Genomic DNA, 57,671 nt, shown 5'->3' with positions numbered 1-57,671 from the left:
CGCGCTGGCTTAAAGCGTGGCGCGATCCCAAAATGGCGAAGATGATTGCATTTCACAACCGATTCCATGGTGAAGAAATGGAGGTGTTGGAGGGCAATGACGACATGCTACTGTTCCGACGTGGTAAAGAAGGCTTTGTGGTGATCAATAAGTCGACTCGCAAACAGTCGGTTTCTATCCCTAGCAGCACGTCTTTAACGGATGTGCTGACTGGAAAACGTTACAGTTCAAGTAAAGGTCGAGTTGATTTCACCATTGACGCGAAAACCAGCTTGATGATGTGGTAGGAAAACGGCGAAGCTTAAGCTTCGCCGTCTTTTATGGTTAGTAAATGCGTTAAACGATGAATTTGTTCAAGATTGCGTCTTGTTCACGGACGTTTTCTACCTGAACTTGCATCGCAATGTTAGCGCTCTCTGCCAACTCAGATACCTGTACGGAGAGATCTTTGATCTTCACCGTGTTGTTGTTGATCTCTTCGGCAACTAAGCTTTGCTCTTCAGCGGCTGAAGCAATTTGAATATTCATATCACTAATTTGCTGAATGGCACCACGAATGCGTTCAAGTGCGCTGTTGGCTTCTTGTGCCCTTGCAACGGCGTTGATCGCTGTGTCCTTACTTTGGTTCATGGCGCTTGCAACCGAGTTCGCGCTGCTTTGCAGCTTCTCAATCATGCTGCGGATTTCGGTGGTTGATTCTTGAGTACGCTGCGCTAGCGTGCGCACTTCATCTGCAACCACAGCAAACCCACGTCCAGATTCGCCCGCACGTGCCGCTTCAATCGCCGCGTTTAGAGCCAGCAAATTGGTTTGATCGGCGATGTCATTGATCACTTTTAGAATGGTTTCGATGTTCGACGTGGCCGATTCGAGCACTTGTACCTCTGTGACCGCTTCGTCAATGCGAGTTGAGAGCTCATCAATCGCTTGAGTCGTGTCGTTGACAATGGCGGTGCCATCGACAGTGGCGTCATCGGCATCTTTCGCTGCAGAAGCCGCACCTTGGGCGTTAGAGGCAACGTCGGAAGCGGTTGTCGCCATCTCATGCATCGCGGTGGCAAGTTGTTCCAGCTCACGTAACTGCTCTTGCATCGCTGCCGCAGACTCTTGAAGACCCACAGAGGTGTTTTCTGACCCATGCAGGATTTCAGCACCAATCGCTTTAGACTGCTTAATGAGCTGCTGCAAATTGCCCGTAAAGGCATTAAAACCACTGGCCAGTTTCGAGAATTCTTGGTCTGTATTGGTATCTAGGCGCTGAGTTAAGTCTCCATCGCCAGAGGCAACATCCTGAATCGCCGTGTTGAGATCATCAAGTGGACGCATCAAAGAGCGGATCAGCACCAGCAGAATCGCGATACTGATAATCAGCGCAATCAAGGTATAGATGATGGAGCTGTTACGTAACTGGCTTATCGATTGGTAAGCAATACTCTCATCGAGTACCACGCCTACATACCAGTCTTCCCCAGGAACGGCAGAAAAATCAAGAGTATAAGAAGTACCATTCAACTCGACTTTCTGCGGTTTGTCGGTAATTTGCACGTTTGGCATGTATTCCGACATCGGTTTGCCGTTTTTCTTTGTCTCTGGGTGAGCGATGGTGGTGCCATCTTTTGCCACGATGAAGACGTAACCCGCATCAAACAGTTTTACTTGGTTTACTAATTCGGCCAACCCCGCCAAACTTACATCGTAGAAGATTGCCCCAATAAACTTGCCGTTATCGCGCACAGGCGTCGCGATGGAGACAAGAATTTCATTCGTTGCCGAGTCAGCATACGGGGCAGTAATAATCAGTTTTCCGGCATTCTTCGCATCTTTATACCAAGGGCGTACTCGAGGATCCCAAGTCGGCCCCGGGTTCCAGTTCGGATCGTTATTAATATTCGAGCCGTCTTTTTCGAAGCCCAAGCCAGCGAGTAGGAAGGTATTTTTAACCACCGGGCGAGTAATGACGTCGGAGATATGTTTAGGTGAGAGGTCGGTTTCCATCATACTGGTTGAGTAGGCGGCGATGGCTTTTCTGCCGTTTATTTCAGCTGCGACGGTATTTCGGACCCCATCGACAATTTCAGTGACACTGGCTTCTACTTGTTTGGTCAGTTCGTCCTGAACAGTAAAATATTGCTTTGCCGTTAGCAAAGAAACAGTAACGAGCAGCAGTAGCGAAGAGGCTGCAACAATTTTATGGCTAAATTTCATCCTGTGTCCCTCAGTTTGGTTAAGTAACCAACTACTTATAATTTTATAGTTAAGAAAGTACCGTTCATCCAGTTATTTATTTAGTAATATCTAATTTATAAAGTATTTTTTGTCCGAAAAAAAAGCGAAGGAGAATCCTTCGCTTTTTCTATGATGATTAGACAGTAAAACGGTTGAGAATATCGTCTAATTTACGCACGTTGTCCGTCTGAACTTGCATCGATTGGTTGGCATTTCTCGCTTCACCTGCTACCTGTGTAGAGAGATCTTTGATGTTGACGGTGTTGCTGTTGATCTCTTCTGCGACCAAACTTTGTTGCTCAGCAGCGGAGGCAATTTGCATATTCATATCGGTGATTCGTTGAATCGCATCACGGATACGTTGCAGAGAGTTACGCGCCAAGTTGGCTTTTTCCACCGCGTCAACTGCACTGTTTTTACTCTCTTTCATCGCACCAGCCACAGAAGACGCGCCCGATTGAAGTTGCTCGATCATGTTGCGAATTTCAGTCGTAGACTGTTGAGTCCTTTGCGCCAAGGTACGCACTTCATCGGCAACCACGGCAAAGCCACGGCCGGATTCACCCGCGCGGGCTGCTTCAATCGCCGCGTTAAGCGCTAGCAAGTTGGTTTGGTCGGCAATGTCGTTGATGACTTTCAAAATGGTTTCGATATTGGCAGTTGCGGACTCCAATCCGTGCACCTCTTCAACTGCCATATCAATACGTTGCGACAGCAGGTTGATGGAATCGGTTGACTGATTGACCACGTTGGCTCCTTGCTGTGTGGCATCATCGGCTTCTTGCGCTGCGGCCGCTGCGCCTTGAGCATTGTTAGCTACTTCGGTTGCGGTTACGGCCATCTCATTCATCGCGGTAGCCAGTTGTTCAAGCTCTTGCAATTGCTCACTCATTGCTTCGGCAGAACCTCGAGCACCGCTTGCCGTCAGCTCCGTACCGTGGCGAATTTCTACACCGATCTCTTTCGACTCAATGATTTGCTTTTGCAGATTGGCGGTAAACGTATTGAAGCCTGCCGCAAGCTGTGAAAACTCTTGATCGGTATTGGTATCAAGGCGATGAGTCAGATCTCCGTTACCAGAAGCCATATCTTGAATTGCCGCGTTTAATGCATCCAGTGGGCGCATTAAGAAGCGGATCAGCATGGTAAGCGCGGTCAAGCTGAGGATTAAGGCAATCACAGCATAAATCATGGAGTTGTTGCGCAGAGAGTTGACTGCTGAGAAAGCGATATCTTGGTCTACAATCGCACCGATATACCAGTTTTCACTTGGGATCTTGCTAAATTCAACCAGATAACGAGTACCGTTGAGCTCAAACTCTTGCGAGCCTTCTTTGAGCTGCACTTGCGGTAAATAGCTCGACAGCTTCTCACCGTTATTTTTTGCTTCTGGGTGAGCAATGGTGGTGCCATCGGAGGCGACGAGGAACAAATAACCCGCGTCAAACAGGTTAACTTGGTTGACCAGATTGGCCAAGTTAGTCAGTTTCATGTCATAGAACATGGCAGCGACGAAACGGCCATTCTCTTTCACAGGAGTACCAACCGAAATGATCACGGTTTTGCTGGAAACATCAATATAAGGTGCGGTGACGATCAACTGGTTTTTGTTTTTGGCATCAATATACCAAGGGCGTTTACGAGGATCGTAATCCGGGCCAGCATCCCAGCCGTCATCGTTTTCAACCACGGAGCCATCTTTCTCGTAGCCGAAACCCACCGCAAGGAAACTGGATTTCAGTTTTGGTTTCTCAAGAATGGTTTTGACATAGGTTTTGTCGGATGGCGAAATCTCAATCACTTCGGTGGTGGATTGAGCCAGCATCTTACGCGCTTCCATCTCCGATATTACGGTATTGCGTACACTGCTTATCATCTCATCTAGGCTTTTAGTTACGTGTTCTTCAATGGTGCTGCGAACAGTGTAAATTTGCTTAAGTGACAGCAAGGATATAGTCACTAACAACAGCGCAGAAGAGGCTGCTACAACTTTATGACTGAATTTCATATAAATCCCCTAACTTAATTCCAGCAAGCTTTGTAATTTTTTATTAATTGTAGAAGTATTATCGGCATTTGCGCCGTATACCTAAGTACAATTTGTTACTTTTTTCCAAGCTAGGCAAATATTTGTAGATGTCGGTCCTGTTTTTGTGACTTTGATAGGCTGCTCTTGCATCCGATTGAATATTAAGTGGATTGATAGCTAAGTGGACGTCACAAAGATGAGAAGTCTCAACGTCTCAAATACAAGAAAGCCTCGTATTCAACGAGGCTTTGCATGCAGTGATATGTGCTTAGAAAATCAAATGCGCCACGCCAGCAATAATTGGCAGAGTGATGAGTGTGCGCAGAATGAAAATCACGAACAGCTCAACAATATTGACTGGGATTTTGCTGCCGAGCAGTAGCGCGCCAACTTCAGACATGTAAATCAGTTGAGTGACCGACATGGCTGCGATGATAAAGCGAGTCATCTCGTTATCAATAGACGCCGCCAAAATGGCCGGGATGAACATATCGGCAAAACCAACAACAATGGTCTCAGATGCGGCAACGGCTTCTGGTACACCCAATAGCTCAAGGAATGGGATGAACGGCTGGCCAAGAATAGAAAACACAGGAGTGTATTCAGCGATGATCAACGCCATGGTGCCTAATCCCATCACGACGGGTAGTACACCAAACACCATATCCACTGCGTTACGGATGCCTTCAGCAACCACAGATTTTACCGACGTCACTTTGCCAGCGCGATCCAGAGCCAGTTCCATGCCCCAGCTAAATGCGGTATGACCCGCTGGCACCGCGTTGGCGTCAGCGTGTGGTTCACTGCCATCGATGTAGCGATCCTTCTTCATGCTCAGTGGCGGTAAGCGAGGAATGATGATGGCGGCAACAATACCCGCAAGACAGATAGCGCCGTAGAATGGCAGAAACAGGTGCTCCAGTTTCACTTGGGCAATCACGACCAAACTGAAGGTGATGGACACTGCAGAAAAAGTGGTGCCTACGACTGCCGCTTCGCGTTGCGTGTAGAACTTACTTTCGTACTGCTTGCTGGTGAGCAAAATTCCCACGCTGCCATCGCCAAGCCAAGAAGCCATACAGTCAATAGCGCTGCGGCCAGGCAAGTTAAATACAGGACGCATCACCTTGCTCAGCAGCGCGCCAAACAGTTCCAGCAAACCGAAGTTAAGCAGCAGTGGCAGTAGCATGCCCGCAAAGATGAACACCGCAAACAGAGTTGGCAGCAGGCTAGTCAGGACTAGGCCACCGGTGTTTTCTTCCCAAATCGCTTTTGGCCCAACTTGGAAAAAAGTCATCACCACGGCCGCACCGCCCAAAAGGCGAACTAATAGCCATAGCGAGCTTGGGTTAAACAGGCCGTTGAGAAACGCGTTTTTGACGATCTTCGCTGGCTGGAAAAGTTTGGTAGCAAGAGAGGCTACAGCCATAAAAGCGATAATTGCTGTCACGAGTGCGACAAGATGATCTCCCAACAAAGCGGGAACCAGCTTGGCTAAAATCGCCACTGGGATGGTTAGTTCACCTTGGTAGCTGATTGGAGCCATAAAAAGAAGTAGGCCAATAAGCGAAGGAATGAAAAATTTCCAAAAGTTGTTTTTTCCAGCCACTTCACCATTGGTCAGCGTGGCAGTATTGGTGTTTTCTGTCATACGTTTCTCATGTTACTACTAGTCAATACTTCCATTTCTGGAGAATAGATATTCACTAAACGTCTGTGTTTAATCACAGAGTGCGCGAGAGTACTCGCAAACGCACCTCGATGCAATACTATTCAACAAAATACCCTAAATATTCAGGCGTAACATCCGATGAGCAATATGAAATCAGAGTATTGTATTGACTATGTGTTAAATGTTAGGAAATTGTATCATTTTGAGTTTGGGGCGCTTCATCTGATGCAAAAATTTGTGATTTCGTCTGCGGGAAGGGGCCAAAAATAGCCGATAACTCTGTCAATTAGCCCTGTTTCGATTGAGGTAAAGGTAGATCCAGTAGGCGAACGCGATGGTAATCGCCAAACTGGCGGGGAAAATTAATGCGTAGAGTTGATAATGAAGGAAGCTAACAGCGCCAACCGAGCCGCCGAGGAGGAAACCGCAGAATATGCATAGGAACAACTTGGCTTTGCGCTTATCAAACTGTTGGCCGCGTAAGCTTTCGCCAATCATGATGCCGAGATCGGTTATCACCCCTGTCATATGCGTGGTGCGCACCACTGCGCCGCTGAAGGTGGTGATCATCGCGTTTTGCAATCCACATGCTGCAGAGGCTAAATATTGGCCGTAAATATGACCATTTACCAAAAATCCGAGTGACATGATTAACAAAAAGCCTTCAATACAGAGTGCCACACCGTAGCGGCGGCCAAGTTTTAATGCGCTGCTCTCGATAAAAAAACCGCTGAAGGTTGAGCCTAATAAAAAGCTGACGATAATCAGCACCAAGTGAAAAGTATCGGTGGTGTCAGTGAGAAAGCTGCTACCGAGCAGCGTCACCGTACCAGAGAGATGTGAAATCGCTTGGTGTTGAAATCCCATCAGACCAATAGCGTTCACGCAGCCAGCCAACAGTGCCAGTAGGAAGGCACCAAATTCAACCCAACGAGGCAATCTAGAAATCACGGTCATCTCTCTCAAGGACTAAGGTAGTGATTATAGCGCTGCGTGCGCCAAGTTAAAGTGGTACGAGCTGTTGGTGGTTGATCCTTCTCAAGTAATTTTGAACTTTTATATCAAAATTTGAGCGGTCAATGATTTCATGCCACAGAAACGAGCCAAAGCATGGATCGCTCTTTTTGAGCGGCGCTTTGTCATCTTGAGCCGCTTTGTCGTCTTGATCATTGTGAGAAAGAGCTTTAAGGTCTGCCTAACTCAAATTTGCCGGTTAGAAAGATGAAAAGACGCCGACTGCCTATTCCATTAATTTTGCTCGTCCCAATCACGATGTTGGCGGTAGTGACTGTGGCTGGCGTTTACCGCTTTAGCCTCAGTGACGATGACATAATGGCAAAGTTTCCCAATCAACCGATAGAACGTGATGCGCTGCTTTACGCTTGGCTTGGGATCTCAACGCCCAATCCCTTGACCCTCAATGTGCCCGAGAGCAAAGCATTTGCCTTTATTGATGAGTATGACAGTGCAAATGGTGTGGCATCAGGTCCGTATGACGCGGGGATGGAGAGAGGTCGCGTCACGCTGTTTACTAAGTTTAAGTTGGATCTCAGTTCGGATGAAGAAACCTGGTTTACTGCGCCATTGATGGTCAGTAATCAGGGAAGCGGCCGTTTTTACTATTTGGGATTGTTTAAATATGACCCGCAGCCGCGACGAGTGATTATGACGGATGCGGTTTTACTTGGCGATCGTATCCAGATTAAAGGGACTCTGTTGGCCGAGAATGGCCGTATTGAAGTGGGATTTTTGCAACATTCGGCGCAACAACCCTATGTAGAACAACCGCTTGACCGAGTGACACGGCAATATGAGCGAGTGACAAATAAACTCAAACAATATAAATAATCATTTTTTAGCGAACTTTTGTGCTAAAAATGGCAATTTCATGGTGATTTCTCAATAAGAAATGCATAAGCTGTGAAGCCTGTTCAGCAGGAGATAGTAAGGCCGTGTCTTCCCAACTAATTAACAGACGTGTTTCTCAACGCAGCAGCGGTAAGAAGTGGATGATGTTCTCTCTACCGCTGGTGGCAATTGTCGGTATTGCCGCGTCATTACCTCAATCCAAACTCACTCGCACGATTGAACTCAATTTACCCGAGACGAGCCAAGTGGTTGAGTCGCTGTTAGCCAATAAGTCAGACGGTTGGATGATTCCTCCCAGTTTTGAATACCAGATAAAAAGCGGTGACAACCTCAGCTCAATTTTTACCCAGCTTGGTTTTGGCTACGCTGAGATGATGAAAGTGATGGAAACCGACTTAAACTATCTGGCGCTTGATACCTTAAAACCCGGTAATACGCTGAGATTCTGGAGAAATGAAGCGACCGGTGAGCTCAATAAAATGGAGCTGGAGTTCAGCATCGCAGATAAAGCGGTTTACGTGCGCAACAGCGACGGCGCTTTTGATTTTGAGCAGGTTAACCTTCCCGGCGAGTGGCGGCAGCAACCGCTGACAGGAACGATTGAAGGCAGTTTTTCTACTTCGGCCAATCGCCTAGGATTGACTAGTACAGAAATTGATCAAGTGGTTTCTTTGTTGAGAGAGAAATTGAATTTTACGCGAGATCTGCGCGTTGGTGATAAATTTGAAGTGGTGCGGCGGATGCAATATATCGATGGCATCGACAGTGGCAAGCGTCAGCTAGAAGCGATCAAAATTTACAACCGTGGGCGTGAAATCAGCGCTTATCTACACACGGATGGCCAGTTTTACGATGCCAAAGGGCAGAGCTTGCAACGAGCCTTCCAGCGTTATCCCGTTGCACGTAATTGGCGTTTGAGCTCGCAGTTTAATCCACGTCGCTTGCATCCTGTCACTGGACGTGTTGCTCCGCATAATGGAACGGACTTTGCCACGCCGATTGGCACCCCCGTGATGTCGACAGGCGATGGAACGGTCATTATGGTGCGCAATCACCCATTTGCCGGTAACTATGTGGTGATTGAACACGGCAGCAAATACAAAACACGCTATTTGCATCTAAGCAAGATCCTTGTGCGTAAAGGACAAAAAGTGTCGCGTGGGCAAAAAATTGGTTTATCTGGTAATACAGGTCGAGTGACCGGGCCGCATCTTCACTATGAACTGTTGGAGCACAATCGCCCGGTTAATGCGATGAAGGCCAATATCCCAATGGCCAGTTCGGTGCCGAGTAAGGAAATGAAATCTTTCTTAGCAACGGTGAAAGAAGTGGATTCTATTTTGCGAGAGCAAACGCCGCAGGCGATATGATCGGATTGCGAGCAAATGATAATAGCAAAGGGGCGTATGCCCCTTTGATCTGTTTGGACAAGCTTTCCGTTTAGGCACTGCGCGCGTTTTGCGCCTTCAATCTGGCGATGATTTCCTGCGGTTTTTGCGGTTTGGAGTAGTAGTAACCTTGAATACGCTCACAGCCCATTTCGACCAGTTTGTTCAATTCATGTTCGTCTTCAACCCCTTCTGCGACCAGATCGACATTCAGTTGGCTAGCCAGTTGAATAATCAACCAAACCACACGCTCGGCAGTTTGGTTGCTGAGCATATTGCGCACGAAACTGGCGTCAATTTTAATGGCATCAATGGGGTAGCTGTAGATGTAATTCAAACTGGAGTAGCCCGTACCGAAGTCATCCAGTGCGATTTGAAAGCCTTTTTGTCTTAGTGCATCGAGTAAAAGCTGCTCTTTGCCAGATTGAGTTAGCAAAACTGTCTCAGTTAACTCGATGACAAAATCTTTTGGATGGTGGTGATATTTGCGCATCATGGCATCGAGAAAAGCCAGATAGCGTTGGTCGTTGACCAGCTCATAGGCTGAGCAGTTAACACCGAGTTTGATTCGATAACCTAGCTCATTTTCCAGCCACACTTTACTCTGGCACGCCAGCTCGATAATGCGTTCGCTTAGTTGAGTGATTAAGCCAGATTGCTCTGCCGCGTCGATAAACTCAACAGGTGATACGGCACCATACTCAGCGCTGTTCCAGCGAGCGAGCACTTCAAAATAGTCCCAGCGTTTGTTATTGATGTTAACAATGGGTTGAATCACGACATAAAACTCCTGGCTATTTTCTACAGGCAAGGAGAGCTGTTCGCGAATGGCTTCAATCAATTGTGACTTACGGTGGTAGTGCGCACTGAGATGCGTGTCGTAACAGCGTATCCGTTCTTGAGGATGTTTCTTACACTCTTTCATCGCCAAGGTGGCGTTGAGGATCAGCTCGTCGCCGCTCACGACTCGTTTGTTTGCTGCTTTTGCGATGCCTATGCTGACATCAAAACTGACATGGTTGCATTTATCTTGATACCCGGGTGAGAGGTTGTCCAAAATTTGCTGGCAGACCTCTTCCGGCTGTGCTGCGAACGTAATAAGAGCAAATTCATCACCAGAAATTCGATAGGCTAATCTCGGCGGTGGCAGCACTTGACGAATCGCATTCGCAGTAAATTTAAGGATCTGGTCGCCGATGTAGTTACCGTGAATATCATTGATCAGCTTGAAGTTATCAATGTCTAAGTAGACCAAAGAAAACGGGCTCTCGGTCTGCTCGGTTAGCGTCTCCAAGGTATCACTCAAACTACTGCGATTTTCCAATCCGGTGAGATTGTCATGAGAGACCTCATAACTGAGCTGATTGACCAACTGATCAGAGCGTGCCGTTAGCCACTGTTCACGTAGGCTTTGTGCTGCCAGTTTGGCATACACTTGATGGTGCTTAATCAGGTTAACCGTTTCCTGCGGTGGGGAATCATACACGGAAATCAACATGCCCATAATGTCACCATTGGGTGCGTGAAGTGGAATGCCAACAAAGGTTTTGATTCCCATCGCTGTGAGCGTCGCAGAATGAGGGGCAGAGCAGTAACAACTCGCGTGGCTAAGACAATACTCAGTGATGGCCAGTGCGACTCTCTCTAACGATTCAGGCGTAGGGTGAGCAAGATCGGAATCCGAGTCGCGTTTGGTGCAAGACTTAATACTGGTGTGACCGCTATGCAAATCAACCTGCAAGATGCAAGTTGAGTAAGCAGCAAACTTTCTTTGCAGTTCTAAAGTAACTTGGTGCAGTAACTCATTCCCATCGAGGGACAAAGCCTGGATGAGCGTATCGAGTTCAATGCAAGCTTCCAAGGTTGAACTTTTCATCTGACGTTATCTCTGCCTGAATAGTTTTCACGAGTTGTGATTGGTGCACAGATTTGCAAAATCATTACTTTATGCATCGTGTTAAATATTGTACAGGTCTGCAAAGTTTGCAACGTTGATTGTCTGCCTAGCCGCTAAGCCACTGTTTTCCCATCAGGTAAAAATACACTTCAACTGGATCTTTCTTGTTCCAACCGTTCTTTTAGATAGTCGATAAACAGCTTCGTTCGTGTGTGCTGGAAGTCGAGTTTTGGATAGTAAGCATAGACAGTTGATTCGTCGGCGGTGATTTCAGGCAAAACCCGCACCAGTGTGCCTTGTTTTAACTCATCTTTGATCATCACGTTATTGCTCAATAAAATGCCCATGCCTCGCTTGGCACCATGAAAAAGCGCTTCTGGGTTGGTGGTAGAGAAATTGCCAGAGAGAGTCAGACGTTTTCCTTTGTTGATTTTCACTTCTCGGCTCGGCTTCTCCCCCCAGATGAGTACGTTATGTTGCAACAAATCGTCTGCACAGGTCGGAGTGCCATGTTTGGCTAGATAGGCAGGGGCGGCGTAAAATGTTGCCTTGTGCTCAAATAGGGGTGTGGCAATAAAGCTGAGCGAGTTTAACTGTTCCAACTCACGGCTGATAAACAGATCCAAACTCAGCTCCGGCAACTGGCCGGGTAACGTGGTAAAAAGCTGAATTTTGATGTCTGGATATTTCTCAAGAAAATCATCAAGATAATGAACCAGAAACTTAGAACCTACCGATAAGGTCGCGCCAATTTTCAACAGACCTGCTGGGCTTTGGTTGACGGAACGTGTTTCGTCTAACACCGATTGCCAGCTTTCCATTTGCACTTTAGCACGTTGATAGAACAGTGCGCCGGCTTCGGTCTGACTGATCGAACGCGTGGTGCGCTTTAACAGTTGTACGCCAATTTTATCTTCTAGCCATTGAATGCGTTTGCTGATCGCCGAACTGGTGGTGTTCTGCTTTCGCGCCGCAGCGTTAAAACTGCCTTCCTCCACCACTTTGATGTAACTCTGTACGCTTTGGATCCAATCCATTATTCATTCTCTCTAGGAATTAATTTCTTTCCAGTTTCCTAGATTATCATCAAATCATAAGCAATATACACTGCGACGATAGTTTGAGGGAGAAAGAAGTAAAGTGCAAAATCGGCTGCGTAAAACACCACTACTTTTGGCGATGATGATTATTGCAACTGGGCAGGTTGGAGTGGCTATCTACATGCCTTCGCTGCCGATGATCAGTGCTGAACTCAGCTTGGCGCAAGCCAGTGTGCAGCAATTGGTGACGCTGTTTTTACTCGGTTTTGGCTTCTCGCAACTCTTCTACGGGCCGCTCTCGGACGCGATTGGTCGTCGCCCGGTGTTCATTGTGGGTCAAGGGGTATATCTCTTGGGCACCTTAGTCTGTATCGCTTTTTCCTCCAGTATGGAGGCGTTGGAATTTGGGCGCCTACTGCAAGGATTGGGGGCGGGCAGTGCATCGGTGCTGGGGCGCTCTGTGTTGCGTGACAGCTACGAAGGGGATCAACTGACTAAAGCGCTGTCGTACATTTCGGTAACCGCATCAATTATGCCGATCATCGCCCCTGTGTTTGGTGGTTGGATAGCCTTTCATATTAGTTGGCAAGCGGTGTTTGTGTTTGTGCTATGTTACCTGCTGGCAATCTTTACGCTGGGTTATTTTGTCTTACCGGAAACTTTGCCGTATGCGAAAACGCGTTTTCGTCCGCTGAGCCTGGTTGCGATCTATCGTGAGCTACTGACCAGCCCACAAGTTTTGGGCAGTGCAAGTTTTAACTGGATGAGTTACTTAGCGAGTTTGGTCAGCTTATCGATTTTCCCCTTTATGATGCAAAATGAACTCGGTTTATCGGCCGCGGATTACGGCAGCTTGATGATCGTTCCCTCCGTCGGGCTTCTTTGTGGCAGTGTTGCGGTGAATATTCTGCTGCGCCGTTTTACTATCCGTAGCGTACTAGGATTCAGTTTTACCCTGATTGTACTGGCTGGGCTTGCACTCATGAGTTTACCGCTGAGTGTGGCGAGCCTTGTGGGCGCTTTCACTCTGATGAGTTTCGCTCAAGGCTTGTCATTTCCGTTGTCGATCAGCTTGCTGCTAGCGCCACACAAACAAAAAGCGGGCGCGGTGTCTGCGCTCTCTGGCTCGGTACAGATGTCGGTTGCCGCGTTGTTGGGCGGATTTTTGGTGGAACACTGCATTGCCACACAAACACAGCTTGGGCTGTTCTATCTGATGGTGGCAAGTGGTTGCTTTGCGGTGCTGCTTTTTAATCGCCGCATTATTGTTGCTCGCGAAGTACAACAAGTGTGAGCTTGATTCTACCGAGCGGCATTACTACAATGCGCGCAAATCTTCACAAGGGCATATTGATGCAACAGAACGAATTTGAACAACTGGTGAAAGCGCTTTGCCAGCAAGAAAACCTACCAAAAGCGCTGGAATTGCTAAAAGCGTCGGACGATGAAGAAATTTCGCAGGCAGCGCAATCCCTCACGGGGCAATTTGTTTTGGCCGAAGTAGAGGGTGAGCGACGTATCTATCACGTTTCTTACCAAGAAAATGAAGCGGGAGAAGAAACCGAGTACCTAGAACACATCATGAACGAAGGTGAGCACTTGGTGAAATTTGCGGCTTGGTTCTTTGACAGCATGTTTGAAGTGAAAGCGAAGGATACTTACCAAGCGGTAGGCAAAACATACCAGCAGCCCAAACGCAGCTAACCTCCTTTTCCTTTGCGTAAAACGCCGCCGTGTTGTTCACTGCGGCGTTTTTTGTTGATAACTGCAACGCTGCTCTCTTTTTCTCATTTCGATAAGATCTTTTTATCATCTCATGAAATAAAATTACGAAATAAATGTGATCTAACGCTTGTTATTAGCTGAATATGAAGTAAAATTACAACATAAATGAGAGAAAAGAAAACTGAGGAGAAGCAAAATGGGTAACGAACTAGGTGGCGCGTACATTGGTCAAATGATGGCAAAACAAGCGATGCACAACGCTTTGTACGGAAAAAGCACCAAGAAGAAAGCCTCTTTGATCAGCCGTATGTTCAAAAAAATGGCAAAATAAGATCATTCATTTGTAATAAATTTTCAAAAAAACCTGGCTTTAGCCAGGTTTTTTATTTTCGCTCAGTTAGGCTCTTAGTGAGCCGTTTGATGACTCATATCCACCACATTGTCTGGCAACGAGGTTAAACCACGTTGCTCTAGCCAGAGTTGCAGTTGATCGCAGCCACCGACGTAACTGCCTTCCAGCCATATTTGCGGGACGGTCACAGGCGTTTTCTCTCCGATGATGGCTTTTACTTCAGGTATCATGCGATACAGGGCCGCACTCTCTTTGACCACATCGTGATAGCGGTATTTTATGCCTGCATCATCAAGCAGTTTCTTGGCTTTAACGCAGTAAGGGCAGGTTGCTTTGCCGTAGACGATGTTGCCTTTGAGTGTATCGCGTTTGGACCATTCGGCGATGACTGACTGAACCAATACGCCACGGTTGAGCGCCTCTCCCTGACTGACTACTTTGCCTTCAACCACGAGAATCGGTGCGTGCCAAGCACCCAGTTTTAGCGGTTCCCACCAGTGAGAAAGCCAATCCTTGACCTCCAGCTCAACGGGGACGTCTGCCAGTTCGTTGGCAAAGGTGTCAGTGAGAATGTCTTTGGTTAAGGTGCACTCGCCACAAGGGATATTGACTTTAAAAGGGCCCCAACTTCCAGCCCATTTATACAAAGTGATGATGATCGGTTTACTCACGAGCGTTTCCTTAATTTGGCTATTCGCCTTAATCAGTTTCTTGTGGATAAGAACGAGTTTGTCTGCCTTTTCTTTCAGCCTAGTAGAAATTATCGCTTTGCTTACTTTCGGTTTTCTTAGTAGCGATTTCTCACCGTCTGCTTTTCTTACTTTCCCAATGAGTGATGAAAGCGACGGAAGCGATAATGATCGCCGCACCGACCCAAAGTCTGCCCGGTGGAACCCAGCCGAAAACCAGCCAGCCGGCCAAGACATTGAGCGGCAGTTTCGCGTGGTCGAAAGGTTGCACAAAGGAGGCATCAGCGCTGTCATACGCCTTGACCACCGCCCACTGTGCCAGTGCGGTCATACAGCCTGCGGCAAAAAGTACCAGCCAGATGGTTGTGTTGCTTGGCAGGGTAAAATCGGGCAAGGCGAGCAAAATGTTAAACGGGGTGATCAACAGCAGTAAGTAGACCAGCATGGTGGAAGGCGGATCATTCACCGAGAGCTTTTTCACCATTAGCGAATAACATGCCCAGAAGAAGGCCGCGCCGACAGGCAGTAAGGTCGCCCAACTGAAATCATCTGTCCATGGTTCAAGAATGATCATTGCACCGACAAATCCCATTAACGTGGCGGCCCAGCGAGCGAGGCCAACTTTTTCTTTGAGAAACAAGCCTGAGCCAATAGTGGCAAACAGAGGTGATGTCATCAAAAGCGCAATGCCTTGCCAAATCGGCACCGGATAGGCGAGTGCCCACAGCCACAATTGGATACCAATCACCGAGAGAAAAACACGCAGGGCATGCCAACCGAAGTGCGAGGTTCGCAGCGAACGGCGGATACCGAGGGTTCTGAGATACGGTAGAATAACAAGCAGCGCGATGCCGTATTGCAGCAGAGCGACGGTGGTGGACGGAATGGCAAAATGGATACTGGCAATTTGCGCAAGGCTGTTAACCAGAGCAAAAGCGAGCCCGGCGGTTAACATCCAACTCGCGCCTCGAATGGGGTGATGTTGAGATTGCATAGACAATTGACGTTGGTAAAAGTTTGAGAATCATACGTTTTCTCGCTGAGTAAGCCAATGTTTCCCTACAAAATGCGAGATAAAAAAAGCCCCCAGTGAAGGGGGCAAATGCCGATTTAAAGGACGTTACCTCTGATTAAGAGGTTAAGAACGAGAAGCACAAACGCTGCCATGCATTTGTACTTTACTAAGAGCATGATGCGTGCCAGATTATAAGTTGTTGATATTTATAGGGAGAGCCATTTTGATATGCCGTTAATTGCACCAAGATCATGCTCAACTATCCCCTTTGGTGCACAGCGAGGGCAAGTTGTTATCCACCAATTGACGCCATCGTTGCTCGAAAATAAAAAAAGCCGGTGACTGGACCGGCTTAAAGACTCTAAGTGTTAAGGACAATTAGAAATCGTAGCGTACACCCAAGCGAAGCGTGTCTTCACCTTCTTTTAATTTGCCTGTCGTCGTGTCTTTTACTTCATCCATTTGGTTCATGTAGTAAGACGCGTAAGTGCGGAAGTTGCTGTTTAGCTTGTAGTAACCAGCCAACTCAATACCTTTAGTTGCGTCAGATTTCGTGCCGTTGTTGTCTTCTTCCGCGAAGGTGTAGAGCAGTGCGAGACTAAAGGGTTTGCTGATTTTATACTGCGCGACAAGCTCGTAGGCAGTGAATTCTTTTTTCGCTTTATCATCGATATCACCGGTTGAGTAAGTGGCACCGAGGTACAGTTTATCGAGCGTGTAACCCGCACCCGCTAGGATTTGATTTTCGCTACCAGCGCCTTTGCCGAGGTCACCAGATGAGTAAGCCAAGCCTAAGTCTAGGCCCATTGGCAGTGAGTAAAGGCCACTGACACCCATCAAATCGGTGCTGTCTGTGCTTTTCGCTGAGTAAGTCGCTTGGATTTGCAGTGCATCAAAAGCACCACGGTAAGCGAAAGTGCTGTCTGTTTTGTCTGATGATGAATCGATGTACTGCTGTACACCAGAGAATTCAGTCATGTCTGTTAGGTCTGAAACAATCACTGCTGCCATGTTTTGACGGCCGACGGAAAACGAACCTGCGTCAGATTTCACGCCTGCATACATGTAACGGTTGTCAAAGGTACTTTTGCCAGTACCTTGCTCAGCTTCATAGAAACCAAAAGCTTCTAGGCCGTTGCCTAAATCGGTGCTGCCTTTAAGGTTGAGACGAGCGCGAGTGCTGTCTTTCATCGTACCGTCGATTTCAGCGCCTTTACTGCCGATGAAGTCACCACGGAATTCAACGCGGCCACCAATCTTTAGTTCGGTTCCTTCGTTGCTGTATACTGTCGCAGCAAATGAAGAACCTGTTACCACTGCTGAAAGAATTGCTGTTGCTAGAGCTGCCTTTTTCATTACCTGTTACCTTATTTTTAATCAATGGGCTTACTTGCCCGTTTTGTTTATGTGGCTAAGGTACGGGTTGAAAATGAACAATCGATGGCTGATTGATGACAATTCGGTTGTGAATATATTTCAAATCTATGAATTGATTGGTTTTTATACGGGACACTGAGCAAAAGAAGAAAAAGAGGCTTGCAGAAGTAAAGCGGTGATTCACCGAAGAAGATGCGGCCAGCAGAAATGCTGGCCGATTTAGTTAAAGTGGCTGATTGTTAACGATCACTTTCACATCAATGTTACCACGCACGGCATTGGAGTATGGGCACACTTGATGAGCAAGGCTAACCAATTGATTGGCCTCTTGTTGAGGTAAGTCAAGTGTAGTGTTCAAAGCCACTGTTAAGGCAAATCCACCGCGATCATTTGGACCAATGCCAACCGTTGCCGTTACCGGAGCGTGTTTCAATGCCACTTTGCCTTCGCGCGCGACGTGTAAGATAGCATTAGAAAAACAGGCGGCATAACCTGCTGCAAAAAGTTGTTCTGGGTTGGTGGCCGTTCCGTTACCGCCCATCTCTTTTGGATAGCTTAAGTTCAGTTCCAGTAGCTTGTCGTCGGTACTGACCACGCCATTACGGCCTGCAGAAGCGGTTGCGGTAGTTTGATACAGTGTTGTCATCGTCTTTTCCTTTTGATTGTGTGCAATTTAATTGCTTGCAATCTTATATCGATCCCTGAGTTGTTTGCAAGTATATTGTGCGCAATTTATTTAAAGGATGATTCTATGTCTCAGTCCAACCCCACTTGCCAGAGCGGTGCAGAAGATGCCATTTTGCTGGAAAATCAGATCTGTTTTTCGCTTTACAGCGCTGCGAATGCCGTCATTCGAGCTTACCGTCCGTTACTTGAGAAGCTCGATCTCACCTATTCTCAATACTTGGTGATGTTAGTGCTCTGGCAGCAAAACGGCATCAACGTGAAAGATCTCGGCGCAAAGTTGTATCTCGATTCGGGCACCCTAACGCCGCTACTCAAACGCTTGGAGAGCAAAGGCATCGTAGAGCGGCGTCGCGGTAAGGATGATGAAAGAGTTCGAGAGCTCTACTTGACCGATACGGGGCAGGCTTTGAAACAGCAGGCGTTGTCGATTCCGCTTGAGATGCAATGCAAGTTTGATCTCTCTTTGGACGAATTGCTCACCTTGAAAACGTTGTGTGAGCGAGTTATTGGCCAACTGGGCTAATGGAGAGCCGATCTCATTTTCTTTCATTCTGTGATTGAATTCTGAGCACTTTATCAGTGGCTGGTTTAGAATCCTTTTTTTGAGTTTATTCAGGGAAGAAAAATGCATCCTATCTATTTAGGAAACAAAAAGTTGCAGCCAAGTAAAGTGCTCTGTGTCGGGCGAAATTATCTCGAACACATTAAAGAGTTAGATAACGCGCTGCCTGAACAGATGGTTTTATTTCACAAGCCAGCTACTTCGGTCACTCCCTCCCTGAGTTCATTCCATCAAGAGCCGTTACACTATGAAGCTGAGATCTGTTTTGTGGTGGAAGATGGCCAATATACGGGCGTTGGTATCGGTTTGGATCTCACTAAGCGAGAGATGCAAAGTTATTTGAAAGGGAAAGGGCTGCCGTGGGAGCGGGCGAAAGCGTTCGATGGTTCCGCGGTTATGAGCCGTTTTGTTTCACTTGCCGGATTGGATGTCGGCGATCTCAACCTTGAGCTATTTATCAACTGCGTCCGAGTGCAAAAAGGGCATGTCAATCAGATGCTCTACTCTCCAAAGGCCATCTTGGCCGAACTGAAAGGCTATGTGACATTACAAGATGGCGACATCGTCATGACCGGAACGCCGCAAGGTGTCGGAGTGGTACACAAAGGCGACGTTTTCTTGGGCCGCCTTAAATGTGGTGAGCATACGTTGATCGAAATCGAATGGCTGGCGAGCTAGAACACCAGCAGCTTTAGCAGCAGAAATACCGCCATACTGACGACAGTCGTCAGCAGCACGTTCTTGCTTTTCCAAGCGATGAAGGCCGCCAGCAGCGCGGCTAAAATGTACGGATTTTGCGGCGACAAATGAAGCTCTCCCTCGGGGGAGAAGACAATCGGAGCCCAGATGGCGGTTAAAACCGCTGGGCTGGCGTAGCTCAAAAAGCGCTGCGTACGCTGGCCTAATTTCAAAGGCAGATTGGGTTCGAGAAACAGATAGCGGCTGGCAAACACTAACGCTGTCATGGCTAGAATAGTCAATAAAATCATCGTTTTTTACCTCCAAGCTCTTCGGCTAAATAGCCAGCAGCCATCGCGCCGATACTGGCAATCATCAAAGCGCCTTCGACCTTAAAAAAGTGCAATGCCACCGAAAGCAGCAGGGCCGTTACGACGCTGAGCAAGACCGGCAGATTTTTGATCCCGGGGACGACGATGGCAATAAAGGTGGCGGCGACGGCAAATTCTAAACCCAGTTCATTGAGCTGAGGTAGGAAGCTGCCCGCCAAAATGCCGGCAAAGGTCGCGAGATTCCAAAAGAGATAAAAACTAAGCCCTGCCCCCAGAGCGTACCAGCGATCAAACTGCTTTTCGCTTTGATGCCCAACGAGGGCAAACAGCTCATCGGTTAGCAAGAAACCCAGTGACAAACGCCACCTTAGCGGCAAAGGAGATACCTTGCTGCGCATCGACACGCTGTAGAGAAAGTGGCGAGAGGTGATGAAAAAGGTGGTGAGCAGCATGGTCGTCAGCCCTGCGCCCGCTTTGATCATGCCCATTGCGACCAGTTGCGCCGAGCCGGCGAATAAAATCGCCGACAGGGCTTGTCCTTCAAAAGGATGCAACCCTGAATCAATGGCGAAGGAGCCGGCAAGCAGCCCCCAAGGGAGAACGGCGATACTCAGTGGCATCATGGCAATCGTGCCTTGCCAGAATCGTCTCGCTTGTGAGTCGTGTTGTTGTGAGGTCAAACTGATATCCATAGTGTACTCTTTGCTGTTTTTTCTCACTTTAGCGAGACGTATGGGCAAAGTGTTGTATTTTTTTGCTGAGAGAAGATGCGACGGCTAGCCATTTGCCAAGCGATCCAAATGCTTGACATACTGCCCCGGCGTCACGCCCATGGCTTTTTTAAAATGACGGTGGAAATGGCTTTGGTCATGAAAACCGCACTCTTGCGCCACGTCCAAGATGCGCTGCCCGCCTCTTAATAACCGCTTGGCGAGGCGCAAACGCTGCTGGATCTGATAGGCGTGTGGTGGAAAACCGTAGTTTTTTTGAAACTCCCGCACCAAGTGAAACGGGCTGATGCCACCAAGTTTCGCCAGTTCTTCCAAAGAGACATCGGCTTGTGGGAAATCATCAAGAAACTCTTTAACCAGCGAGAGCTGGCGCTGAGCAGAGGCAGGCGTTCGTAGCGGCTGGCGTACACTGCTGTGTTTGGCAGCCAGTTTGATCAAGGTGCCGTACACCAATGTTTCACGCAGTAACCGATTGTCTGAATTGGCTAAAGTGTCAAACACCAGCCGTAGTTGCATCGCTAATTCAGGATCGTACACAACGGGTTGCGGGAAGTAAGGCTGCGCTAAGTTGGGCGAATTGAGCTCGTCACTCAGTCTGGCAAACTGCTCCGGCACCGGATACATCGCTTTGTACTCCCAGCCCCCTTCGGTAGCAGAATGGCCGTTATGCACTTCATCGGCATTGACCAGAATAATGCTGTCTTGCGGCGCGATGTGGTTTCCACCGGTGCGAAAAAATCGTTGCGCGCCTTTCTCAATCACACCAATGGTGTAGCCTTCGTGGCTGTGTCGAGAAAAATTCTGTTTCTCGTACTTGGCATCGAGCATTTCTAAGCCTCCGAGTTCGGCGGCAATCTGAAAATGGGCGATTTCTTTATTATCATTTTTCATCGTGTGGTGATTCGCAACAGCATCTTCATTCAGTCTACCCGAGTTCGAAACGCCATTTTTGTACAAAATTGCTCTGGATGATATCACTGTGAGCAAATTGGTTTGATTCTCCGACCTTCGGATATTTATTAGTCATATAGTTGGCTTTAAATTAAATAATCAGCCGTAAATATGGCTTGCTGGCATGGCTTAAGATAGAATCCGCCGCTTTGTTGACAACGATTCACTAAACAAATGATCGATTTCGCTATATTGCCTGTTTACCTGACGGCGGTCATTGCTCTGCTACTGCTGCCTGGCCCTGATATGTTGTTGATCGCCAGCTCAAGCATGAGTTACGGGAAAAGAGTGGGTCTTTTTGCCAGCTTGGGGAATGCGACCTCTGGCATGATTCTTACTCTGCTTGCGGCGATGGGCGTGTCGGCTTTAATTGCCATGAGTCCACTTGCCTTAAAAGCGCTGCATCTGCTCGGTGGTGCCTATTTACTGAAAATGGGTTGGGATTGCCTCAAGAGCACCCCTGCGCAGGCACCGAAAAACCGCGATAGCAAAGCGATGGCGGCCACTTACTATCAGCGCGCTTTAATGAGTAATTTACTCAATCCGAAAGCGCTCGTTTTCTTTGTGATGTTTTTGCCACAGTTCGTGTCGGCCAACATCAGCGCCAGTACTGGCGAGCAGATGCTGGCTTTGGGGTTGCTGCTCAATTTACTGGGTTTACTGTTCAATCTCGGTTTGGTGGTATTAGCTGGAACGCTGGGTAAGCGCTTGCTAGAAAGCGATGCCTTTCGCCTCTATCAACACAAGCTCATGGGGCTGGTGTTTGTTTTCTTATCTCTTTGGATGTTATCCAATTTCAACTCGTGATAGGGTTTAGCATCATTTCTAAAGCCAGCGACTGCTGGCTTTTTCTTAGCCAGAGGAGCGCGTCACCATGACGATGACAACGGAATTCACTTTTGATCTCCAGCCGGACGATTTTGAAACGATTCGTAGCGGCATTCGTGCCTATAACTTGCAGCATTTACCTTCAGGTGAAGTAACACGAATTGGCTGCTTTGTGCGCGATGAAGAGGGCAAAATGGTCGGCGGTTTGACAGGCAACTTATTTGCTAACACGGTGTTTGTCGAATTTCTCTGGCTGGATGAAAACCATCGCAAGGGCGGTCTTGGCACACAGCTGATGCAACGTTTAGAAGCGGAAGTCAAACCCAAAGGGATAACGGATCTTTATCTCGACACATTCAGTTTTCAAGCTCTGGGTTTTTACCTCAAACTGGGTTTTGAAAAAGTGGGTGAATATCGCGGATTTCCAGCAGAAGGCATTAGTAAGTATTTTCTGCAAAAACGTATTCAACCTGAATACGGGAATGGTTAACACGCCAAGCTTCTGCTTGGCGTGTAACGATCAGGTTACAGGCTTGCTTGATGCGCGTTGATAAGAGCGTTCATTTTCTCTTCGGTATGACGCTGCGCGGTGGAATAATCCATTTCAGCCGGGAAATCACCAATCACTTCGTAATAGCACTTCAGCTTTGGCTCCGTGCCTGAAGGGCGCACAATCACTCGCGATTGATCTTCCAGATGATAGATAAGTACATCACTGGCAGGCAGATTGATTGCCTCTGTGATGCCACCCGAGACAAAACGCAAAGACGCTTTGAGATCTTCAGTCACGACGACCTTCTGCCCGCCAATCGTTTTGGGCGGTAGTGCTCTAAGTTTGTCGCCAATCGGCGGTGAATCGGGTGAGAGGGCGATACTGCGCTGCGCATTGCAATAGAAACCATGTTGACGATAGAGGCTTTCCAACTTATCCCAGATGGTCCTGTGTTGTGCGCTTAATCTGGCGGTGAGCTGGGCAAATGCCACGAGCGCAGATAAGCCGTCTTTATCCCAAACTTTGTTGCCGATTGTGTATCCCAGCGCTTCTTCATAAGCAAAAAGAAACTGTTGGTCTTCGCTTTGCAGATTCATTGCTACGTTAGTCAGCCATTTGAAACCAGTTAGCGTTTGGTAGTAGCTCGCGCCATGATGTTTGGCGATGGCAGACAACAGGCGAGATGACACTATGGTATTGCCAACCAACTGTTTACTCGCATCGCTGCGACTAAGCAGATAGTCCGCAAACAACGCGCCGACTTGGTCGCCACTGAGCATCTGGTAGCGACCATCGCTTCGTCTTGCGGCAACGGCAAAACGGTCTGCGTCTGGGTCGTTGGCGCACGCAATCTCGGCATTGACCGATGTGGCTAATTCGATCACCCGATCCATCGCTCCAGCCTCTTCTGGGTTGGGGAAGTTTACCGTCGGGAATGTGCCGTCTGGTTCACGTTGCTCGGCAACGCTGTGTACTTCGGTAAATCCTGCGTCTCGAAGCAGCGTTTCGGCCATTTCTGCGCCAACGCCGTGCATAGCGGTGTAAGCCAGTACAAGGTTATTGGGCGCGCTTTTCTCCAGCAGCGGATGGTTATTCATGGTTTCACGATAGCTTTGGTAATACTCTTCGGTCAGCCATATCAATGAACCATTGTGTTCGGCTTGTTCTAACGCTTGGTAAGGAATTGGGCATGCCGAGGCAAGGTCGATTTGCGTGGCAATGCCTGCATCATGCGGGGGAATGATTTGCGCGCCGTTTTCCCAATATACCTTGAAGCCATTGTACTCGGGTGGGTTGTGGCTCGCTGTCACGACCACGGCCGCCGCCGCGTGGAAATGTTTCACCCCATAGGCGACCACAGGAGTCGGGGCGACTTTATAAGTGAGGTAGACTCTAAACCCCAGCGCACTCAACACCGCTGCGGTATCGTGGGCAAATTGTTTGGAATCGGTGCGGCCATCATAGCCGATCACGACGCCACGCGATTGCGCATTGTCTATGGTTTGCATCAGGTAGTGACCAAGCCCGGCGGCCGTTTCTTGAATGACTAAACGGTTCATACGATTTGGCCCTGCGCCAACTTTGCCACGTAGGCCAGCGGTGCCAAATTCGAGTCGGCCGCGAAATCGATCGGCCAGTTCTTCATCTCGGTGGTTATCAATAAGGGTTTGTAACTCAGCTTTACTGATTGGATCAGGATCTCGGGCTAGCCAGGCAGTGATCTCTTTGTTCATTGTTTTGTTCCTTATGCATCTTGCTTGGAATTAATCTAAATGATAACAACTATCATTTCTTTGAAGCCAATCGTTTAGTTGTGAACAAAAAACGCGTTGATGTAAAGATAGTCAACTTCTGCCAAAGCTTCTGCTACGAAAGTGATATCAATGAGATATCAGCAATCTGCATAAAAGGATGTGGAGGGAATAAGGTAGAGAGAGAAAACAAGGGGAGCGATTCGCTCCCCTTAGACTGTTAAGGCTCAGTGCACCTTAGTTTGTTTTTTTAAGCTCTTGATATTCAAAGCTTGGAATCATGACTTCTACACGGCGGTTTTGCGCGCGCCCTTCGGCCGTGTCGTTTGAAGCAATAGGGCTTGATTCACCCGCACCGACCACGGTCAGTTGCTCTGCTTTCACGCCACCCTGGATGAGATAATCTGCCACCGCTTGAGCGCGTTTCTCCGAAATGCGTTGGTTCACTGTCTCTGAACCGGTTGAATCAGTGTGACCGACAATTTCCGCGTTCGCGGTTGGGTAAGCAAGTAATACTTCCAAAAGAGGATCTAACGATTTTTTGCCACCAGCAGAAAGTGTTGAACTTCCGGTTGCAAACAGCTCTTGGTTGTACTTCTGATTAGTGAATTTAGTCACCCATTCTGGTTTTGGCTCAGGCTTCACTTCTTCTTTCACTTCCTGAACCACTTCCTCTGGCTGAGTTTGAGCAACGGGTTCTACAACGGCAGGTTGCTCTTGTTCGACAGGGCGTGGCTCTACCACTGGTTCGCTGGTGGCAACGGTCGCTGCACTTGATTGGCCAAACAGGTAAGTGATACCCAAACTGAACACGTTGGTGTCCATGTCTTGCACGATATCGTCACTCATATCTTGGAAGCGTTGATATTCAGCGCGCGCTTTTAGCGTTTCTGACAATTGGTATTCAAGACCCAGTGAGCCTGTGGCGACAATGTCATTCTCATCACCAAAGCGCATGTAGGCCGCACCTAGCTTAGCAAAGGCATCGAGCTTTTCATTGACAGGCAAGTTGAGCTTTGGCGCAACAGAAATTGCCGAGAGACGGTCTTTGACATAGCGCCAATCTGAAAACGTGGTTTCAAATTTACCCAACATATCAATGCCCACTTCGGCAGCGATGTTGTCGGTAAAGTTGTAGCCAGAGTAAGCCCCTAAACCAAAGGATTTGTAATCACAAGGGCTGGATGCGTAGCAGGCATCCTCAAGAGCAACATAGCCAAGTTTACCACCCACGTATACATCAGAGAGGGCGGCTGTAGCGGTAGCTGAGAAAAAACCACTGCTAGCTAGCACGGCGGAAATAGTGATAGCTAATTTTTTCATAATTATTCCTTCTGTTCTCAGGCTAAGACGGTATGGGGAACTTGATTAACTTGTCATTAAACGTGATGACAACGTTGTCAACGCAAGAGAGCCAAGTCGCTTCATTCTAGTGACAAAATGTTGCAAACCCCATGTGAGAATGTGAAATTATGTGATGTGTCTCATATATGGGACGAATGGAAATCTCTGTTTTGTCTTACTTGATCATTGCACAGAAGCGTACTCCTAATGGGTGTAATTAAATATTTACAATCAATGTAAAGCGTAAAATTATTGAAAAGTTTGCCTTTTGCTAAAAAAAATGATTGCAGTCTCCGTTTTAAGCCGATAAGTTACCCCATACCCAGAAAAAACGGGCTGTGCAGAGGATCCGTTCCTTCTGCGATTGCAGCCAGAAAAGAGTGAATAGGAAGAAGTACGCAATGTTTCAAACTGATGATGTAAGAATAAATCGAGTCAAAGAACTGTTACCACCTGTGGCGGTTCTAGAGAAGTATCCGGCCACTGAAACCGCGTCTTCGACCACTTTTGAATCTCGCAATGCGATTCACAATATTTTGAACGGCGATGATGACCGTCTGCTGGTGATTGTCGGCCCATGTTCGATTCACGATCCTGTCGCCGCGGTGGAGTACGGTAAGAAACTCAAAGCACTGCGTGATGAGCTGAGCGATAAACTGGAAATCGTGATGCGTGTCTATTTTGAAAAACCACGTACGACGGTTGGCTGGAAAGGCCTTATTAACGACCCATACCTAGATGATACCTTTAAGCTGAACGACGGCCTGCGTATGGGGCGCAAGTTGTTGTTGGATCTTACGGACATGGGGCTACCTACAGCCAGCGAATTCTTAGACATGATCACCCCGCAATACGTCGCTGATTTGATCAGCTGGGGCGCGATTGGTGCGCGTACAACAGAATCTCAGGTGCACCGCGAGTTGGCGTCAGGTCTCTCTTGCCCGGTTGGTTTCAAAAATGGCACCGACGGCAATATCAAAATCGCCAGTGATGCGATTCGTTCGGCGAGTGCTTCGCACCATTTCCTTTCGGTAACCAAATACGGCCATTCTGCGATTGTTGAAACGGCAGGTAACCCAGATTGCCACATCATTTTACGCGGTGGAAAAGAGCCAAACTACAGTGCATCACACGTTGCTGCGGTGAAAGAGGAACTGGCCGCTGCTGGTCTTCCACAAAAAGTGATGATTGACTTCAGCCACGCAAACAGCTCGAAGCAGTTTAAGCGCCAAATGCTGGTGGCCGATGATGTGTCTGAGCAGCTTGCCAGTGGTGAAGATGCGATCTTCGGCGTGATGATCGAGTCGCACCTGGTCGAAGGACGTCAAGATCTGGTGGATGGCAAAGCGCCGACTTACGGTCAGTCAATCACCGATGCGTGTATCGGCTGGCAAGATACCGAAAACGTTCTACGTCAGTTGGCCGATGCCGTGTCCGCACGCCGCGCGAAGTAAGTCATTAACCCGCCAAGTGCTATTAAGAAGGCCTGCAATCGCAGGCCTTTATAGTCTTAGGTTATCGGTCAATCATGCTCTTTTGCCGGAATGTAACCGTACTCTTGAATAATCGCTTGGCCTCGTTCGGACTTGATAAAGCGGATAAATTCTTTCGCCGATTGATCCAAGTTATCGCTTTTGTACACAATCAAAAATGGCCGTGACAAAAGATAGCGATTGGAGGCGATGTTTTTCGCATTCGCGTCAATACCGTCGATGGTAATGGCTTTTACCGAGCGATCGACCGACCCTAAAGAGACGAAACCGATCGCTTGTGGGTTGTGGTTGACGATGGTTTTCACCATGCTGTTGCTGTTCACCACAAGATTGCTGGTGCTGATATCGGAGACTAAACGATCTTTGATGATTTTAGTCAGGCCGAGAAGGCTCTCGAAGCTGTAACGTGAACCTGATGAGGCTTCACGGGTTACTGCGGCAATTCGTTTATCTTCACCGCCCACTTGTTTCCAGTTGGTCAGCTTACCTTGATAAATATCGAAGATTTGTTGCTGTGTTAGGTTATCAATCGGATTAGCGATATTGACGACCAGCGCCAAACCGTCATAAGCAATCAAATCGACATTCAGATCTTCACCTTTCTCCATTTCACTAAGGTAGCGTGAGCTCATACCCAGTTTCACCACCCCTTTGTTGACCATGGTGATGCCCGCAGTGGAACCGATGCCTTGTACGGCGACAAAGGTTTCAGTATGAGTTTTGTTGAATTCTTCAGCCAACACATCCATCACGCGTGCGACAGAGGTTGAACCTGAAATATTGAGCTCTTTGGCGTAAGCGGATGGAAAGGATAGGGCAAAAGCCAAAAAGGTAGAGACCGCTAAGCGAATCATAAGGTACTCCAATATAAGCGTATTTTAGCCGCTTATGATATTTCGTTCAGGTTACACTTTTGTGAAAGGGCTGGCATATCCTGTGAAAGCATGGTCACAGACTGGTTTTCTTGTGAGATAAGCGTAGAGTTTGCGTATACTCATTACTCGTATTGGGCGCGGGAGAAAACCATGTCAGTCACGCAAATAGCCACCAATCGTCTCTATAAAGAAGTTGAAGAGTTGTGTACCAAACGTAACGCCAATGTGCCAGTGGAGCTTGGCAAATGTCTGTATGTGCCTCTTGAAACTGGGGTTGAGCTGCACAAAGCGAGCTATCTTCTGGACTCCCGACACAGTGAGTACACCTCTCCTGTAGCCAAAATTCTTTTTGATCAAGCGCAGCAATATTGGCTGTTTTTTATCGCTCGATTTGATGGCGAAAATTACTATTGGGAACCGTATTCGGCTTTAACGCAAAGTGCGCATCTTGAGGATATTCTCCATGAGATAGAACACGATCCGGCTGGCTGCTTTTGGTAACCCCTTTCAAACCTTCTGTTTAATCACGATTTCCCAGAAACCTTGGCGCGAAACTCTTTGGGTGTCATATGCTGAAGCGCTTTAAAAGCGGTGCTGAAATGGGCTGCGCTTTTAAAGCCTGAATCCATCGCAATCTCAGTGATGGATTTGTGGCTGTTGCGCAGTTGGTTGGTCGCATAACTAATACGTTTGATTTTCAGCAGTTGTGAAAAAGACATCTCTTCTGCAGCTAAACGGCGTTTTAATGTTGCGATGGACATGCCCATATGCTGTGCCAGCGATTCTAACGAGATCTCGTGATCGATGTTCTCTTCAATATAGCAAATGATCTTTTGTGTTTCACTAAACTGAGTCGCCGCGAAGATAGAGCCCAGCAGTTGAGGCTGAGCTTCAACCATCAAACTCAAGAGTGCCAGCGCCAAATGTTCCTGAGCCAGTTGAGGGCTTTTGCGCGATATGGACTCGATCAGCAGGTGTTTCAACTGTTGGAGAGCTGGGGCGGTTGCGCCAAACTTAGTCAGTGATTCACTTTGGCTGGTGGTTGCGCTGGCGAGTGGATAGCTATTGCGAAATTTTTGCAGCAGGGCTGGGGAGAAAATCAGTACTACAGCGGAAAAGCCTTGCTCTCCGGGCTGTGCCAACGCTTCTTTAAATTGATCAGAATGATAAAAGGCAAACTCGCCTTCCCCCAGTAAACACGCTTCTCCAGCTTGTGGATGAAGCTGCAATTTCCCTTTCTCGACACAAAACAGACCATTTTGCGCCGTAGGGTAGCGCTCTTGCTTACGCGGCGCGAAGTGAGTAAAGGTTAGAAGTTCTATTGCTGGCATAAAATCGAAATCGCTGTTTGGTCGTTAATCACTGAATGGACAGCTGGATTCGTGCCCTTCAATCGTTTTTGCTCTTCGAGATGATTTTACTGGGATTAGGGAAAATAAAAAGCGCCCAAATTGAGCGCTTGTTATCATTTATTCGCCTTGTATCGCTTCAGCGACTGGCAATTCGGCAAACACGGCGGTTGGTTTGGCGACCAAACTGCGGTTTTCTTGGTTGACTTCGGTAAGGACCACTTCCAACACATCACCCAGTTTGTAAACCAGCTCCTTATCGATGGAGATTGTGCCCGCATCACCATTGCACTCAATGCGCTCTCTATTATCGACAATCAGTGCACCTGGAATGAAGGCCGCCGCGCCATTCTCTATCAAACGAACACGCATTCCCGCGCGGTTGATGTCAAAGATTTCCGCATGGAAGCGAGTCTCTTTCGCCGGCTCGTCGGCCAAGGTGCGCGCGTAGAGCCAGTCCGCGACATTACGCTCAGCAATCTTGTGATGTTTACGATGCAGAGCCAACTCGTCACCCACCGTTTCATCGGGCTTTTGCACGGGCTCTTTATTGAGGATCAGTGCTTTAAGCATACGGTGGTTGATCATATCGCCATACTTACGGATAGGAGAGGTCCAAGTTGCGTAAATATCTAGCCCCATAGCGTAGTGAGGCAGTGGTTGGTTGCTCACTTCACTGTAGGTTTGGAACTTGCGAATACGGTTGTCGAGGTAAGTGCTCTCTTGCTGACATAACCAGCGACGCAGGGCAGCAAAGCCTTGCAAAGTGGCTAACGATTCGCTGGTGAAAGGTAAGGTGCCGTCTGGATTAACCAGTTCAACCGCATCAGCCAGTTTTTCTGCTTTGAAGCCAGAATGGCAGTTGAATACGCCCGTACCAAAGTGCGCTTGCAAGGTTTTACCTGCACAGATGTTGGCGGTGATCATCGACTCTTCAACCAAACGGTTGGCGCTGCGGCGAGAGTCGGCATGAATCGCGATCACATCGTTATCTTCGCTGAGTTCGAAACGGTAATCCGGTCTGTCTGGGAAGACGACCGCGTGTTTTTCACGCCACTGTGCGCGTGCCAGAGAGAAGTCGTACAAGTCACGAACGATGGTTGCGATCGCTTCACTTGGTTGCCATTTTTCCGATACGCCGCTTTCTAACCAATTAGAGACGTTGTCGTAGGCCAGACGAGCATGCGATTTAATATTGGCAGCAAAGAAACGAATGTCATCGCCGATCACGCCATCTTTTGACACGGTAACCGTGCAGCAAAGGGCAGGGCGAATTTCACCTTCGATCAACGAGCACAATTCATCGGCCAGATCGCGTGGCAACATCGGAATGTTGCGTCCGGGCAGATAAATAGTGAAACCCCGTTCGCGCGCGACTTTGTCCATCTCATCGTCTGGCGTAATGTACGCAGTTGGGTCAGCGATTGCGATGGTTAGCTCAAAATCCCCTGCGGCGTTTTTCTTCGCATACAAGGCATCGTCCATATCTTTGGTCGACTCGCCATCAATCGTGACAAACGGCACGTGCGTCATGTCGATGCGTTGCAGATCCGCATCGTCTTTGATTTCCCAGTGTTCAATACCCGCAGGCTCAGAATTAGGCAGATCATTTTCGGCCAACGTAACCCACCACGGGGCGATTTTGTCATTGGCATCAGTGATTTTTTCTGAGATTTCAACAAAGAAGCCGTTTTCATCTTTCAGAGGGTGACGCACAAGGTGTGCAACGACCCAATCGCCTTCGGCGAAGTCATCACTTTTCAGCCCTTTTTTCACTTTGGCTTTCAGTGACATTTTTTTCAGTTGCGGATGATCAGGAGCGACGTTGAGCTTGCCCTTGAACATTTTGATGCGGCCAATAAAGCGATTGAGAGATTGTTCCACCAGCTCTTGAGGTTCTGCAACTTCACGTTCGTTTTCCGTGCGGATGATGGCAATCACTTTGTCACCGTGCATACATTTTTTCATGTAAGCCGGTGGGATGAAGAAACTGGTTTTGCTGTCGACTTCGAGAAAACCGAAACCTTTTTCGGTTGCCTTGATGGTTCCCTCTTTCTTAGGCAGATTTTCTTGAATTTGCTGCTTAAGTTGGGCGAGTAGTGGGTTATCTTGAAACATCTTTTCTTAGCTTATGTTTTGAATTGGGCACACTATAATCATTGCACGGCTTTATTACTACCAAAAACAGGCTATTTCACCGTCCATCATCTACAATTTGACCAATAAATGATTGAGCTCAGCCCTTGTATTTACTTGGGCTGAAGGGATTAGGCGGTCCGATTCTACCACTGCTAAGAAATATTTGTGATGAAATTCAATTTTTTCTGGCTTTTTTTATGCTTTTAAGGAATAATCCGCGTCCCTTAAGTCGTCCCCAATGGCTTGTAGCGTTTTTGTACTGTGCTGTTTCCTGCAAAAGGAAGCTAAAACCGGATGAATCAGTATCGAATGAGAAGAGCTTGTGGGACCCATTTTTACATTAAATACAGTAGGATCCCCATGCAAGATTCTGTTATTCAATTCAGTGATTTAGAACTGAATGATTCTATCCTTTCTGCTCTAGAAGGAATGGGCTTTGTTTCTCCAACACCAATCCAAGCAGCCGCTATCCCACATCTACTTCAGGGCGTAGATGCGTTAGGCAAAGCACAAACAGGTACAGGTAAAACCGCTGCGTTTTCTCTTCCTCTGCTAAACAAACTGGACCTAGCACAACGTAAGCCACAAGCTATCGTGCTAGCACCAACTCGTGAGTTGGCTATCCAAGTTGCTGCAGAGATGAAAAATCTCGGCCAAAACATCAAGGGACTGAAAGTTCTCGAGATCTACGGTGGTGCTTCTATCGTTGATCAAATGCGCGCACTGAAAAATGGTGCTCACGTCATCGTGGGTACACCAGGTCGTGTTCAAGACCTGATTAACCGTGAGCGTCTTGACCTAAGTGAAGTTCACACTTTCGTTCTTGACGAAGCAGACGAAATGCTAAATATGGGTTTCGTTGATGACGTGACCGAAATCATGGAACACGCACCATCCAGTGCGCAGCGTGTCCTTTTCTCGGCAACGATGCCTCCAATGCTGAAAAACATTGTTGAGCGTTTCCTGCGTGAGCCAGTCACGGTTGACGTTGCGGGTAAAAACCACACGGTTGACAAAGTTGCTCAGCAATTCTGGGTCGTAAAAGGCGTAGAGAAAGACGAAGCAATGTCTCGTCTGCTTGAAACTGAAGAGACCGATGCGTCGATCGTATTCGTTCGTACTCGTCAAGATACCGAGCGTCTGGCGGATTGGCTAAGCGCGCGTGGCTTCAAAGCAGCGGCGCTACACGGTGACATTCCTCAGTCTCTGCGTGAGCGCACTGTTGATCACATTAAACAAGGTGTGATCGACATCCTTGTTGCAACTGACGTTGTGGCACGTGGTCTTGACGTTCCTCGTATTACGCACGTATTTAACTACGACATCCCGTTCGATGTGGAATCATACATCCACCGTATCGGCCGTACTGGTCGTGCTGGACGTCAAGGTAAAGCGATCCTGTTGGTTCGTACTAACCAGATCCGCATGCTACGCACCATTGAGCGAGTGACGAAATCTTCGATGGAAGAGATCCAATTGCCACTGCGCGATCAAGTTGCAACGGCTCGCCTGAACAAGCTGGCCGCTGAACTGGCAGCAGAAACGGAGCACAAAGCGCTAGACAAGTTTGCTGAACTGGTTGAAAAGCTAGAAGAAACGCTAGAAATCGATTCTTCAGTATTGGCTGCGATTCTGCTCAAACGTCAGCAAGGTAAACGCCCGCTGTTTTACGTTGGCGAAGACCCAATGGTTGAAGCCGTTGAACGCGAAAAACAACGCCGTAAAGATCGCCGCGAAGGTGGTCGTGAGGGCGGTCGTGAAGGTCGTGAGGGCGGTCGTGAAGGCCGTCGTGAGAGCTTCAACAACCAAGATTGGGATACTTACCAGTTGCAAGTTGGTCGTGATCAAGGCGTTCAGGTTAAAGACATCGTTGGCGCAATCGCAAACGAACTTGGCCTAGGTAAAGGTTCTATTGGCGCGATCAAACTAGCGCAAGAGCATACCTTTGTTCAGCTGCCAAAAGCGATGAGCACACAAGCAGCCAGCAAACTTCGTAAGCTGCGCATCCGCCAGAAAGAAGTCGGCGCGGTAGTGTGTGATTTCGAAGATTTCGGTGAGCCACGCGCTCGTCGTGAAGGTGGTGCACGCCGTGAAGGTGGCTACCGTGGTCAGCGCGAAGGCGGTCGCGAAGGCGGTGCTCGTCGTGAAGGCGGTTTCCGTGCTAGCCGTGAAGGTGAGCGTCGCTTTGACCGTAACCGTGGTGGTGATCATCGTGGTAACTATCGTGGTGAACGTGGCCATAGCCGCAGCAACAGTAACAGCAGTAGTCGTCGCGAAGAAGCATAAGATTGTAGAAAACCGGGTTTCGACCCGGTTTTTTTTCGTCTGTGCGTTTTTTCGTCTGTAGTCGGCCTCTTTGTCGGCAAGTTGCAGCACCGCCCCGAAATGCTTAAGCATAAAGTGGCCATTCATCTCTCTGCCTTTTCTATCAATCAATTCATTTCTTGCTGCGATGTTATGCATTTCTGATTCCGCCCTTTATATTTTTTACGCCTCTAATAAAATCAAAACCTGTTCAAGATCAACAAAAAATCAGCGTTTAAGCCGTTTTAACTAAAAGATAGTTGAAAGATTAAAAAATTATTGAATAATGACCTGTAGATTAAGAGAACCGCGCAAATGCGTTGTACCCAGCTCCCGCTCCACAACAGGAAACATACTCCATGTCTAATTCGTTCGTACTAGTGATCAACTCAGGTAGTTCTTCTCTCAAATTTGCCGTTATCGACTCGGTCTGCGGTAATGCGGTGTTGAGTGGATTGGGTGAGTGCTTTGGCTTGGCAGACGCTCGCATGAGCTGGAAATACGCTGGCGAGAAAACGGAAATTGCCATTGAAGGGGAAGGAAACCACCATAAACTTGCTATTGGCAAGTTGGTTGGTTTGACTGAAGAATTAGGCCTTACGCAAGATATCGTCGCCGTCGGCCACCGTATCGTCCATGGCGGTGAGAAGTTCACTAAGACAGTGCGGATCAACGAAGAAGTCACGGCTGAGATCGAAAAATTGGCCGATCTTGCGCCGTTGCACAATCCGGCGGGTGCGATTGGTATTCGTGCCGCGATGGAAGCCTTCCCAGCGTTGCCGCAATTTGCGGTGTTTGATACCGCGTTCCACCAAACTATGCCTAAACGTGCTTTCACTGGCGCGATTGCGAGCGAGCTGTACACTGACTTTGGGATCCGTCGTTACGGCTTCCACGGCACCAGCCACTATTTCGTTAGCCGTGAAGCGGCCAAGATGCTCAATAAGCCGGTCGAAGCGTCGAGTTTCATTTCTGTGCACCTTGGCAATGGTGCTTCTGTTTGCGCGATTAACAACGGAAAATCGGTGGATACCTCAATGGGCTTTACCCCATTGTCTGGCCTGATGATGGGCACACGCTGCGGCGATTTGGACCCTGGGATAATCGAATACCTGCTGAAGAAAGGCTGGTCGCAAGAGAAAGTGTTTAACTCACTCAACAAAGCGTCTGGCTTCTTGGGTGTGTCCGGCCTAACCAGCGACGCTCGTGGCATTTTAGAGGCGATGGAGCAGGGCCACGAAGGGGCCACATTGGCATTCCAAGTGTTTACCTACCGCGTCGCGAAGTATATTGCCTCTTATCTGGCTGCGCTTGATTCTTTTGATGGCATTATTTTCACTGGTGGCATTGGTGAAAACTCACTGCCGATCCGCCGCGAGATTCTGCAAAACCTCAAACTGCTTGGTTTTGTCGAAGATGAAAAAGGCAACGAAGAGGCTCGTTTTGGCAAGGCTGGCGTGATTGCCAAATCAGAACTACTCAACGCAGTAGCGTTGGTGGTGCCAACCAACGAGGAATTCGTGATCGCCCAGCAATCGGTTGAATTGCTGTAATTAATAACAAAAACAGATAGTTAAAAGCGAGCTTGGTGCTCGCTTTTTTTACTCGCTATGTTGGGTAGACCATTGCGAAGGATGTGCATGGCGACACACCGCTTACCCATTACATCGACTTCTGCAATTCATTTTTTGCCCTAAGTTAGTGGGGTTAGGGTTGGCTTGGTTGTGTCCCAAAATGCGCCACACCCTAAGTCAGAATTTATATAATCATTTAGCGTTTGAAGTACAAAGACAATAATTATTAAAAGACAAGGTCTGACCTCGTTTTTCTTATTTTTTGTTTGACAAGTACAAAGTGCCGATAGAGAAATTAATTTATTGCTATAGATTACGAACTACCACATTTAAAGCTTATTATATAGAATTGAAGCTTGCAGTAGCTTTCCCGCTTGCGTCAACTTCTAATGGATAAAACTTGAGAGCATCAGATTTGGGAAGGCTTTTTCGTTGAGCTACAGAACGAATAGGAGCTCGTACTGTCCGATCCGTTTTTTTATGGTAACAAACATATTTCGCAATATAGTTCTCTAATATGTCAAGTTCAGGATGTTCTAGCATGATGATACTCTTAATATAATCAAAAAATAGTTTGCTTGCTTGTAATTGTTTAAAGACAGCCTCACGCTTGGGAACTTCTGATTTTAAGTCTCCAAAGTAAACATAACAGATTGAACCTAATATACGAATAATTATGAAGTCACAACGTTTATTGTAGGTATAACCGTCATCTTTTGTATAGTCGTTAAGAAGTGGAGAGTATTTTGCAATATCTCCGCTACCTACATCAAACGTAAGGCAAATATCATTCTCACCAAGATCTTTTAAAATAACCTCTTTGAGCTTTGCAGATGGGTCAGTTTCTTTTATTTTTATACATCTATGTCCCCTTAATGATGGGGGGTCAAAATCTCTAAATGAGCATTCCTTAATTAGAATCTTTTGTAGACAAGATTTAGGCACATTATACTCCTAACTCATCATAAAGTTCTTCTTGAAGCTTATTTGCATTGATTATAATTTCGTCAAATATTTTAGTATCTATGCCAGAAGCCATCACATCCATTGGAGTCACTCGACCTTCCGAGTTAACGCTATAAGCACTAATTTGCTCTTTCTTTAAAAGATCTTCTTCAATCATGTTGTGTTGCGTCATAATTGAACTTTTGCTAGGTAGATCATGGCTTAGCATTACTGCGTTATTAATTTCTCGAATCAAATAATCGCTGTGTGTTGTAATAATTACTTTAATTCCAGAGTTTGCAATTCTCGCTAAAACTTTCGCCATCAACCTTTGGTTATCAGGATGTAAGTTGAGTTCTGGTTCGTCAATTAATAGGACATCACCTTTTTGAGCAAGTGAGTTAACATACAAATCAATCATGAATAGTGACTTGATTGAAGATGAAGTAATTGTTATTGGTAATTGATGACTGTTATCATTGGCTGAGAAAACTAAGTTACCTGACTCTACAGAAAATTTCCCTTTTACTATTTCTAGAAGAGCATCCGAAACATATTTGTGTTCAATAGCTAAATAACTTTTTTTCTTCAGTTCTTTTTCTGCATTTCGAACTGCAATTAGGTTTTTTCGAACAGGAACGGCTAAGTTGGCCCTATGTCCGAAAGTGAGACTTGATATTTCTCGTAAAACCCCCTCTACTTCGTGTGAGTCAGTTGCTTCCAAAAGCTCTTCGATCTTGTCTTTTATCGTTAAAGTTGTTCCATCTATATCCTTTTGAAACACTAGGCTACCAACACGCTCTGATGTAATAACAAAAGGTCTGAGTACGGATTCCATAACACCGATATTAATGCTAATAATATGGCGTAAAAGAATATTAACAATCGAAGTTATAGAAAGATCAGATCCCTCTCCTGTGTTATCTTCTACAATATCATCACTAATTAGGTAGAAATGCTCATCGCCTTCTTTAGTCATTAATCGTAATTTTTCACCCGATAAACCAATGTTATAACTCATTTCTAGAATGGCACTAATCATTTCATCAATATAGTCTTCTGAAACCTCTGATGTGATACTCGATGCCCTAAATGTGTCTGGGTAACTGTTGAAGGTTAAGTGAATTTTTTTATTACTCTTATTAATTAATTCGGCAACAAGAGCGTTTAAATACTCACGAAATTTAGCTGATTTAACACTAAACTCGGTGTCTCCTTCATTTAAGAAGGTTGAAGCAGAAGCAGAAGGGAAGTCCATAGGATCCCATCTTGGCTGACGTAAGCTAGTTAAATGATGATAAATAGAGTATGAAAGCCAAGTCTTTGAAGAACTATTAGGCCCACAAATGATAGTTAGATCTTTCAACTCTATGGTTGCTTTATCGATCTTACCCAATTTGTTGATATAAAATTCCATTGATACTCTCTAACTATCTAAGCTGAAATTGTTGCCATGATACATTACACAGCGTTAAGTGGCCAGGAATGCTACCTACCTGAACGTATTGTACTTTAAATACAAGACGATATTGAACCTAAAACGACAAACGTTGTGAGTCTTCTTTAAGTTTTAGTGTGTCGATGTTTTTAGTATCTTCTGCTTCACAACGCTCGCAAGTTGATCAATACCTTGTATGCCGAATAGCACGATATAACTGACCGTGCCTATCAATATTTTCCATATTTGAGTTAATTTTTCTTTTGCAAAAGTAATAGAACCGCTGAATCACTTCTGTCCAAACAGAAGCGATACTAATCGCCGCCCAACCAACGAAGAATTCGCGATTGTCCGGCAATCGGTTGAGCTACTGTAATCTTATCGAGTTTAACATCAGGGAAAGAGATGCGAGTCCGGAGCTCGCTTTTTCTCTAGTTGAGCGGGACATCTGCTCAATGCGGTTGCGGCTTATACCTTTCTTCCTGAGTAGTGAATAATGTCGTGGAACACGGCATTCGTCTCTCCTATGTTTTTGTAGCCATGAGCTTGGTTGGCATTAAAGCGCACCGCTTGCCCCGGGCGCAATGTGTGCCATTCGCCATCAAACAGGACCGCCATTTCGCCAGCAATACATAGAATGTGCTCGGTCACACCAAGATTGTGCGGTTCAGACTCGTGCTGATAGCTGGGCGCTAAGGTGAGCTCGAATACCTCAAACCCCAGCGCTGGCTCAAACGGAAACAACAAGCTGACAAAGAAGCCAGCATTGTATTCCTCGCGCCTTAGCTCGTTTGCATCTCTGAAAAGATTGGTGAGTTCATGGTTCGAACTCATGGAGATAAAACTGGAAAACGACACATCAAATCCTGAGGCGATCTGCCACAGTTTCGCGACGGTCGGGCTCGATTCACCGCGTTCTATTTGCCCAAGCATGGCTTTACTTACGCCAGTTGCTTGCGCGGCTTTATCTAAACTCCAACCTTTTTCTTGCCGAAGGCGTTTTAAGTTATCGCCGACTTTGATTTCTGTTTGCATATTTTTTCAACAAACTCCTTGTGCGTTATAGCGCACAAATGCTAGATTAAATTGCATGGACGTTATAACGCACATTGGGGTGAATTAACATGACTAAGCTAAAACTTTCTCACATCAGCACCGGCTTTATCGCCGTTTTTATTGGCTACGCAAGTGCAGCCGCGATAATTTTTCAAGCCGCAAGCAGTGCTGGCGGGAATGAAGCGCAAATTGCTTCTTGGTTTTGGGCGCTGGGGATAGGTATGGGAGCCAGCACGATTTTGCTCTCATGGTTCTACAAGATGCCAATCGTCACCGCGTGGTCCACACCGGGCGCGGCATTGTTAATCACCTCCCTTGACGGGTTGACCATGAATCAGGCCATCGCCGCGTTTTTGTTCAGTTCTCTACTGATTACCTTAGTTGGCTTGGCCGGGATAGTTGAAAAAGTACTAAAGCAAATCCCAACCGCCATCGCAGCGGCGATGTTGGCCGGAATATTATTGCAATTTGGTTTGGGCTTGTTTGAAGCGCTCGTGGAAGAAGGACAAGTTGTCTTGGTGATGTTAGCGATGTTTATTGTGGCAAGAACTTGGCTAGGAAACTTACTGGTCCCGAGTATTTTTCTCGTCGCGCTGGGGCTCTGTGTCGCGATGGGAAAACTCGATGTCAGTGAGGTCACGATGGGGTTGACCACGCCGACCTTCATAGCTCCGGATTTTGATTTCTTCTCGTTGGTCAGTGTTGGAATACCCTTGTTTATTGTCACCATGGCCTCGCAAAACTTGCCGGGATTTGCAGTATTGAAAGCCAATGGTTACCAAGTCGATTCCTCCAAAATCATCACAACGACAGGTTTGGCCGGGCTGTTATTGGCTCCGTTTGGTGGTTTTGCTTTTAATTTGGCCGCCATCACAGGCGCAATTTGTATGGGGCCAAATGCGGATGAAAACCCGAAAACACGTTATATGGCGGGGATTTCGATGGGCGTATTTTATCTTTTAGCGGGCATTATGGGCATGTCATTTGTTTCCATTTTTAGCGCCGTCCCAGCCGCCGTGGTGATTGCGATTGCAGGGCTAGCGGTGATGCCCACCTTAATGAACTGCTTATCGGTATCGATGGCAGACAGCCACTGCCGAGAGCCTGCACTGTTTACGTTTCTGTTCACCGCTTCTGGCATTAATTTACTGGGGATAGGCAGCGCTTTCTGGGGAGTATGTCTGGGGCTGATTTGCTACTGGCTATACAATTACAAAGCCAGCATGACTAGGGCAAGTGACACGTCATCGACCCAGTAGTTTTTACTGTTAAGTGCATGCGCATCACAAATTTGCGTCATACCTGATGCGCAGAAAATTTTGCTGACCGAGATACCTTGGTTTACGAGGGAATGAATATCGGATCTGCTGTTACGCTAAAAATCAAAACACTGACACTTAGCCACCCATACATCTCAAATCCTAATGTTCGCTAGCGTACAGTCCATGAGTATAACAACCGATACAATAACTCACACCCTAGCGAGCAGTTTACTGGATGGCCTCAGACTCAATCTATTTATTAACAAAAGGCTTTAGGATGACGGGACACAAAGATACAGATGTTGAACACCTCGGTACGATAGTTTCAGTCCACGGCAGTGTGATTGAGATGCGCTTCGAGCACCAATTACCACCGATACTCAACTTGCTGCGAACAGGGAAAAACGACCAAATAGCGATCGAAGTGCTTTCGCACACCGATGCATTTCATGTTAGGGGTATTGCTCTCACTCCGACTCAAGGGCTTGAACGTGGAAATCCAGTAAAAGATACGGGGGGACCACTGAAAGCACCGGTGGGTAAGCCAATTTTATCGCGTATGTTTGATGTTTTCGGTCACACTACAGACCAAGGTCCTGGCTTAACAGAGAATGTGCAATGGCGCTCAGTTCACAATGCGCCCCCAACTTTGTTACGTCGCTCAACCCACTCAAAAATTTTTGAGACTGGCATTAAAGCTATCGATGTACTAACTCCACTGGAACGCGGAGGTAAAGCGGGTTTATTCGGTGGTGCTGGCGTGGGTAAGACGGTACTGCTGACCGAAATGATCCACAACACGGTCAGCGACCAAAAAGGCGTCAGTATTTTTTGCGGTATTGGCGAACGCTCACGTGAAGGTGAAGAGCTGTATCGTGAAATGGAGGCCGCAGGCGTGTTGCCAAACATGGTGATGATCTTTGCACAGATGAACGAACCGCCCGGTGCTCGATTTCGTGTCGGGCATGCGGCGCTAACCATGGCTGAGTATTTCCGTGATGAAGAGCATCGCGATATTTTGCTGCTGATCGACAACATATTTCGCTTTATTCAAGCGGGTGCCGAAGTGTCAGGATTGATGGGACAAATGCCGTCTCGATTGGGGTATCAGCCAACCATGAGTTCTGAGCTGGCAACGCTGGAAGAGCGTATTGCTAATACTGAAAATGGCTCTATCACGTCTCTGCAAGCGGTTTATGTCCCTGCGGATGACTTCACTGACCCTGCCGCAGTGCATACTTTTTCGCATCTCTCCGCGTCTATCGTATTGTCACGAAAACGTGCTAGTGAGGGCCTATTTCCAGCGATTGATCCTATGCAATCAAACTCAAAAATGGTGACGCCCAGCATTGTCGGGCTGTATCACTATGACCTAGCCCAATCCATTCGTCGTACCTTAGCGCAATATGCCGATTTGAAAGACATCATTGCTATGCTCGGATTAGAGCAATTATCTGCCGAAGACCGAAAAATTGTTGCTCGTGCGCGTCGGTTAGAACGTTTTCTTACCCAACCTTTTTTCACCACCGAACCCTTTACCAACCTAAGCGGTAAAATGGTCAGTCTCAAAGATGCATTAGACGGCTGTGAACGCATTTTAGCTGACGAATTCAAAGACATGCCTGAAAGTGCGTTGTATATGATCGGTGCGATCAGTGAAGCCAAAACGAAAGCAAAATCCCGCGCTAGCAAAAATTCAAGCACTGAATCAAAAGAACCACCAAAAAATGAGGCGAATTATGACGTTAATGACGCTTAAGGTGCTATTGCCCTTTGACATATTCGCCAGTGAAACCAATGTCTCTCGCATTGTTATTGAGACCATCACCGGTTCCTTCGGCTTATTGCCATCACGTTTAGATTGCGTGGCCGCTTTAGCTCCCGGTCTTCTCTACTTCGTTGATAAAGCGCAGCAAGAAGTGTTTGTGGCATTGGATGAAGGTGTACTGATCAAAACCAAATGTGACGTGGTGATTTCGGTACGGCGAGCAATACGCAGTCAAGACTTAGCTCACTTGCAGGAAGCGATTAAACAGCAATTCCTCACACAAGATGTCGAAGAAGTCGCATTAAGTGCTGCCATGGACAAATTGGAAATGGGCTTCATGCGACGATTTGCATTACTAAATGAGTCCTAATGATGAAAAAAGGCCATAAGAATACTCCTCCAAACTCCAGCTATGACGACGCTAAGCTAGTGCAGAAATTAGCTGAAAAAGTATGGCGTAGGCGTAAGGCGCGCAGCAGCACATTAGGCGTCTGGTTCGGACTTGGAATGATGGGCCTGATTGGTTGGTCAATTGCAGTACCAACGATACTCGGGGCAGTCCTTGGTTTATGGCTCGATCAGCATTACCCCAGCCATTACACCTGGGCTTTGGCACTTATCATAGCAGGACTGACTATCGGCTGTTTGAACGCTTGGCATTGGATCGCTCTCGAAAACCAGTCGATGCACGATGATCAGAAAGAAGAAGAGGAGAAGGAAAAGGATAATGACTCTACTCAATAATCTCAGCTGGTTACTCAGTAATATCGTCGCTTTGATCGCAGGAATGGGACTTGGCGTGATATTTTTCGCCAGCCTCTGGTGGTCGGTGAAGCGCTGCACTCAATCAACGACGCCCCTACGCTGGTTCATCAGCAGCTTCATTGCACGCACTGTTTTTGTTTTGGCTGGTTTTTATCTCATCGGTGCCGGACAGCTACTGAAGTTCGGAATGTGTTTATTGGGGTTCATACTGGCTCGTGTCATTATCCTGCGTAGCAACGGCTCATCCATCAAGCTCAAAACACCTATCGCCACACGCTACAAATCAGCAAGAATTAATGCACGAGGTAAACCTCCATGCGCCTAACACCGGACTCTTGGATATTCTGGCAGTACGGCTTCTTTACCCTGAATGCAACCATACTGTTCACTTGGATATTAATGGCGCTACTGACATTGTGTGCGGCGTTGATTACTCATCGTCTGACCACAAACCATCCGCATTCAGGCTGGCAGAACTTATTAGAAATCGTGGTGACGGCTATCATCAGTCAAATCAAGGATGTGGGCTTAAACAATCCAAGCCAGCACATTAGCTTCCTTGGTACTCTATTTCTGTTCATCGCAACCGCAACAATAGCGACGGTGATCCCGGGCTATGAACCACCTACAGCATCACTATCGACCACAGCAGCTCTGGCTTTATGTGTGCTGGTCGCTGTTCCGTGTTTTGGCATATCCAGTCAAGGGATAAAAGCGTACCTGAAATCTTACATGCAACCGACAGCCATCATGTTGCCATTTAACTTAATTAGCGAAGTGTCACGCACAATGGCATTGGCTGTGCGCCTTTTCGGCAATATGATGAGCGGCGCAATGATCATCGCGATTTTGCTTTCGATCACCCCCTTCATCTTTCCTATCGTCATGACTCTTTTAGGTCTACTGACTGGAATGGTACAAGCCTATATCTTTACTATTTTGGCTACGGTTTATATCGCAGCAGCCAGCAGCAGCACCGCTGACAAGCATACCGTAACCAAAGCTCCTTCCTAACCCAAAGCCCATTCCTAAACTAAATCAATCGCTCATATTTTTAACTCCATACACTAACCCAATAACACAGAGGTACCCACTATGGACGCTCTCACTTGGATCGCAATCGCTTCTATCATTATGGCCGGACTCACCACAGGCTTCGGTACTATGGGGCCTGCTCTTGCGGAAGGTCGAGCGGTTGCCGGGGCGCTAACTTCACTGGCTCAGCAGCCTGATGCTTCGGCCACCATCACCCGTACGTTATTTGTTGGCCTTGCGATGATCGAATCCACCGCTATTTATTGTTTTGTGGTGTCAATGATCCTCATCTTTGCCAACCCATTCTGGAATGCGGCACTGGCTGCGGCCAGTCAGGCATCAGGTCAATAAATCATGATCATTGATTGGGTAACCGTTGGCGCACAAGTGGTTAACTTTATTATTCTGGTGTGGTTGATGAAACGCTTTTTATATCGCCCAGTACTGAATGCGATTGCTGACCGAGAGAGTAAAATTGCAACGCAATTAGCCGATGCTGCCGCCACGAAGAAGAAAGCACACAAACAGCAAAGTGATTTCGAGGAAAAGAACAAAACCTTTGAACAGCAGAAAGACACCTTGTTAAAAAAAGCGACAGAAACAGCAGCCAAACAGGCAGAACAAATACGTAACGAGGCCATTCAAGCTGCGGATGAACTCAGTGCTGCGCGCCACAAAGCAATATTAGCTGAGACGGAGCAACTGCATGCGGATATCGCTCGGCAAATGCAACGCCAAGTGTTCGATATCACCCGCCGAGTGCTGAAAGATCTAGCGGACGCGAGTATCGAGCAACAAATAGGCGAAGCTTTCATTCAACGCTTAAAAAATATCGACAACACAACGCTGGCATCCTTTGCTTCATCGCTTATGGCCTGCAACGAACAAACACCCGCCCTGGTTCGCAGTACCTTCGAGCTTCCGAGTGAGTTACAAAGTCGTATTCGCTCTGTATTAGAAGAGCGTTTTGGACAAACTATTGCATTGACGTTTACAACCACGCCAGAGCTCATCAGTGGTATTGAACTGAGCACTCAAGAACAAAAACTGGCTTGGAGTATCGCCGATTACTTACAGAACGTATCTTTAAACCCATTGGGGAATTCTGATACACCGGATTCAAAGGCGACGATATGAATACCACCACAGCCCACAGAGCTGGCGTTAACTTGCAGAGCATTTTTGAAGAGGCATTAGCCAATATCAACCAACGTTTACAAACGTTCAAGCCGCAACTAATACCCAAAGAAGTGGGCAGCATCGCCAGTGTTTCAACGGGAATAGCTCGCGTGCACGGATTACAGAACACCAGCTCGGAGGAACACTTATTGTTTCCCGGAGGCCTTTCTGGCATTGCATTCAACCTTAATGAAGAGAGCATTGATGTTGTGCTGCTCGGTGATTATGCACATCTACAAGCCGGCGACGAAGTGCAACGTACTGGTCAAGTGATGAATGTGGCCGTCGGCAGCGCCTTACTAGGAAGAGTGATCAATCCACTCGGCAAACCGCTCGATGGCTTAGGACGAATAACCACCGATCAGAGCCTGCCAATTGAGCGTCCCGCCACGGCAATTATGGAGCGCGCTGCGGTCACTGAGCCCCTGCAAACGGGAATTAAAGTTATCGATGCTCTGATCCCAATTGGTCTTGGCCAGCGAGAATTGATCCTTGGCGATCGCCAAACGGGCAAAACCGCCATCGCCATTGATACCATTTGTAATCAGCGTGGTAAAAACGTGCTTTGCGTTTACTGCTCTATCGGCCAACGTGCATCAGCGGTTGCAAAAACCGTCGCCAAATTACGTGAAAAAGAGGCGATGGACTACTGCGTGGTGGTCGTGGCAGAAGGCAACGAAGCCCCTGGTCTGGCTTACATTGCGCCCTATGCAGCGACGAGTATTGCTGAATACTTCATGGAAAATGGGCAAGACGTACTCATCATCTACGACGATCTCACTCACCATGCGCGCGCCTATCGTGAGCTGTCGTTACTGCTGCGCCGCCCTCCGGGTCGAGAAGCTTTTCCCGGCGACATTTTTTATATCCATTCACGAATGTTAGAACGTGCCACTCACCTGAGTGATGAGCGCGGTGGCGGCTCAATGACCGCTATGCCGATCATCGAAACGGAGGCACAGAACATTTCTGCCTACATTCCGACTAACTTGATATCCATCACCGATGGGCAAATTGTGCTATCACCATCGTTATTCGAACTGGGAGTACTTCCAGCGATTGATGTTGCACAGTCTGTGTCACGCGTCGGTGGTAAAGCACAACGAGCCGTCTACCGAGCCGTTGCAGGAGACTTAAAACTGGCCTATGCACAATTTGAAGAACTGGAAACGTTCGCTCGCTTCGGTGCACGGCTCGACGAAGAGACTCAACGATCCATCGTCCACGGTAAACGCATCCGATCCTGCTTAGGGCAGGCCGAATTTTCCCCAGTTCCCATTACGGCGCAAATCGCCATTCTATTGGCCCTAAATGAAGATTTATTCGATAGCGTCCCTCTTGAACAGATGGTGGCTGCTCAGCAAGCCATCACCAATGCGGCGAATAACCTAACTGATGACCTTAGCCAACGCATTATCGCAGGTGATAAATTGACCGATGCCGATCGTAAAAGGCTCACTGATATTGCACGAAAAGCAATAGCCACTTTCCAACCAAAAACCGACAACACGGCTGCACAACAATCCCAAAAAGCAAACGAAGAACACAGCACAGACACTCATCCTAAGCACTCAACCAATACATAGGAAGCGTTATGAAAACCCAAATTCACGCACATCACCGTACCCACTTACGCTAATGGCCACAACCTTAACGGCACTGCGCCGTCAAATAGCGAGTGCGGGCGATCTCAAGTCGGTTGTAAGAACCATGAAAGTCTCAGCCGCCTCTGCCATTGGGCAGTATGAACGTTCTGTCGCCGCACTTGCCGATTACGCCAACACGGTCGAGCTCGGCCTCAGTGTTTGCCTGCGATCAGCTACCGTTGAGAATTCACCGGTGCCATTGTTGAAATTACAGCATGACATCGTGAGGCACATCGTGATCTTGGGTTCTGATCAGGGGCTGGTAGGCCGGTTCAATGAAAGCGTCGTGCAGCATGCCATCATCGAACTAACCAAAGAAAAGTCCACGTTAATAACAACCAAAGTGTGGGTCATTGGCGAACGCGCTCATGCTAGGCTTATCGATGCGGGGATTACCCCTGAGGGCTGTTTTTCACTGCCCAATTCCGTCGAGCGCATAACCCGACTTGTTGGTGAAATTCTGCTTAAGGTTGAACAGCCTGAAGGCACCAACATGGCTGAAACGCAGTCAACGGCGCTGATCCTGTTTTACAATCGCCCCGTTTGCTCTGGCTACCAACCCGTCAGTCAGCAGGTATTACCACTTGACGAAAACTGGCGAAGCGGGCTGACTCACCAAGCATGGCCCACCACTCAATTACCGGAAGTTTTGGGAAACAGCACGCAAACCTTGTGCGCATTTCTTCGTGAACACCTGTTTGTCTCGCTGTTTCGTGCGTGCGCAGAATCCTTGGCCTGCGAGAATGCCTGCCGCCTTGCAGCGATGCAACGAGCCGACCGAAACATCGGCGAATTATTAGAACAGCTGCAATCTCGATTTCATCAGTTACGTCAAAGCGGTATCGATGAGGAACTGTTTGACGTGATCTCAGGCTTTGATGCTTTGTCGGCCGATGACGTTCTCTGAACTCTGTTTTCTCGTTATTGCTTTTCTAAGTACGTTGTCGAACAGACCACCTCTGACCCCAAAGTTATGATCTCAGGCAGAAGAATCTCAGACCAGTGAAGGGCTGTGGTTTCGCGTCTAGACACTATTCTTGCCATGTTCAAAGGAAATGAATCTATGCGGAACAATTGCGTTAATCCCGAACCAATCACACCGCCAGAAGCGACCGATGACGTCGATGTTGGTAATCCTTCAGCCTTATCTAAATGGGGCCTTAGGTTATTTTGATTGCCTTAATAGATAAATGTAAAAAAATCGCTCCACATAAGCGGAGCGATTACTTATAAGTAAGAAAGCTTTATTAGGAATGAGAGTGGTCTATAAAATCCTTGACCTGTTTTTCTGCTTCAGCGAGGCTAATTGCATAGTGTTCCTGCACTAAACCCACTAATTTTTGCTCATGTCCTTCAGACTTAAGCCGCTCATCTTCAGTTAACTTTCCCCAAGCAATCTTGGCTGCACCGATCTGCTGTTGCCATTGACCTTTCACTTGATCTTTATTCAAAAGATTCACGATACTTTGACTTCATCTTTATTCGGCTTGGTTTTATCTACGGTCGCACCGGATGTCTCTTTACTCGATTTAGTCTCGTTAGGCTTAACATCTTTACATTGTTCATTTTTTTTGTGCTCCTCACCCAAATTGCCGCTAGCGTCCCGCTCATTAGGCTTAGAAGTTGCGATATTGGTCGTTTTCTTATCCTCAAATTTCTGACTATGTCCAGGCGCTTTATTTTGACTTTCAGAAGTATTTGAATTAATTGGCTTGTTCATGGTGACCTCTTTAGATTAACCGGAACACGCGAAATTGCGTTGAACCAGTAAAGTTACTATCTCACCTTAGCCAGTATGGGTCTGTACGTTGGAGCACTTAGCCTCAATAGCTGTCCAAAAAATGCGCTATAAATCATTTGGGATAATTAAGCAGACGATCAGTTTCTTTCTTGACAACGACGTAACATTCACAGCTCAAAGCCTCAAGTGCTTGCCGATCCAATACGGTAATGTGCCCACGGCTGTACTCAATAACGCCCTTGCGTTGCAATTTGCCAGCAGCCTCAGTAACTCCCTCACGGCGTACTCCCAGCATGTTAGCAATCAATTCTTGGGTCATAGTTAACTGATTGTTTTGCAAGCGATCTAGTGATAATAACAACCAGCGACAAAGTTGTTGATCAATAGAGTGGTGACGATTACAAACCGCTGTCTGTGCCATTTGTGTAAGTAATGCTTGTGTAAAACGCAGCATCAACACCATCATCTCACCGTGACGATTGAACTCCTCCTTGAAGAGACGTCCTTGGAGCCGATAGGCATAGCCAGCACTTTGCACAATGGCACGGCTTGGCGTACTCTCACCGCCCATAAATAGAGCAATACCAACCATTCCTTCATTTCCCACCACAGAGATCTCCGCAGAGGCACCACTTTCCATCACATACAACATAGAAATGATTGAATTGGTTGGAAAATAGACATGACGAAGAATATCTCCAGATTCATAAATCACCTGACCCAACAGCAGTGGCACCAGTTCAAGCTGAGGAAAAATTCGTTTCTGGACTTCATCAGAAAGCTGAGCGAGCAAGTGGTTATGTTGCGGCAGGGGTAATTCGAGCATAACAAGCGTCCTTTCCGAAATGACTCTATTCTTGCTATTGTATACCTCGGAAAACATCGCTACTACCAACTTTATAAATCGTTCCTTGGTCGTTAAACAAGATCATTGATCGCTCTTTAACTTCGTAGTGCCTGTGAACCGTTTCCTCCCAAGCCGTTTTTGAGGTGCTCCACAAGCTGGTTACGCTTATCCCAGCAAGTAGCAGGGCCGAAGTGCTTGCTATCGCCAAGAAACAGCAGTTAAGCCACCCCAAAATGCCTCTCACCAACAACGAAGCGATGGTTGCCGCGGCTTCTATTCAACGGAAAATCAGTTACGGCACAACCTCGAATGCAGGAGACCAGTTCTGAGATAGGCTGGACTCGCTCGTAGAAACATGCAAAAAGAGGCCAATATCTTTGCGAGAGACTCTCACTCGTATAGTGACTACGGTAATGACACGACAGACATACCTAAATGTGCCCGATCTTAACGAAACCAGCTTTTACACCAATGCTTAGTCAATAGCCTGTTGGTGAGCGGTTACAATTTTTAGAGCGCTCTCCAAATTATACAGGAGCAAGACAATTCAGTTCGCCCTTAAAGAAATGTTCAAAAAAACACCCCACACGAATCATCAAAGTATGATAGTGTGTTGATCTCCTTCCTGCTTAGCAGGGACTACTTTTCTTTTCCGAACTCACCTCTCGGCATTCCTTAGTTGCCCCTTAAGCTTGATGAACCCAGCGATAAAGCAGATAGTCTCTAGACAATCTCTTTAAGTACATCAACTAATTTATAGTGAATGGATCAATGAATACTGACGAACATGATTTTTTTAATCTTTTGAGCGATATTATTTTACTCAAATTTTCCACATTAACAGCATGGGAAAAGAATTTTATTTCGGAGTTACACCACAAAGCCGTTACAAAACTACCTATATCAAGTAAACAAAAACAATGTGCTTTGAAAATTTTCACCAAATCTAAGAAAGCGAAAATCGCTAAATTTCCTATCAGAACATAACTAATGTTCTTTTGCCAGCTCATAATATGAATGATAGATAGGTATTATTTAATCCGTTACGTTTAATTTAACTTGGATAGAAAAGAAGAGGTTTGATTATGTTGGTGATTTTTAGCTGCAAAAATCATGCAAGCGTCATTATGTTTGGTGATATTGCCCAAGAAATGATAAGAATGATGGGCCACAGTGGAACAGTGCCAAGTGCTATTCTGTCACCAAATATTCCTGAGGCATTGGAAAAATTAAAAAGTGCTCTTGAAAATGAAAAAATCCAATACCTTAATAACATTGAAACACATGAAGAAGATGAAGGCTCAGAGCAACCTGTTTCTATTTTTATTCGAGCCTATCCATTGCTTGAATTACTAAACTCAGCAGCAGAAGGAGAATGTGACGTTATGTGGGATACTCTGTAATTTAATGAAAAGTCAATAAATTGTGCGAATGCATTATTCATCATCTATTGTCATTTCTCATTTAATAGGTAGTAGATAAATATTTTCCATGTTATTTCATCATACTAGTCCATAGATGAACTTTAAGAAATTTTGCGTTTTTCTCTAGCAGAAAAATACCGCAAAAATATACAGCCAATCACAGCAGAAACGATAGACGCTAAGAATATACCCAATTTGGCTGCGTTAATTTGGCCAGAGTGATAAGCTAATTCTGCTATGAATAGTGCCATCGTAAAACCAATACCTGCCAACATTCCGCCACCTAAAACCATTCCCCAATTCAAATTTTCAGGAAGTATTGCTATCTTGAGCTGGACGGCTATCCAACTAAACAAAGTAATCCCTATGGGTTTACCACAAACAAATCCAAAAAAGACAGCAAGCGTAATTGAAGATGTTATATTCGCACCTTTGAGCGACACGCCCGCATTAGCAAAAGCAAACAGTGGTAAAACAATAAAACCCACCCAAGGATGAAGCAACATCTCTAAACGCTCGACTGGTGAAAGCGTTTCACGTGCTGCTGCGGCAGCGGTTCTTAATGTCTCACCTTCTATTTTATCGCCACTCCACTGCTTCATTGGGGAAGATGACACTATGGTATCCATAAGTATGGAAAGATGTTGTTTACTCATCCATTTATTTGTAGGGGTTAATAGACCAAGAGCCACGCCAGTAATCGTTGGATGTATGCCCGACATATCGATCACCAACCATATTGCTCCCCCGACAATAGAAAAGAGCACAATACTGCGAACCCCCAAAAAACCCATAACTCGAATAATAATAAAACCCACCAATGCATAAGTTATGGCCAACCCATCAATAGCATCTCCGTAACCAATAGCAACAACAAAGATAGCTCCTATATCATCCACAACCGCCATGGATAGCATGAATACACGCAAGCTGCTTGGGATACTTCGCCCTAAAAGTGCTAAACATCCAATCACAAATGCGGTATCCGTTGCCATGACCGTCCCCCAGCCGTGCTGTCCAGACTCACCAACTTGTATAAGCAAATATAAAAGAGGAGGCACCAACATTCCTCCAAGCGCAGCAGCAATGGAAAGAATAGCTAATTTTGGGCTACGAAGCTCGCCTAGCACTAACTCACGTTTAAGCTCCAAGGCAATGAGAAAGAAAAACAAGGTCATTCCAGCATCATTGATCCATTTGTGTAATGAGCGTTCAAACACGAAATCACCGACAGTAATCCCTACCGAGATTTGCCAAAATCGAGAAAATTCTTCACTTAACGGTGAATTAGCTAATAAAACAGCTAATAATGTTGAAACCAGCAGTGCGATACCAGCGGTAGATTCAATATGCATAAAGCGGTATATTGGTTGTGAAATCCAATCAATATACTCACTGGGTAATCTTGTCATATTATTTTGTGATATTTCGTTTCTTTTATTCATAGGTTGTCACCGTATGTTTAAATATTTCCTCATTGCCAGTATGGAAATTAGAAGTTCACTATCGTACATAAAACCTTATATACAGATGACGACTAAATTTGGCTGTATATACTGAGAAATAAATTCAATTCTATAGATTATGCACTATAAAAATAATAAGATTCGATGTGATAATCACACCGATCTTCTGGACACTCTCTGAAGCACATATCCACTAATTGATTTAATACCCACTGAAACGTACTTAGACAGTGATGGAATCTAAATCTAACTCTGGAAATATGTTAACAATCATTTCAATTAGATATTCATCAGAAACTGTAAATAGTTCCGCTACTGGACGGTGATATTTTTCTGTGTAATTTGAGATAACATCAGTGATCGATTGCTCATCTAATCCTTGGCTGTTCAACATGATGCCAATTACTGGAGCACCTGAAAACAGTTCTATTAACTCTATTTCGGAACCCAATTCAGGCATCAAGTATTGTTCACTACCGCTCAAGTATACCCTCGTCGGAGAATGCTGAAGGATTACAGCATGTGGCTGCGAGCCACGGATAATCGACGCGCTAGTACAAAAACAAGGATGACCTAATGCACCTTGTCCCTCAATCACAAAGACGTCAGGCCCTTCCTCTTCATAGGCTTCCACAATGATGGCTTCTAGCTCCCCAACACAATATTGTAAGGGTATGGCTTCAAGCGCGACACCGTATCGCGTACCTTGGATTAGCCCCGTCTGCCCTGTTGTAATCATTACGACATTTAAACCGTATCTTTCTAGTACTTTCGTCAACGCCAATGCGGTGGTTCGTTTACCAATAGCGCAATCTGTACCCATGACTAAAATTCGTGGGCAAAGCACTTTTTGGATACGGTTTGAAAATAGCTCAAGCTTATCTATTGGTCTTGGTTTAATCACATCAATAATGCGGACACGATTCTTTTTGGCCGCTTCGACAAACTCAGGATCATCCGTTAAAAATTCATGCAGGCCAATGATAATGTTCATTCCCAATCTCATTGCCGTGAGAATCAACTGTCTTTCGACGAGAGACAAACGTCCGCTTTCTGGTGAGAGGCCATAGATGAAGTAATCAGGTATCCAATCAGAAACCGCAATAGCTTGGCTTAGACTAGGACAAATGGGGATACCATTATCATGCCCGTAAAGGTAAGCACCGCTGTCTTGGCCAGCCTTTGTGCTATCAATGACGGATACGATCTTAAACCGATTTGATTCACGTACGAGGCCGTTGGTTGTTTTACCTCTGGATTCTCCAAAGAAACCTTCACAATATACGGTCGCTGTTTCTCTCTGAGATCTTAATAAACTTGGTTTAGGTAGCGCTTTACTTCTGGGTAAAGAATACAAGCTCTCAGATGTGATAAGTCTTGAACCGAGTTTGTTTGTTGATTGTGACATTTTTACCTAACTTAGTTAGGCTTAGAAGGGCAAAATGGAAGGATAATTAGTCCAGAGTCAACACCGTGTCCCACTAAGCTGTGGGGTTTTCAAAGTCCACACTATCACTACTCGTTAAAGTTAGATACTCAGGATTGGTTAATTTTTAATCAATTTTAATTTCAACGCCGTCACTTTTCTGTTGAACTAGGCTTACATACTTCTTCATCAGTGACTGATCTGCGCCTATATTTTTCAGTACATTGTTTTGATTCATCGATGAACAACATAATACGTAGTTGATTTAACGATCTCTCTATTTATTCTGTTAAGTTAAATATTATTCTTCGTTGCTTAGAATCGATGTCTTTCACGATAATTTTTACTTTATTACCTAGCGTGAACGTTTTTTTTGGGCTAGAGATCTTTTGTCTGATAGCATCGAATTCAAAATCGCCATTTTGAAAACTAGATAAGGGTATTAGGCCCTCAACTCGGTTTTCCTCCAGTTCTACAAAAACGCCAAAGTGTGTAACACCAGAAACACTCCCGATAAAGGTTTGTCCAATAAATGGCTTCATATAGTGGCATTTCAATGCTGATTCCACCTCACGGCTTACTTCATCAGCTTGACGAGCCTGATTCGAGCAGTGAATACTTAGCTGTTCTATCTCTTTTACGTCGTAAGGGTAGTTTTGCGCAACGCCTGTGAGCTTGCGTATAGATCTGAGCTTAATGAATAGACTACGTAACTTACCAATATTTTGTTCACGAAGCTTAGCACGGATGGCTCGGTGAACAAGTAAGTCAGGGTAACGACGAATTGGAGAAGTAAAGTGTGCATAAGCGTCATATGCTAAACCAAAGTGCCCCATGTTTTTAGGAGAGTATTCAGCTTGGCTTTGAGAGCGCAGTAGTAAAGTGCGGATTATTTTATACTCATCCACATCTCGAGCTTGATCTAATAGCGAGTTGTAGTCGTGAGACGTTGGTTTATCGCCACCAGCTAACGTTAGCCCTTTATCTGCGAGTAACATTCTTAATGAAGTCAGCTTTTTCATCTGAGGCCCAGAATGTACACGGTATAGACTTGGTATCTTATTTAGTCCTAAAAATTGCGCAGTAGCAACATTTGCGCACAACATAAACTCTTCGATCATTCGGTGAGCATCATTTCGAATAACAGGAACGATTGAAGCAATTTTCTTGTTGTTGTTTAACTTAAAAGCGAGTTCTTCTGTGTCAAAGTCAATCGCTCCGCGAATTTTACGCTGATAAGATAAACTCAAATATAAGCGATGAAGATTCACCAGATGCTGAGCGATGTTACTTTTAGCATTGCTGTTTTGGTATTTTATTTTCGCCGAAGGCTGCGTAACAATGCGGTTCGCTTCCTCGTATGTCAATCGAGCATGAGAGTGGATGATGCCTTCAGAAAACTCTGAATTTAGCATTAGACCTTCGCTATCAAAGGTCATCTCACATACCATCACGAGCCTGTCTTCATTAGGATTAAGCGAACATAAACCATTTGATAACGACTCTGGTAACATCGGCACAACACATCCAGGGAAGTAAATAGACGTTGCACGTGACTGGGCTTCAAGATCTAAATGATCGTTTGGCTGAACATAATGAGATACGTCTGCAATGGCAACAAATAGCTTCCACTGACCATTGTCCATCGGATATCCATAAACAGCATCATCAAAGTCTTTTGCATCGTCACCATCAATGGTAACAAAAGGTAAATCTCGATAGTCCACCCGCGACGTCTTATCTTTTTCTTCTACCCGAGTACCAAATACAGACGCAGCATCAAGTACTTCTTTATCCCATTTGTCATTGATTTCATAACGACGCAAGGCTAATTTTACTTCTATGCCTGCTTCTCCCTGACGCCCCAATACTTCTATAACTTCAATAGCGGTAGACTGTCTATGGTCAGGATAAGCATTGACTTTACAATGGACGAGCTTACCGACATTTTTAGCAATCAATTCATTTGGAGTGACAAAAATGGTTTGAGTGAGTTTCGAGTTTTCTGGCAATAGATAGAATTTGGAGCCTTGTCTTTTTAGCAAACCGGTTATATGAGTTGTTTTGCGTTCCACAATTTTGATGAACCGATGGTTGGAACGGCCTTGTTGCAGCGAATAGCTTTTCAAAACCATTACGATGTCACCATCGAATACATGACTCAGTTGATGTTTGGGTAAGAATAGGTCTTTCTCACTGTCGTCGTAGGCTAGAAAACCAAAGCCGTCTGCATGAATACTGATCTTGCCAGTAACTAAAGCCGCTTGATCAACTTTCTTGTAGCCTTTTCTTCGATTGAAAATAAGCTGACCATCACGTTCCATTGCTCTTAAGCGTTTTTTTAAAGCATCTTTCTCGGGTTCTTCATTCAAACCTGATGAATCAGAAATTTGTTCATAGCTTAAGTAGTTTTTAACTTTGTCGAATAGGCTAAGAATAAAATCTCTGCTAGGAATTACATTGTTATATTTAGTGTAATTTAGTGATTGAGCGGATATATTTAATTTCATTTATTTTTCTCTTTATTCGCCAATCGCTTTTTATATAAACCTATTTATATGACAAAGCACTAGACGAAATGATGCATTATTGAATAATGTTATTTATTATGTGGGTGTTTATTAAAATTTTGCCAAAGATATATACTGAAATTACTTATTAGATAGGTCTACTTGCGTTGCAAAGTGAGGTAAATCTCGACTTTTAAGTAACTTAGGTATATAAAATTTTGATGATAAACAGAAAACAGAAGAGAGAGGAGGCATCAACGGATGCTGATGCCGTGTAGTCTATTACATTACGGTAACTTGGCCTGCTTGCAAACCTTTTTTGCCTTGCTCAACAACGTAAGATACTTTTTGGCCTTCTAAAAGCGTTTTGAAGCCAGTTGAGGTAATTGATTGGAAATGAACAAACAAGTCTTCACTACCATTCTCTGGAGAAATAAACCCGAAGCCTTTAGTTTCGTTGAACCATTTTACTGAACCAGTTAATTTGTTAGACATAGATACCTCTATATTGAAATTTTTAATAATTAAGCTAATAAGCGCTATTGTATGATTTAGAGATATGTATTTTTTCGCAGAAACGCAAACGAGAATTCGATGAAGAACTGAGAGAAATTTGATCTGAAAATAATTAAATAGCTCTTTTCTTAAGAGCTGATGAACAGTATACCGACAAATCAAGTAAATGCTAGCTTTTTATTTTTTGACTGTTCTAGCGTTGATGTACGTAGAGAATGTTAGATCCTATAAATTTTGAGTTGTACCGCGCTTATAGCGGTAGACAAGGGATATCGCATAAGTGTGCAATGCGGCGGCAAATGTTAACGCCTCAATATACCCCCCCGTTAGCTCGATTTACCGGAGGATATGAGTTAACAAGATGGCTTTCTACCTATACTTTTAAAAAACACAGAGGTTGACATGTCGGAACACAACAAAAAACCAAATTACACAAAAAGACTTACTGAAACTGCTGTTCGATCAAGCGCAGCACAACGCGACGCGTGAAGAAGTTAAAGCATTGGACGATAAGATTGAGTTGGGGTTCCGGCGTAGAACCCCAATATTAAGATCTAAGATGTTAAATGGAGATTGATTGAATTTTAACCAAAAGATCCAAAGTTTGCGACAAAACCTAAATAATATATGTGAACTATATCGATGATTTTATGATTATAAAATCGATTAATGGGGATTTTTCCCACCGTAAACAATTTGTCCAACATAACCAATGGTTTTATCGTGGATAATAATCAGCCACGGCCCACTATTTTTCTTCAACTTTATATTTAATATGGTTATCTCTGTTTTCCCATATCGGAATATGAAGTACTGGCAGCCCGAGGTTATGTAGCTCGGCTTCCGTCGTGCTGGTGACTTCTATTCCCCAAGTAGTGAAAAACTCAGTGAGATTAAATCCGCTGGTTTTACTCGTCTCAATAAAAAATTGTTGTATTTTTTGACTATTAGACAATGCCTGCATATTAATGGAGCTTTCTCGGTAATTAACGGCTAGTTTTTGATAAAAATCCTCTCCGAAAGTAAGATCTAACTGCCAGAACATTCCAAGCTTAGCCCAAACACTTAATGCACTGAAATTTTTGATATCTTTGCTTAGATAAGGGAAAATTTCCTTATCCCATGTGCCTTTAGATTCCAGTACTGGTGCCAGGGCAAGATCATGAACATTTCTTGTACAACGCAAGGTTAAATTTGACCTGAAGCACGGTCTGTGATCTTATGCTCTTCTTTTGGGGAGCGACCATGAATATTAATACCATCAAAGCGCATTTCAG

The 57,671-nt window shown here is 46.1% G+C and carries 55 protein-coding genes and 1 pseudogene (1 of these 56 running past the window's edge); 27 read left to right on the top strand and 29 right to left on the bottom strand.

The genetic code is table 11. The features are described 5' to 3' along the window. Positions 1-287, top strand: partial view of an alpha-amylase family glycosyl hydrolase gene (locus tag UF06_RS10600; protein ID WP_045570433.1) — the 3' end only. Its footprint begins 1,066 nt before the window's first position; the window shows 287 of its 1,353 coding nt (coding positions 1,067-1,353); its start codon lies off the left edge, out of view; the stop codon is at positions 285-287. 49 nt (positions 288-336) lie between these two features. On the opposite strand, the gene UF06_RS10595 is transcribed toward UF06_RS10600, so the two are convergent. The 4 genes from UF06_RS10595 to UF06_RS10580 form a co-directional block, all read right to left on the bottom strand. After that, complete coding sequence (locus UF06_RS10595) at positions 337-2,205, bottom strand: methyl-accepting chemotaxis protein (RefSeq protein ID WP_045570432.1); 1,869 nt, start codon at positions 2,203-2,205, stop codon at positions 337-339. A 157-nt stretch (positions 2,206-2,362) separates the two neighbouring features. Then, entirely contained in the window at positions 2,363-4,234 is a 1,872-nt protein-coding gene (locus UF06_RS10590) for a methyl-accepting chemotaxis protein (protein WP_045570431.1), read from the bottom strand. Between the two features lie 289 nt (positions 4,235-4,523). Further along, the gene (locus UF06_RS10585; protein WP_045570430.1) at positions 4,524-5,906 is read right to left on the bottom strand and encodes a YjiH family protein; all 1,383 of its coding nucleotides are present in this window, start codon (positions 5,904-5,906) and stop codon (positions 4,524-4,526) included. 303 nt (positions 5,907-6,209) lie between these two features. Further along, positions 6,210-6,878 carry a YoaK family protein gene (locus UF06_RS10580; protein WP_045570469.1) on the bottom strand — a complete coding sequence of 223 codons (669 nt, stop codon included), beginning with the start codon at positions 6,876-6,878 and terminating at the stop codon, positions 6,210-6,212. A 270-nt stretch (positions 6,879-7,148) separates the two neighbouring features. Here UF06_RS10580 and UF06_RS10575 point away from each other — a divergent pair, with 270 nt between their 5' ends. Next, the gene (locus tag UF06_RS10575) at positions 7,149-7,775 is read left to right on the top strand and encodes a hypothetical protein (protein WP_045570429.1); all 627 of its coding nucleotides are present in this window, start codon (positions 7,149-7,151) and stop codon (positions 7,773-7,775) included. Between the two features lie 161 nt (positions 7,776-7,936). After that, entirely contained in the window at positions 7,937-9,166 is a 1,230-nt protein-coding gene (gene mepM, locus UF06_RS10570) for a murein DD-endopeptidase MepM (RefSeq protein WP_171816728.1), read from the top strand. 70 nt (positions 9,167-9,236) lie between these two features. Here mepM and UF06_RS10565 read toward each other — a convergent pair whose 3' ends face one another. Together UF06_RS10565 and UF06_RS10560 are read right to left on the bottom strand one after the other, a co-directional pair. Beyond that, positions 9,237-11,060: a bifunctional diguanylate cyclase/phosphodiesterase gene (locus UF06_RS10565; protein ID WP_045570427.1), complete on the bottom strand. Its 1,824-nt coding sequence runs from the start codon at positions 11,058-11,060 to the stop codon at positions 9,237-9,239. Between the two features lie 170 nt (positions 11,061-11,230). Continuing rightward, the gene (locus UF06_RS10560; protein WP_045570426.1) at positions 11,231-12,118 is read right to left on the bottom strand and encodes a LysR family transcriptional regulator; all 888 of its coding nucleotides are present in this window, start codon (positions 12,116-12,118) and stop codon (positions 11,231-11,233) included. 142 nt (positions 12,119-12,260) lie between these two features. Here UF06_RS10560 and UF06_RS10555 point away from each other — a divergent pair, with 142 nt between their 5' ends. From UF06_RS10555 to UF06_RS28185, 3 genes are all read left to right on the top strand, one after another. After that, positions 12,261-13,415 (top strand): multidrug effflux MFS transporter, encoded by a 1,155-nt coding sequence (locus UF06_RS10555; protein ID WP_045570468.1) that lies wholly within the window; start codon positions 12,261-12,263, stop codon positions 13,413-13,415. A gap of 59 nt (positions 13,416-13,474) precedes the next feature. Further along, entirely contained in the window at positions 13,475-13,825 is a 351-nt protein-coding gene (locus UF06_RS10550; protein WP_045570425.1) for a hypothetical protein, read from the top strand. 217 nt (positions 13,826-14,042) lie between these two features. Further along, a complete protein-coding gene (locus UF06_RS28185; RefSeq protein ID WP_264299426.1) occupies positions 14,043-14,177 on the top strand; it encodes a hypothetical protein in 135 nt (44 codons plus the stop codon). Between the two features lie 74 nt (positions 14,178-14,251). Here UF06_RS28185 and UF06_RS10545 read toward each other — a convergent pair whose 3' ends face one another. The 4 genes from UF06_RS10545 to UF06_RS10530 form a co-directional block, all read right to left on the bottom strand. Beyond that, positions 14,252-14,869 (bottom strand): glutaredoxin domain-containing protein, encoded by a 618-nt coding sequence (locus tag UF06_RS10545; protein ID WP_045570424.1) that lies wholly within the window; start codon positions 14,867-14,869, stop codon positions 14,252-14,254. Between the two features lie 130 nt (positions 14,870-14,999). Beyond that, positions 15,000-15,881, bottom strand: a complete 882-nt coding sequence (locus UF06_RS10540; protein ID WP_045570423.1) for a DMT family transporter — start codon at positions 15,879-15,881, stop codon at positions 15,000-15,002. 399 nt (positions 15,882-16,280) lie between these two features. Further along, positions 16,281-17,258 (bottom strand): porin, encoded by a 978-nt coding sequence (locus UF06_RS10535; protein ID WP_045570422.1) that lies wholly within the window; start codon positions 17,256-17,258, stop codon positions 16,281-16,283. A gap of 244 nt (positions 17,259-17,502) precedes the next feature. Next, on the bottom strand, positions 17,503-17,925 hold the full coding sequence (locus tag UF06_RS10530) for an organic hydroperoxide resistance protein (RefSeq protein ID WP_045570421.1): 423 nt from the start codon (positions 17,923-17,925) through the stop codon (positions 17,503-17,505). 105 nt (positions 17,926-18,030) lie between these two features. On the opposite strand from UF06_RS10530, the gene UF06_RS10525 reads away from it, so the two are divergent. Both UF06_RS10525 and UF06_RS10520 read left to right on the top strand, forming a co-directional pair. Beyond that, positions 18,031-18,489, top strand: coding sequence for a MarR family transcriptional regulator (locus UF06_RS10525; protein WP_045570420.1), 459 nt, complete (start codon positions 18,031-18,033; stop codon positions 18,487-18,489). A 102-nt stretch (positions 18,490-18,591) separates the two neighbouring features. After that, positions 18,592-19,206 (top strand): fumarylacetoacetate hydrolase family protein, encoded by a 615-nt coding sequence (locus UF06_RS10520; RefSeq protein ID WP_045570419.1) that lies wholly within the window; start codon positions 18,592-18,594, stop codon positions 19,204-19,206. Here UF06_RS10520 and UF06_RS10515 read toward each other — a convergent pair. The 3 genes from UF06_RS10515 to UF06_RS10505 form a co-directional block, all read right to left on the bottom strand. Further along, positions 19,203-19,517 (bottom strand): AzlD domain-containing protein, encoded by a 315-nt coding sequence (locus UF06_RS10515; protein WP_039427885.1) that lies wholly within the window; start codon positions 19,515-19,517, stop codon positions 19,203-19,205. The genes UF06_RS10520 and UF06_RS10515 overlap by 4 nt on opposite strands. After that, complete coding sequence (locus tag UF06_RS10510) at positions 19,514-20,230, bottom strand: AzlC family ABC transporter permease (RefSeq protein ID WP_045570418.1); 717 nt, start codon at positions 20,228-20,230, stop codon at positions 19,514-19,516. The genes UF06_RS10515 and UF06_RS10510 overlap by 4 nt, the downstream gene beginning before the upstream one ends. An 84-nt stretch (positions 20,231-20,314) precedes the next feature. Beyond that, entirely contained in the window at positions 20,315-21,160 is an 846-nt protein-coding gene (locus tag UF06_RS10505) for an AraC family transcriptional regulator (RefSeq protein WP_045570417.1), read from the bottom strand. Between the two features lie 234 nt (positions 21,161-21,394). On the opposite strand from UF06_RS10505, the gene UF06_RS10500 reads away from it, so the two are divergent. Further along, positions 21,395-22,027: a LysE family translocator gene (locus UF06_RS10500; protein WP_045570416.1), complete on the top strand. Its 633-nt coding sequence runs from the start codon at positions 21,395-21,397 to the stop codon at positions 22,025-22,027. Between the two features lie 67 nt (positions 22,028-22,094). Further along, entirely contained in the window at positions 22,095-22,538 is a 444-nt protein-coding gene (locus UF06_RS10495; protein ID WP_045570415.1) for a GNAT family N-acetyltransferase, read from the top strand. A 35-nt stretch (positions 22,539-22,573) separates the two neighbouring features. Here UF06_RS10495 and UF06_RS10490 read toward each other — a convergent pair whose 3' ends face one another. Together UF06_RS10490 and UF06_RS10485 are read right to left on the bottom strand one after the other, a co-directional pair. Continuing rightward, positions 22,574-24,274 carry a phospho-sugar mutase gene (locus UF06_RS10490; RefSeq protein ID WP_045570414.1) on the bottom strand — a complete coding sequence of 567 codons (1,701 nt, stop codon included), beginning with the start codon at positions 24,272-24,274 and terminating at the stop codon, positions 22,574-22,576. A gap of 255 nt (positions 24,275-24,529) precedes the next feature. Further along, positions 24,530-25,615: an OmpA family protein gene (locus UF06_RS10485; protein WP_045570413.1), complete on the bottom strand. Its 1,086-nt coding sequence runs from the start codon at positions 25,613-25,615 to the stop codon at positions 24,530-24,532. 422 nt (positions 25,616-26,037) lie between these two features. On the opposite strand from UF06_RS10485, the gene aroG reads away from it, so the two are divergent. Beyond that, entirely contained in the window at positions 26,038-27,090 is a 1,053-nt protein-coding gene (gene aroG / locus UF06_RS10480; RefSeq protein ID WP_045570412.1) for a 3-deoxy-7-phosphoheptulonate synthase AroG, read from the top strand. A gap of 68 nt (positions 27,091-27,158) precedes the next feature. On the opposite strand, the gene UF06_RS10475 is transcribed toward aroG, so the two are convergent. Further along, positions 27,159-27,983 (bottom strand): phosphate ABC transporter substrate-binding protein, encoded by an 825-nt coding sequence (locus tag UF06_RS10475; protein WP_045570411.1) that lies wholly within the window; start codon positions 27,981-27,983, stop codon positions 27,159-27,161. 171 nt (positions 27,984-28,154) lie between these two features. Here UF06_RS10475 and UF06_RS10470 point away from each other — a divergent pair, with 171 nt between their 5' ends. Next, positions 28,155-28,505, top strand: a complete 351-nt coding sequence (locus UF06_RS10470; protein WP_045570410.1) for a DUF3024 domain-containing protein — start codon at positions 28,155-28,157, stop codon at positions 28,503-28,505. Positions 28,506-28,528: 23 nt separating this feature from the next. Here the strand turns inward: UF06_RS10470 and UF06_RS10465 are convergent, their stop codons facing one another. After that, the gene (locus tag UF06_RS10465) at positions 28,529-29,335 is read right to left on the bottom strand and encodes an AraC family transcriptional regulator (protein ID WP_045570409.1); all 807 of its coding nucleotides are present in this window, start codon (positions 29,333-29,335) and stop codon (positions 28,529-28,531) included. 138 nt (positions 29,336-29,473) lie between these two features. After that, on the bottom strand, positions 29,474-31,471 hold the full coding sequence (rnb, locus tag UF06_RS10460; RefSeq protein WP_045570408.1) for an exoribonuclease II: 1,998 nt from the start codon (positions 31,469-31,471) through the stop codon (positions 29,474-29,476). A 381-nt stretch (positions 31,472-31,852) separates the two neighbouring features. On the opposite strand from rnb, the gene UF06_RS10455 reads away from it, so the two are divergent. Continuing rightward, positions 31,853-33,778, top strand: coding sequence for a DEAD/DEAH box helicase (locus UF06_RS10455; RefSeq protein ID WP_045570407.1), 1,926 nt, complete (start codon positions 31,853-31,855; stop codon positions 33,776-33,778). A gap of 377 nt (positions 33,779-34,155) precedes the next feature. Beyond that, positions 34,156-35,349, top strand: coding sequence for an acetate/propionate family kinase (locus UF06_RS10450; RefSeq protein ID WP_045570406.1), 1,194 nt, complete (start codon positions 34,156-34,158; stop codon positions 35,347-35,349). A gap of 360 nt (positions 35,350-35,709) precedes the next feature. Here UF06_RS10450 and UF06_RS10445 read toward each other — a convergent pair whose 3' ends face one another. The 3 genes from UF06_RS10445 to UF06_RS10435 all read right to left on the bottom strand — a co-directional run bounded on the left by UF06_RS10445 (position 35,710) and on the right by UF06_RS10435 (position 38,788). Further along, positions 35,710-36,315 carry a hypothetical protein gene (locus tag UF06_RS10445; RefSeq protein ID WP_045570405.1) on the bottom strand — a complete coding sequence of 202 codons (606 nt, stop codon included), beginning with the start codon at positions 36,313-36,315 and terminating at the stop codon, positions 35,710-35,712. A gap of 1 nt (position 36,316) precedes the next feature. Then, entirely contained in the window at positions 36,317-37,732 is a 1,416-nt protein-coding gene (locus UF06_RS10440; RefSeq protein WP_045570404.1) for an AAA family ATPase, read from the bottom strand. Between the two features lie 489 nt (positions 37,733-38,221). Beyond that, positions 38,222-38,788, bottom strand: coding sequence for an XRE family transcriptional regulator (locus tag UF06_RS10435; protein WP_045570403.1), 567 nt, complete (start codon positions 38,786-38,788; stop codon positions 38,222-38,224). An 89-nt stretch (positions 38,789-38,877) separates the two neighbouring features. On the opposite strand from UF06_RS10435, the gene UF06_RS10430 reads away from it, so the two are divergent. The 10 genes from UF06_RS10430 to UF06_RS10385 all read left to right on the top strand — a co-directional run bounded on the left by UF06_RS10430 (position 38,878) and on the right by UF06_RS10385 (position 47,371). Continuing rightward, complete coding sequence (locus tag UF06_RS10430) at positions 38,878-40,068, top strand: benzoate/H(+) symporter BenE family transporter (protein ID WP_045570402.1); 1,191 nt, start codon at positions 38,878-38,880, stop codon at positions 40,066-40,068. 280 nt (positions 40,069-40,348) lie between these two features. Then, positions 40,349-41,830, top strand: a complete 1,482-nt coding sequence (gene atpD / locus UF06_RS10425) for a F0F1 ATP synthase subunit beta (protein WP_045570401.1) — start codon at positions 40,349-40,351, stop codon at positions 41,828-41,830. Beyond that, positions 41,811-42,209 (top strand): F0F1 ATP synthase subunit epsilon, encoded by a 399-nt coding sequence (locus tag UF06_RS10420; RefSeq protein WP_197541314.1) that lies wholly within the window; start codon positions 41,811-41,813, stop codon positions 42,207-42,209. Before atpD ends, UF06_RS10420 begins: the two co-directional genes overlap by 20 nt. Then, positions 42,209-42,583, top strand: a complete 375-nt coding sequence (locus tag UF06_RS10415) for an AtpZ/AtpI family protein (RefSeq protein WP_045570400.1) — start codon at positions 42,209-42,211, stop codon at positions 42,581-42,583. The genes UF06_RS10420 and UF06_RS10415 overlap by 1 nt, the downstream gene beginning before the upstream one ends. Further along, positions 42,567-42,929 carry an ATP synthase subunit I gene (locus tag UF06_RS10410; RefSeq protein WP_045570399.1) on the top strand — a complete coding sequence of 121 codons (363 nt, stop codon included), beginning with the start codon at positions 42,567-42,569 and terminating at the stop codon, positions 42,927-42,929. Before UF06_RS10415 ends, UF06_RS10410 begins: the two co-directional genes overlap by 17 nt. Next, a complete protein-coding gene (locus UF06_RS10405) occupies positions 42,920-43,618 on the top strand; it encodes a F0F1 ATP synthase subunit A (protein ID WP_045570398.1) in 699 nt (232 codons plus the stop codon). Before UF06_RS10410 ends, UF06_RS10405 begins: the two co-directional genes overlap by 10 nt. A gap of 81 nt (positions 43,619-43,699) precedes the next feature. Beyond that, a complete protein-coding gene (locus tag UF06_RS10400) occupies positions 43,700-43,990 on the top strand; it encodes a F0F1 ATP synthase subunit C (protein WP_045570397.1) in 291 nt (96 codons plus the stop codon). Between the two features lie 3 nt (positions 43,991-43,993). Further along, a complete protein-coding gene (locus UF06_RS10395; RefSeq protein ID WP_045570396.1) occupies positions 43,994-44,776 on the top strand; it encodes a F0F1 ATP synthase subunit delta in 783 nt (260 codons plus the stop codon). Continuing rightward, positions 44,773-46,404: an alternate F1F0 ATPase, F1 subunit alpha gene (locus tag UF06_RS10390; RefSeq protein WP_045570395.1), complete on the top strand. Its 1,632-nt coding sequence runs from the start codon at positions 44,773-44,775 to the stop codon at positions 46,402-46,404. The genes UF06_RS10395 and UF06_RS10390 overlap by 4 nt, the downstream gene beginning before the upstream one ends. A 52-nt stretch (positions 46,405-46,456) precedes the next feature. After that, a complete protein-coding gene (locus UF06_RS10385) occupies positions 46,457-47,371 on the top strand; it encodes a F0F1 ATP synthase subunit gamma (RefSeq protein WP_045570394.1) in 915 nt (304 codons plus the stop codon). Positions 47,372-47,711: 340 nt separating this feature from the next. On the opposite strand, the gene UF06_RS10380 is transcribed toward UF06_RS10385, so the two are convergent. From UF06_RS10380 to UF06_RS10370, 3 genes are all read right to left on the bottom strand, one after another. Next, positions 47,712-47,915, bottom strand: a complete 204-nt coding sequence (locus UF06_RS10380; RefSeq protein ID WP_045570466.1) for a CsbD family protein — start codon at positions 47,913-47,915, stop codon at positions 47,712-47,714. 5 nt (positions 47,916-47,920) lie between these two features. After that, entirely contained in the window at positions 47,921-48,184 is a 264-nt protein-coding gene (locus UF06_RS10375) for a hypothetical protein (protein WP_045570393.1), read from the bottom strand. A gap of 133 nt (positions 48,185-48,317) precedes the next feature. Next, the gene (locus tag UF06_RS10370; RefSeq protein WP_045570392.1) at positions 48,318-49,031 is read right to left on the bottom strand and encodes a Crp/Fnr family transcriptional regulator; all 714 of its coding nucleotides are present in this window, start codon (positions 49,029-49,031) and stop codon (positions 48,318-48,320) included. A 254-nt stretch (positions 49,032-49,285) separates the two neighbouring features. On the opposite strand from UF06_RS10370, the pseudogene UF06_RS27700 reads away from it, so the two are divergent. From UF06_RS27700 to UF06_RS10360, 3 genes and pseudogenes are all read left to right on the top strand, one after another. Further along, positions 49,286-49,531, top strand: a pseudogene (locus UF06_RS27700) (IS66 family transposase); the annotation flags it as partial. 292 nt (positions 49,532-49,823) lie between these two features. Further along, entirely contained in the window at positions 49,824-50,039 is a 216-nt protein-coding gene (locus tag UF06_RS10365) for a hypothetical protein (RefSeq protein ID WP_045570391.1), read from the top strand. 98 nt (positions 50,040-50,137) lie between these two features. Beyond that, positions 50,138-50,455 (top strand): DUF1840 domain-containing protein, encoded by a 318-nt coding sequence (locus UF06_RS10360; RefSeq protein WP_045570390.1) that lies wholly within the window; start codon positions 50,138-50,140, stop codon positions 50,453-50,455. Between the two features lie 122 nt (positions 50,456-50,577). Here UF06_RS10360 and nhaA read toward each other — a convergent pair whose 3' ends face one another. The 5 genes from nhaA to UF06_RS10335 all read right to left on the bottom strand — a co-directional run bounded on the left by nhaA (position 50,578) and on the right by UF06_RS10335 (position 57,580). After that, positions 50,578-51,921, bottom strand: coding sequence for a Na+/H+ antiporter NhaA (gene nhaA, locus UF06_RS10355; RefSeq protein ID WP_045570389.1), 1,344 nt, complete (start codon positions 51,919-51,921; stop codon positions 50,578-50,580). A 244-nt stretch (positions 51,922-52,165) separates the two neighbouring features. Next, entirely contained in the window at positions 52,166-53,350 is a 1,185-nt protein-coding gene (locus tag UF06_RS10350) for a DUF1611 domain-containing protein (RefSeq protein WP_045570388.1), read from the bottom strand. Positions 53,351-53,649: 299 nt separating this feature from the next. Continuing rightward, positions 53,650-55,878 carry a ribonuclease R gene (gene rnr / locus UF06_RS10345; protein WP_045570387.1) on the bottom strand — a complete coding sequence of 743 codons (2,229 nt, stop codon included), beginning with the start codon at positions 55,876-55,878 and terminating at the stop codon, positions 53,650-53,652. Between the two features lie 282 nt (positions 55,879-56,160). After that, on the bottom strand, positions 56,161-56,373 hold the full coding sequence (locus UF06_RS10340; RefSeq protein ID WP_045570386.1) for a cold-shock protein: 213 nt from the start codon (positions 56,371-56,373) through the stop codon (positions 56,161-56,163). 769 nt (positions 56,374-57,142) lie between these two features. Next, a complete protein-coding gene (locus tag UF06_RS10335; protein ID WP_045570385.1) occupies positions 57,143-57,580 on the bottom strand; it encodes a M60 family metallopeptidase in 438 nt (145 codons plus the stop codon). Positions 57,581-57,671: the final 91 nt, after the last annotated feature.

The sequence above is a fragment of the Vibrio sp. S234-5 genome (genome assembly GCF_000960595.1).
Taxonomy (GTDB): Bacteria; Pseudomonadota; Gammaproteobacteria; order Enterobacterales; family Vibrionaceae; genus Vibrio.
The sequence above is the reverse complement of the archived record's forward strand: the minus strand, read 5'-3'. Positions and strand labels throughout refer to the sequence as shown.

Excerpts from the sequence above, each read along its gene's own strand:
- mepM (WP_171816728.1), top strand. The coding sequence starts at position 7,937 with ATGATGTTCTCTCTACCGCTGGTGGCAATTGTCGGTATTGCCGCGTCA.
- UF06_RS10515 (WP_039427885.1), bottom strand. The coding sequence starts at position 19,517 with ATGATTTTATTGACTATTCTAGCCATGACAGCGTTAGTGTTTGCCAGC.
- UF06_RS28185 (WP_264299426.1), top strand. The coding sequence starts at position 14,043 with ATGGGTAACGAACTAGGTGGCGCGTACATTGGTCAAATGATGGCAAAA.
- UF06_RS10415 (WP_045570400.1), top strand. The coding sequence starts at position 42,209 with ATGATGAAAAAAGGCCATAAGAATACTCCTCCAAACTCCAGCTATGAC.
- UF06_RS10420 (WP_197541314.1), top strand. The coding sequence starts at position 41,811 with ATGACGTTAATGACGCTTAAGGTGCTATTGCCCTTTGACATATTCGCC.
- UF06_RS10495 (WP_045570415.1), top strand. The coding sequence starts at position 22,095 with ATGACGATGACAACGGAATTCACTTTTGATCTCCAGCCGGACGATTTT.
- UF06_RS10405 (WP_045570398.1), top strand. The coding sequence starts at position 42,920 with ATGCGCCTAACACCGGACTCTTGGATATTCTGGCAGTACGGCTTCTTT.
- UF06_RS10560 (WP_045570426.1), bottom strand. The coding sequence starts at position 12,118 with ATGGATTGGATCCAAAGCGTACAGAGTTACATCAAAGTGGTGGAGGAA.
- UF06_RS10455 (WP_045570407.1), top strand. The coding sequence starts at position 31,853 with ATGCAAGATTCTGTTATTCAATTCAGTGATTTAGAACTGAATGATTCT.
- aroG (WP_045570412.1), top strand. The coding sequence starts at position 26,038 with ATGTTTCAAACTGATGATGTAAGAATAAATCGAGTCAAAGAACTGTTA.
- UF06_RS10340 (WP_045570386.1), bottom strand. The coding sequence starts at position 56,373 with ATGTCTAACAAATTAACTGGTTCAGTAAAATGGTTCAACGAAACTAAA.
- UF06_RS10535 (WP_045570422.1), bottom strand. The coding sequence starts at position 17,258 with ATGAAAAAGGCAGCTCTAGCAACAGCAATTCTTTCAGCAGTGGTAACA.
- UF06_RS10440 (WP_045570404.1), bottom strand. The coding sequence starts at position 37,732 with ATGGAATTTTATATCAACAAATTGGGTAAGATCGATAAAGCAACCATA.
- UF06_RS10485 (WP_045570413.1), bottom strand. The coding sequence starts at position 25,615 with ATGAAAAAATTAGCTATCACTATTTCCGCCGTGCTAGCTAGCAGTGGT.
- UF06_RS10500 (WP_045570416.1), top strand. The coding sequence starts at position 21,395 with ATGATCGATTTCGCTATATTGCCTGTTTACCTGACGGCGGTCATTGCT.
- UF06_RS10390 (WP_045570395.1), top strand. The coding sequence starts at position 44,773 with ATGAATACCACCACAGCCCACAGAGCTGGCGTTAACTTGCAGAGCATT.
- UF06_RS10590 (WP_045570431.1), bottom strand. The coding sequence starts at position 4,234 with ATGAAATTCAGTCATAAAGTTGTAGCAGCCTCTTCTGCGCTGTTGTTA.
- UF06_RS10375 (WP_045570393.1), bottom strand. The coding sequence starts at position 48,184 with ATGAACAAGCCAATTAATTCAAATACTTCTGAAAGTCAAAATAAAGCG.
- UF06_RS10450 (WP_045570406.1), top strand. The coding sequence starts at position 34,156 with ATGTCTAATTCGTTCGTACTAGTGATCAACTCAGGTAGTTCTTCTCTC.
- UF06_RS10520 (WP_045570419.1), top strand. The coding sequence starts at position 18,592 with ATGCATCCTATCTATTTAGGAAACAAAAAGTTGCAGCCAAGTAAAGTG.
- UF06_RS10470 (WP_045570410.1), top strand. The coding sequence starts at position 28,155 with ATGTCAGTCACGCAAATAGCCACCAATCGTCTCTATAAAGAAGTTGAA.
- UF06_RS10505 (WP_045570417.1), bottom strand. The coding sequence starts at position 21,160 with ATGAAAAATGATAATAAAGAAATCGCCCATTTTCAGATTGCCGCCGAA.
- UF06_RS10465 (WP_045570409.1), bottom strand. The coding sequence starts at position 29,335 with ATGCCAGCAATAGAACTTCTAACCTTTACTCACTTCGCGCCGCGTAAG.
- atpD (WP_045570401.1), top strand. The coding sequence starts at position 40,349 with ATGACGGGACACAAAGATACAGATGTTGAACACCTCGGTACGATAGTT.
- UF06_RS10490 (WP_045570414.1), bottom strand. The coding sequence starts at position 24,274 with ATGAACAAAGAGATCACTGCCTGGCTAGCCCGAGATCCTGATCCAATC.
- UF06_RS10395 (WP_045570396.1), top strand. The coding sequence starts at position 43,994 with ATGATCATTGATTGGGTAACCGTTGGCGCACAAGTGGTTAACTTTATT.
- UF06_RS10385 (WP_045570394.1), top strand. The coding sequence starts at position 46,457 with ATGGCCACAACCTTAACGGCACTGCGCCGTCAAATAGCGAGTGCGGGC.
- UF06_RS10350 (WP_045570388.1), bottom strand. The coding sequence starts at position 53,350 with ATGTCACAATCAACAAACAAACTCGGTTCAAGACTTATCACATCTGAG.
- UF06_RS10400 (WP_045570397.1), top strand. The coding sequence starts at position 43,700 with ATGGACGCTCTCACTTGGATCGCAATCGCTTCTATCATTATGGCCGGA.
- UF06_RS10360 (WP_045570390.1), top strand. The coding sequence starts at position 50,138 with ATGTTGGTGATTTTTAGCTGCAAAAATCATGCAAGCGTCATTATGTTT.
- nhaA (WP_045570389.1), bottom strand. The coding sequence starts at position 51,921 with ATGAATAAAAGAAACGAAATATCACAAAATAATATGACAAGATTACCC.
- UF06_RS10585 (WP_045570430.1), bottom strand. The coding sequence starts at position 5,906 with ATGACAGAAAACACCAATACTGCCACGCTGACCAATGGTGAAGTGGCT.
- UF06_RS10410 (WP_045570399.1), top strand. The coding sequence starts at position 42,567 with ATGACTCTACTCAATAATCTCAGCTGGTTACTCAGTAATATCGTCGCT.
- UF06_RS10565 (WP_045570427.1), bottom strand. The coding sequence starts at position 11,060 with ATGAAAAGTTCAACCTTGGAAGCTTGCATTGAACTCGATACGCTCATC.
- UF06_RS10475 (WP_045570411.1), bottom strand. The coding sequence starts at position 27,983 with ATGATTCGCTTAGCGGTCTCTACCTTTTTGGCTTTTGCCCTATCCTTT.
- rnb (WP_045570408.1), bottom strand. The coding sequence starts at position 31,471 with ATGTTTCAAGATAACCCACTACTCGCCCAACTTAAGCAGCAAATTCAA.
- UF06_RS10525 (WP_045570420.1), top strand. The coding sequence starts at position 18,031 with ATGTCTCAGTCCAACCCCACTTGCCAGAGCGGTGCAGAAGATGCCATT.
- UF06_RS10550 (WP_045570425.1), top strand. The coding sequence starts at position 13,475 with ATGCAACAGAACGAATTTGAACAACTGGTGAAAGCGCTTTGCCAGCAA.
- UF06_RS10555 (WP_045570468.1), top strand. The coding sequence starts at position 12,261 with ATGATGATTATTGCAACTGGGCAGGTTGGAGTGGCTATCTACATGCCT.
- UF06_RS10370 (WP_045570392.1), bottom strand. The coding sequence starts at position 49,031 with ATGCTCGAATTACCCCTGCCGCAACATAACCACTTGCTCGCTCAGCTT.
- UF06_RS10430 (WP_045570402.1), top strand. The coding sequence starts at position 38,878 with ATGACTAAGCTAAAACTTTCTCACATCAGCACCGGCTTTATCGCCGTT.
- UF06_RS10530 (WP_045570421.1), bottom strand. The coding sequence starts at position 17,925 with ATGACAACACTGTATCAAACTACCGCAACCGCTTCTGCAGGCCGTAAT.
- UF06_RS10435 (WP_045570403.1), bottom strand. The coding sequence starts at position 38,788 with ATGCAAACAGAAATCAAAGTCGGCGATAACTTAAAACGCCTTCGGCAA.
- UF06_RS10540 (WP_045570423.1), bottom strand. The coding sequence starts at position 15,881 with ATGCAATCTCAACATCACCCCATTCGAGGCGCGAGTTGGATGTTAACC.
- UF06_RS10510 (WP_045570418.1), bottom strand. The coding sequence starts at position 20,230 with ATGGATATCAGTTTGACCTCACAACAACACGACTCACAAGCGAGACGA.
- UF06_RS10575 (WP_045570429.1), top strand. The coding sequence starts at position 7,149 with ATGAAAAGACGCCGACTGCCTATTCCATTAATTTTGCTCGTCCCAATC.
- UF06_RS10595 (WP_045570432.1), bottom strand. The coding sequence starts at position 2,205 with ATGAAATTTAGCCATAAAATTGTTGCAGCCTCTTCGCTACTGCTGCTC.
- UF06_RS10365 (WP_045570391.1), top strand. The coding sequence starts at position 49,824 with ATGAATACTGACGAACATGATTTTTTTAATCTTTTGAGCGATATTATT.
- rnr (WP_045570387.1), bottom strand. The coding sequence starts at position 55,878 with ATGAAATTAAATATATCCGCTCAATCACTAAATTACACTAAATATAAC.